The organism is Sulfitobacter aquimarinus (genome assembly GCF_040149565.1).
GTDB lineage: Bacteria > Pseudomonadota > Alphaproteobacteria > Rhodobacterales > Rhodobacteraceae > Sulfitobacter > Sulfitobacter aquimarinus.
In genome coordinates this window covers 170,168-227,838 of sequence record NZ_JBEFLO010000002.1, presented here as the reverse complement: position 1 = coordinate 227,838, position 57,671 = coordinate 170,168, and the positions used below count along the sequence as shown (strand labels likewise).

Annotated in this window: 46 protein-coding genes and 2 tRNA genes (2 of these 48 running past the window's edge); 25 read left to right on the top strand and 23 right to left on the bottom strand. The window is 60.5% G+C overall.

Features of this window, described 5'->3' with window-relative positions:
* The 3 genes from ABMC88_RS05170 to ABMC88_RS05160 all read left to right on the top strand — a co-directional run.
* Positions 1-289 carry the 3' portion of a cupin domain-containing protein gene (locus tag ABMC88_RS05170; protein WP_349575778.1) on the top strand. 23 nt of this gene lie to the left of the window's left edge, so 289 of the gene's 312 nt are visible here — the last part of the coding sequence; its start codon lies off the left edge, out of view; the stop codon is at positions 287-289.
* Between the two features lie 339 nt (positions 290-628).
* Positions 629-1,633: a TAXI family TRAP transporter solute-binding subunit gene (locus tag ABMC88_RS05165; protein ID WP_349575777.1), complete on the top strand. Its 1,005-nt coding sequence runs from the start codon at positions 629-631 to the stop codon at positions 1,631-1,633.
* A 79-nt stretch (positions 1,634-1,712) separates the two neighbouring features.
* Entirely contained in the window at positions 1,713-3,740 is a 2,028-nt protein-coding gene (locus ABMC88_RS05160) for a TRAP transporter permease (RefSeq protein ID WP_349575776.1), read from the top strand.
* A 1,104-nt stretch (positions 3,741-4,844) separates the two neighbouring features.
* Here ABMC88_RS05160 and ABMC88_RS05155 read toward each other — a convergent pair.
* Positions 4,845-6,659: a PAS domain-containing hybrid sensor histidine kinase/response regulator family protein gene (locus ABMC88_RS05155; protein ID WP_349575775.1), complete on the bottom strand. Its 1,815-nt coding sequence runs from the start codon at positions 6,657-6,659 to the stop codon at positions 4,845-4,847.
* A gap of 631 nt (positions 6,660-7,290) precedes the next feature.
* Here ABMC88_RS05155 and ABMC88_RS05150 point away from each other — a divergent pair.
* From ABMC88_RS05150 to ABMC88_RS05120, 7 genes are all read left to right on the top strand, one after another.
* On the top strand, positions 7,291-7,506 hold the full coding sequence (locus tag ABMC88_RS05150) for a Flp family type IVb pilin (RefSeq protein ID WP_349575774.1): 216 nt from the start codon (positions 7,291-7,293) through the stop codon (positions 7,504-7,506).
* Positions 7,507-7,582: 76 nt separating this feature from the next.
* A complete protein-coding gene (locus ABMC88_RS05145; RefSeq protein ID WP_349575773.1) occupies positions 7,583-8,788 on the top strand; it encodes a CpaE/TadZ family protein in 1,206 nt (401 codons plus the stop codon).
* The gene (locus ABMC88_RS05140; protein WP_349575772.1) at positions 8,785-10,404 is read left to right on the top strand and encodes a TadA family conjugal transfer-associated ATPase; all 1,620 of its coding nucleotides are present in this window, start codon (positions 8,785-8,787) and stop codon (positions 10,402-10,404) included. Before ABMC88_RS05145 ends, ABMC88_RS05140 begins: the two co-directional genes overlap by 4 nt.
* A gap of 3 nt (positions 10,405-10,407) precedes the next feature.
* Positions 10,408-11,340 carry a type II secretion system F family protein gene (locus ABMC88_RS05135; RefSeq protein WP_349575771.1) on the top strand — a complete coding sequence of 311 codons (933 nt, stop codon included), beginning with the start codon at positions 10,408-10,410 and terminating at the stop codon, positions 11,338-11,340.
* Complete coding sequence (locus ABMC88_RS05130; protein ID WP_349575770.1) at positions 11,333-12,304, top strand: type II secretion system F family protein; 972 nt, start codon at positions 11,333-11,335, stop codon at positions 12,302-12,304. The genes ABMC88_RS05135 and ABMC88_RS05130 overlap by 8 nt, the downstream gene beginning before the upstream one ends.
* A gap of 4 nt (positions 12,305-12,308) precedes the next feature.
* The gene (locus ABMC88_RS05125) at positions 12,309-12,728 is read left to right on the top strand and encodes a TadE/TadG family type IV pilus assembly protein (protein WP_349575769.1); all 420 of its coding nucleotides are present in this window, start codon (positions 12,309-12,311) and stop codon (positions 12,726-12,728) included.
* Positions 12,715-14,484, top strand: a complete 1,770-nt coding sequence (locus tag ABMC88_RS05120; protein WP_349575768.1) for a pilus assembly protein TadG-related protein — start codon at positions 12,715-12,717, stop codon at positions 14,482-14,484. Before ABMC88_RS05125 ends, ABMC88_RS05120 begins: the two co-directional genes overlap by 14 nt.
* 45 nt (positions 14,485-14,529) lie before the next feature.
* Here the strand turns inward: ABMC88_RS05120 and ABMC88_RS05115 are convergent, their stop codons facing one another.
* The 3 genes from ABMC88_RS05115 to ABMC88_RS05105 all read right to left on the bottom strand — a co-directional run bounded on the left by ABMC88_RS05115 (position 14,530) and on the right by ABMC88_RS05105 (position 19,333).
* Complete coding sequence (locus ABMC88_RS05115; protein ID WP_349575767.1) at positions 14,530-15,084, bottom strand: helix-turn-helix transcriptional regulator; 555 nt, start codon at positions 15,082-15,084, stop codon at positions 14,530-14,532.
* Positions 15,085-15,496: 412 nt separating this feature from the next.
* Positions 15,497-17,731 (bottom strand): selenide, water dikinase SelD, encoded by a 2,235-nt coding sequence (gene selD / locus ABMC88_RS05110; RefSeq protein ID WP_349575766.1) that lies wholly within the window; start codon positions 17,729-17,731, stop codon positions 15,497-15,499.
* A 66-nt stretch (positions 17,732-17,797) separates the two neighbouring features.
* The gene (locus ABMC88_RS05105; protein ID WP_349575765.1) at positions 17,798-19,333 is read right to left on the bottom strand and encodes an AMP-binding protein; all 1,536 of its coding nucleotides are present in this window, start codon (positions 19,331-19,333) and stop codon (positions 17,798-17,800) included.
* A 241-nt stretch (positions 19,334-19,574) separates the two neighbouring features.
* Between ABMC88_RS05105 and selA the strand changes: the two genes are divergently transcribed.
* From selA to ABMC88_RS05080, 5 genes are all read left to right on the top strand, one after another.
* Positions 19,575-20,966: an L-seryl-tRNA(Sec) selenium transferase gene (gene selA / locus ABMC88_RS05100; protein WP_349575764.1), complete on the top strand. Its 1,392-nt coding sequence runs from the start codon at positions 19,575-19,577 to the stop codon at positions 20,964-20,966.
* Positions 20,963-22,864 carry a selenocysteine-specific translation elongation factor gene (gene selB, locus ABMC88_RS05095; RefSeq protein WP_349575763.1) on the top strand — a complete coding sequence of 634 codons (1,902 nt, stop codon included), beginning with the start codon at positions 20,963-20,965 and terminating at the stop codon, positions 22,862-22,864. Before selA ends, selB begins: the two co-directional genes overlap by 4 nt.
* 13 nt (positions 22,865-22,877) lie before the next feature.
* A tRNA-Sec gene (locus tag ABMC88_RS05090) sits at positions 22,878-22,972 on the top strand.
* Between the two features lie 51 nt (positions 22,973-23,023).
* Complete coding sequence (locus tag ABMC88_RS05085; RefSeq protein ID WP_349575762.1) at positions 23,024-24,583, top strand: TlpA family protein disulfide reductase; 1,560 nt, start codon at positions 23,024-23,026, stop codon at positions 24,581-24,583.
* A gap of 24 nt (positions 24,584-24,607) precedes the next feature.
* Positions 24,608-25,129, top strand: a complete 522-nt coding sequence (locus ABMC88_RS05080) for a UGSC family (seleno)protein (RefSeq protein ID WP_349575761.1) — start codon at positions 24,608-24,610, stop codon at positions 25,127-25,129.
* Positions 25,130-25,179: 50 nt separating this feature from the next.
* On the opposite strand, the gene ABMC88_RS05075 is transcribed toward ABMC88_RS05080, so the two are convergent.
* Genes ABMC88_RS05075 through ABMC88_RS05060 form a run of 4 tightly spaced genes read right to left on the bottom strand, consistent with a single transcriptional unit; the run spans position 25,180 to position 29,519 of the window.
* Complete coding sequence (locus ABMC88_RS05075; protein ID WP_349575760.1) at positions 25,180-26,223, bottom strand: amidohydrolase family protein; 1,044 nt, start codon at positions 26,221-26,223, stop codon at positions 25,180-25,182.
* Entirely contained in the window at positions 26,207-27,157 is a 951-nt protein-coding gene (locus ABMC88_RS05070) for a DMT family transporter (RefSeq protein ID WP_349575759.1), read from the bottom strand. The genes ABMC88_RS05075 and ABMC88_RS05070 overlap by 17 nt, the downstream gene beginning before the upstream one ends.
* Positions 27,158-27,176: 19 nt before the next feature.
* Positions 27,177-28,328: an iron-containing alcohol dehydrogenase gene (locus ABMC88_RS05065; RefSeq protein ID WP_349575758.1), complete on the bottom strand. Its 1,152-nt coding sequence runs from the start codon at positions 28,326-28,328 to the stop codon at positions 27,177-27,179.
* 42 nt (positions 28,329-28,370) lie between these two features.
* Entirely contained in the window at positions 28,371-29,519 is a 1,149-nt protein-coding gene (locus tag ABMC88_RS05060) for an NADH:flavin oxidoreductase/NADH oxidase (RefSeq protein WP_349575757.1), read from the bottom strand.
* A 158-nt stretch (positions 29,520-29,677) separates the two neighbouring features.
* Here ABMC88_RS05060 and ABMC88_RS05055 point away from each other — a divergent pair, with 158 nt between their 5' ends.
* Together ABMC88_RS05055 and ABMC88_RS05050 are read left to right on the top strand one after the other, a co-directional pair.
* Entirely contained in the window at positions 29,678-31,246 is a 1,569-nt protein-coding gene (locus ABMC88_RS05055; protein WP_349575756.1) for a class I adenylate-forming enzyme family protein, read from the top strand.
* Positions 31,247-31,257: 11 nt separating this feature from the next.
* Positions 31,258-32,802: an acetolactate synthase large subunit gene (locus ABMC88_RS05050; RefSeq protein WP_439655579.1), complete on the top strand. Its 1,545-nt coding sequence runs from the start codon at positions 31,258-31,260 to the stop codon at positions 32,800-32,802.
* Positions 32,803-32,861: 59 nt separating this feature from the next.
* Here ABMC88_RS05050 and ABMC88_RS05045 read toward each other — a convergent pair whose 3' ends face one another.
* The 8 genes from ABMC88_RS05045 to ABMC88_RS05010 form a co-directional block, all read right to left on the bottom strand.
* Positions 32,862-34,856 carry a TRAP transporter permease gene (locus tag ABMC88_RS05045; protein ID WP_349575754.1) on the bottom strand — a complete coding sequence of 665 codons (1,995 nt, stop codon included), beginning with the start codon at positions 34,854-34,856 and terminating at the stop codon, positions 32,862-32,864.
* 116 nt (positions 34,857-34,972) lie between these two features.
* Positions 34,973-36,133: a TAXI family TRAP transporter solute-binding subunit gene (locus tag ABMC88_RS05040; protein ID WP_349575753.1), complete on the bottom strand. Its 1,161-nt coding sequence runs from the start codon at positions 36,131-36,133 to the stop codon at positions 34,973-34,975.
* Positions 36,134-36,881: 748 nt separating this feature from the next.
* Positions 36,882-36,956, bottom strand: a tRNA-Phe gene (locus tag ABMC88_RS05035).
* Positions 36,957-37,057: 101 nt separating this feature from the next.
* Positions 37,058-37,243: a DNA gyrase inhibitor YacG gene (locus ABMC88_RS05030; protein WP_349575752.1), complete on the bottom strand. Its 186-nt coding sequence runs from the start codon at positions 37,241-37,243 to the stop codon at positions 37,058-37,060.
* Positions 37,240-38,265: a ribonuclease E/G gene (locus ABMC88_RS05025; RefSeq protein WP_349575751.1), complete on the bottom strand. Its 1,026-nt coding sequence runs from the start codon at positions 38,263-38,265 to the stop codon at positions 37,240-37,242. Before ABMC88_RS05025 ends, ABMC88_RS05030 begins: the two co-directional genes overlap by 4 nt.
* Positions 38,262-38,840 (bottom strand): Maf family protein, encoded by a 579-nt coding sequence (locus tag ABMC88_RS05020; RefSeq protein WP_349575750.1) that lies wholly within the window; start codon positions 38,838-38,840, stop codon positions 38,262-38,264. The genes ABMC88_RS05025 and ABMC88_RS05020 overlap by 4 nt, the downstream gene beginning before the upstream one ends.
* A gap of 39 nt (positions 38,841-38,879) precedes the next feature.
* Positions 38,880-39,098: a translation initiation factor IF-1 gene (infA, locus tag ABMC88_RS05015; protein ID WP_005978431.1), complete on the bottom strand. Its 219-nt coding sequence runs from the start codon at positions 39,096-39,098 to the stop codon at positions 38,880-38,882.
* Between the two features lie 66 nt (positions 39,099-39,164).
* Positions 39,165-40,052 (bottom strand): carbon-nitrogen hydrolase family protein, encoded by an 888-nt coding sequence (locus tag ABMC88_RS05010; protein ID WP_349575749.1) that lies wholly within the window; start codon positions 40,050-40,052, stop codon positions 39,165-39,167.
* 144 nt (positions 40,053-40,196) lie between these two features.
* Between ABMC88_RS05010 and ABMC88_RS05005 the strand changes: the two genes are divergently transcribed.
* Positions 40,197-40,892, top strand: a complete 696-nt coding sequence (locus ABMC88_RS05005; protein WP_349575748.1) for an NAD-dependent deacylase — start codon at positions 40,197-40,199, stop codon at positions 40,890-40,892.
* A gap of 58 nt (positions 40,893-40,950) precedes the next feature.
* On the opposite strand, the gene ABMC88_RS05000 is transcribed toward ABMC88_RS05005, so the two are convergent.
* From ABMC88_RS05000 to meaB, 3 genes are all read right to left on the bottom strand, one after another.
* Positions 40,951-41,427 carry a copper chaperone PCu(A)C gene (locus ABMC88_RS05000; protein ID WP_349575747.1) on the bottom strand — a complete coding sequence of 159 codons (477 nt, stop codon included), beginning with the start codon at positions 41,425-41,427 and terminating at the stop codon, positions 40,951-40,953.
* 82 nt (positions 41,428-41,509) lie between these two features.
* Positions 41,510-41,809, bottom strand: a complete 300-nt coding sequence (rpmB, locus tag ABMC88_RS04995; RefSeq protein WP_349575746.1) for a 50S ribosomal protein L28 — start codon at positions 41,807-41,809, stop codon at positions 41,510-41,512.
* A 139-nt stretch (positions 41,810-41,948) separates the two neighbouring features.
* A complete protein-coding gene (gene meaB / locus ABMC88_RS04990) occupies positions 41,949-42,926 on the bottom strand; it encodes a methylmalonyl Co-A mutase-associated GTPase MeaB (protein ID WP_349575745.1) in 978 nt (325 codons plus the stop codon).
* A 93-nt stretch (positions 42,927-43,019) separates the two neighbouring features.
* On the opposite strand from meaB, the gene hrpB reads away from it, so the two are divergent.
* Complete coding sequence (hrpB, locus tag ABMC88_RS04985) at positions 43,020-45,443, top strand: ATP-dependent helicase HrpB (RefSeq protein ID WP_349575744.1); 2,424 nt, start codon at positions 43,020-43,022, stop codon at positions 45,441-45,443.
* 6 nt (positions 45,444-45,449) lie between these two features.
* On the opposite strand, the gene gnd is transcribed toward hrpB, so the two are convergent.
* The 4 genes from gnd to ABMC88_RS04965 form a co-directional block, all read right to left on the bottom strand.
* Positions 45,450-46,877 carry an NADP-dependent phosphogluconate dehydrogenase gene (gnd, locus tag ABMC88_RS04980; RefSeq protein ID WP_349575743.1) on the bottom strand — a complete coding sequence of 476 codons (1,428 nt, stop codon included), beginning with the start codon at positions 46,875-46,877 and terminating at the stop codon, positions 45,450-45,452.
* 67 nt (positions 46,878-46,944) lie between these two features.
* On the bottom strand, positions 46,945-47,949 hold the full coding sequence (locus ABMC88_RS04975; RefSeq protein ID WP_349575742.1) for a 2-dehydropantoate 2-reductase: 1,005 nt from the start codon (positions 47,947-47,949) through the stop codon (positions 46,945-46,947).
* On the bottom strand, positions 47,939-48,844 hold the full coding sequence (gene argF, locus ABMC88_RS04970) for an ornithine carbamoyltransferase (protein ID WP_349575741.1): 906 nt from the start codon (positions 48,842-48,844) through the stop codon (positions 47,939-47,941). The genes ABMC88_RS04975 and argF overlap by 11 nt, the downstream gene beginning before the upstream one ends.
* 76 nt (positions 48,845-48,920) lie before the next feature.
* A complete protein-coding gene (locus ABMC88_RS04965; RefSeq protein WP_349575740.1) occupies positions 48,921-50,096 on the bottom strand; it encodes an aspartate aminotransferase family protein in 1,176 nt (391 codons plus the stop codon).
* A 275-nt stretch (positions 50,097-50,371) separates the two neighbouring features.
* Between ABMC88_RS04965 and ABMC88_RS04960 the strand changes: the two genes are divergently transcribed.
* The 6 genes from ABMC88_RS04960 to ABMC88_RS04935 form a co-directional block, all read left to right on the top strand.
* Positions 50,372-51,262, top strand: coding sequence for a DMT family transporter (locus tag ABMC88_RS04960; RefSeq protein WP_349575739.1), 891 nt, complete (start codon positions 50,372-50,374; stop codon positions 51,260-51,262).
* A 113-nt stretch (positions 51,263-51,375) separates the two neighbouring features.
* On the top strand, positions 51,376-51,966 hold the full coding sequence (locus tag ABMC88_RS04955; RefSeq protein WP_349575738.1) for a GcrA family cell cycle regulator: 591 nt from the start codon (positions 51,376-51,378) through the stop codon (positions 51,964-51,966).
* Between the two features lie 158 nt (positions 51,967-52,124).
* Positions 52,125-53,741 carry a thiamine pyrophosphate-binding protein gene (locus tag ABMC88_RS04950; protein WP_349575737.1) on the top strand — a complete coding sequence of 539 codons (1,617 nt, stop codon included), beginning with the start codon at positions 52,125-52,127 and terminating at the stop codon, positions 53,739-53,741.
* Positions 53,725-54,927 (top strand): CaiB/BaiF CoA transferase family protein, encoded by a 1,203-nt coding sequence (locus tag ABMC88_RS04945; protein ID WP_349575736.1) that lies wholly within the window; start codon positions 53,725-53,727, stop codon positions 54,925-54,927. The genes ABMC88_RS04950 and ABMC88_RS04945 overlap by 17 nt, the downstream gene beginning before the upstream one ends.
* A gap of 218 nt (positions 54,928-55,145) precedes the next feature.
* Positions 55,146-56,498, top strand: a complete 1,353-nt coding sequence (locus ABMC88_RS04940; protein WP_349575735.1) for a tetratricopeptide repeat protein — start codon at positions 55,146-55,148, stop codon at positions 56,496-56,498.
* Between the two features lie 13 nt (positions 56,499-56,511).
* Positions 56,512-57,671 carry the 5' portion of an OpgC family protein gene (locus ABMC88_RS04935; protein WP_349575734.1) on the top strand. Its footprint extends 46 nt past the window's final position, so only the first 1,160 of its 1,206 coding nucleotides appear in the window; its start codon is at positions 56,512-56,514; its stop codon lies beyond the right edge, outside the window.

Sequence of the window (57,671 nt, the reverse complement as noted above, 5' to 3'; positions counted from 1 at the left end):
GACCGCACAAAACGTCACACGGCAGGTGCTGTCCGATCACCCCGACCTGATGGTCGTGGCCTTCCGCTTTGCCGCCGAAGGCGCGATTGGCGCGCTGCACGATCATCCGCATGTGCAATCCACCTACGTAGAAAGCGGCCGCTTTCGCTTTACGCTGGGCGATGTGGAGCAAGAGTTCGGCCCCGGTGACAGCTTTGTCATCCCCTCGGGCCAGACCCACGGCTGTGTCTGCCTTGAGCCGGGGGCGCTGATTGATTGCTTCACCCCGCGGCGCGACGACTTTCTATAGCACCGCGACACGGCGTGACGGCGAGGGCCTGCTTGAAAAAGCGGGTCCTTTTCATCCCGCAGACGCGATGCCGAAAGACAGCCCGCAAGTGTTCAACACCGCCCTCGCCTACTGCGACGGGATGGCGCCGCTCTGGCGTGCAGTTCACAGGCTGCAATCCATGATACGCTGCGGTTTATAAGGGGCTTGTCGGCGACCCGATCCAACGCGCCGCGCCCGATGGCTGCGCAGTTTCCGCCACTGGTATCAGCTCGCACGCGTTCCCATTGGCTGTGATCCCCCTTGTATCTTTACCGCAATCCGCCACACTGCAAGGCCTATGACCTTCAGGAGGATCGCATGATCAATTCACTCAAGACCGCAGCACTTGGTGCGGCGCTGGCGTTTGGCCTTGTCGGAACCGCATCCGCACAAGAGCTGAACTTTTTCACAATCGGCACAGGCGGCACCGCCTATACCTACTATCCTGTGGGTGGTGTGATCGCGAACGCGATTTCCAAACCTCCGGGGTCACGCGAATGTGGCGAAGGCGGGTCTTGCGGCGTTGACGGGCTGATCGCATCTGCCGTGTCTTCACGCGGGTCGGTTGATAACGTCAATGCAATCATCTCGGGGCTGCGCAGCTCTGGCTTTGCGCAATCGGACGTGGCCTATTGGGCCTATACAGGCACCGGCACCATGGAAGGCAGCGAACCTGCCACCGATCTGCGCACCATTGCGGCGCTGTTTGAGGAGCACATCCACCTTGTTGCGCTGAAAGACAGCGGCATCAACTCGGTCGCGGACCTGTCAGGCAAGCGCGTTTCACTGGATGAGCCTGGCTCGGGCACCTATGTCGATGCCAACCTGATTCTTGAGGCGAACGGTCTGTCGGTTGATGACGTGACTGCAGAAGCGCTCAAAGGCGGGGCTGCAGCCGAAGCGTTGCGCAACGGCAAGATCGATGCGTTCTTTGTGGTTGCAGGCTACCCTGCCGGTGCATTGGTTGAACTGGCCTCGGCTGCGGAAATCAAACTGGTCCCGATTACAGGTGCGGGTGCCGATGCGCTGACGGCGAAATACGGCTTCTTTGCTTCGTCGGATATTCCTGCGGGCACATATGAAGGCGTCGACGCGACCACCACCGTTGCTGTGGGCGCGCAGTGGTTCACCTCGGCCAGCCAAGACGAAGAGCTGATCTATAACATCACAAAAGCCCTGTGGAACGACGAGTCCCGCAAGCTGCTGGATGTGGGTCACGCGAAAGGCAAGACGATCACGGCGGAAAGCGCGCTGAATGGCGTAGGTGTGCCGCTGCACGCGGGCGCCGAGCGTTTCTACCGTGAAGCCGGCCTGCTCGACTAAGCCATTTTCACCCCGCAAATTGGCCTCGGGCGCGTTTTGTGCCCGAGGCCTCGTTCTTCTTTGACGACTGGATTTTGCAATGACTAACGACACCACACCAGAACTCACACCCGAGCAATTGGCCGAGATCGAACGCCAGTTCGATCCCGAAACAGCGTTCCGCCCGACGGGCAAGACGATTGGTTTTTTGATTGCTGCGGTGTTGGTTTCGATGTCCGTCTACCACTTTTACGCCTCTGGCTTTGGGCTTGTGCGCGAATTGGTGCATCGCGGCATCCACCTGTCCTTTGTGTTGGGGTTGGTGTTTTTGCTGTTCGGGGTGCGCAAGACAAACACCACATTGCCGCCCAAAGCATGGTACAGATTTGATGGCGTCCCGCTGATCGACATTGTCTTTGCGGCGCTGGCCGTGGGGGCTGCGATGTACCTGCCCCTGCTGCCCGCCGCAGCCCTTGCACAGCGGGTCGGCAACCCCTCGCCCACCGACATCTTTATGGGGTCGGCCCTGTTGCTGCTGACGCTAGAGGCGACGCGGCGGAGCGTCGGGCCGACACTGCCCATTATCGGGCTGATCTTTATCGGGTTTGCCTATTTCGGCCCGTGGATGCCCGGAGCGCTGAAGCACGGGGGTTCGTCGTGGCTGGGCATCATCAACCACCTGTATATGACCAATCAGGGCATCTATGGCATCGCGATTGGCGTGATGGCGCAATACGTCTTTTTGTTCATCCTGTTTGGCGTGCTGGCCACACGGATCGGGCTGGGGCAATTATTCATCGACATGGCCATGGTCATTGCGGGCCGCTATTCGGGCGGGCCTGCCAAAGTCGCCATTTTCTCTAGCGCGTTTATGGGCACGATTTCTGGCTCCTCGATTGCCAATACAGTGACCACGGGGGCGCTGACCATCCCCGCGATGAAGCGCGTGGGCTATCCCGCACATTTCTCCGGCGCGGTGGAGGCGACGGCCTCGACCGGCGGGCAGATCACCCCGCCCATTCTGGGGGCTGCGGCCTTTATCATGGTCGAATACCTTGAAATCCCGCTGCGTGATGTGCTGGCTGCGGCCTTGTTCCCCGCCTTGCTGCATTACTTTGGCATCTTCATCATGGTGCATCTAGAGGCCAAGAAGCTTGGCCTGCGCGGATTGCGCGCCGAAGAACTGCCCAAGATGGGGGTCGTGCTGAAAGACCACTGGCTGAGCCTGATCCCGCTGGTGATCCTTGTTTATCTGATCCTGTCGGGCAAGACGCCGGACTATGCCGCCGTCTATGGTATCATCGCCTGTGTTGTGGTCGGCTTTTTGAACCCGACGCATCGGCTAAGCATCAAGGATCTGTGGGACAGTCTGGCCTCGGGGGCCAAGAACACGTTGGCCGTTGGTGCAGCGGCGGCGACTGTTGGTGTTGTGGTCGGTGTTGTGACCCTCACAGGGGTCGGGTTTCGGTTGGGGTATGTTGTGGTGCAAACCGCGACAGACATCGGTACATTCCTCAGCTCGCTTCCGCTGTTGGGGTATTTTTCGGTGGCGCAATGGGCACTGTTTACCTCGCTTATCCTGATTGCGATCGCATGCATCATCATGGGTGCGGGCATCCCGACAACGGCCACTTACATCATCCTTGTGGCTGTGGCGGCCCCCGCGCTCGCGGTGCTGGAGGTGCAACCGCTCGTGGCGCACTTCTTTGTCTTCTACTACGGCGTGCTGGCCGACATCACACCGCCCGTGGCGCTGGCCGCCTATGCAGCGGCAGGGATCGCGGGATCAAACCCGTTTAAGACAGGCAACACCGCCTTCCGCCTCGGCATTGCCAAAGCGCTGGTGCCTTTTGTCTTTGTCTATTCGCCGGCCTTGCTGCTGGTCGCAGACGGGTTCACATGGTGGCTGTTCACGATCACATTGGCAGGCGCAATGCTGGGCATTGCATCGCTGGGCGTTGCCTTCTCGGGCTACCTGATCGCTCCGCTCAAGACATGGGAGCGGTGGTGGGTCGCGCTCGTCTCGTTCCTGTTTATCGCTCCGGGTCTTCTGACAATGGCCATCGGGCTGGTCCTGATGCTGCCGATCATCGCGTTGCAAATTGGACGGGCGCGGCCAAATGCCTGACAACAAATGAAGGGGCGTGATTAATATGCGGACAAGGGGGCAGCTACTGCTTCCCGTCCGACCTTCTTTAGCAGCACGTTGACCTCAAAGAGCAAGGCACCACCGCACAGCCCTACCCAAGCGGCTAAAGGACAATGGTGTCATCGTGCAAACGGGAACCACGGATGATCTGTTGGTGCGCTTTGGGGGAGCCGAGGTAAGGCGGGGAGGATCTTCGGCAAAAGGTCGACGCAGAGCTTCTTGGCATTTGTGGGATTTCGGGCGACCAATTTGTCCGCGCCTACGTTCTTCACCTTGACGCGATCACCCGCGTCCAGACCCGTGGCCGAAGTTCAATCCTTCGCCCTGTTGGATATGCAAAAGCGTTTGGGGTTCTTCTCACGCGTCATCGCGCCTAACCCCGACGCGTTTTGGGAGCACTGCCGCAGTGTGTTAGAGCATGGCACAGCGCATTTTCACCCCAGTTCAATAGAACCCACTCTAGATACGACAGCGCCGCCACGAACCGCGGCAAGGATCTTGAGCTTACGTCCAACCTGTTTGAGTGGTTCAGATCAATCTGGGCCGCTGGCACACCGCTTGTGGCTTACGGAATGTCCCTATTTCACACGCTGCGGGAAGATATGGCGTGCAGGCCATGCCGATATCGTCAGCCATCCTGCCTATGTCATCGCAGAATAGCCGATCCCCTTTTTCACCCAAAGGCCCGATATTTTACGCGCAGGGCAGGTGATGGTTCGATCGCAAATGCCATTTGGTATTTGCCAACCAAGAACCGCGTGCCGCAGACGCCAGATGCGATCCCACAGATCGCCTATGAAGTGACGATAGACCCTGCGCTGAATGTTCAAGCGAGCATTCTCTTGCTGCCCAGCAAAGACGCCGTTCATGGGTGATCGCAGGCAAGCTGCGGCTTTTCCAAGTCGGGCTTGAGGACAGCAGATACCGCCCTGTCGCACTAAACTGGGCACAGCCCGCACAGGGCTACCTCCGCTCCGCACACCTTCCTGAACGTTTCGTCGAAGAAACTTTCAAGGGGCGCACCCCTCCCTGATACGTACGGGCGCTGATGGAGCGATACATACACCGCATCCATGCCCGGCATTAATCGGCCTTTGAGCGACCGAGCACATCAGCCATCGCGTTTAACAAGTCCTGCCTTGGCACCGGCTTCATCAGCCGTGTATCATGCGGGCGCAAGCCATTGCCACGGGCAGCTGTCTCGGCGGCGCAGCCCGATATGAAGATCATTGGCAAATCCGGACTGATCTGCCTGATCGCCTTGGCCAAATCAGCGCCTTGCAGCTGGCCGGGCATCGCGATGTCAGTGACGAGCGCATCAAAATGCGGCGAGCTGGTGTAAATCTTCAGGGCTTCATCACCATTGTCCGCCGTGGTGACGACATACCCCGCCCCTGCAAGGGTGGCCGAAAGCATGGCGCGCACGGCGTCCTCATCTTCGACCAACAAAACATGAAATCCCTGCTCGGTTGCTTGGGCTGCGCCAGCTTCTGTCTGGTCCGCCTGATCCACCCGATCACAAATGGCGGGGAAATAGAGCTTGAAGGTCGTGCCTTGACCTTGCGCGGTATAAATGTGAATTGTACCGCCGGATTGCTTCACAAAACCTTCGACCATGGGCAAGCCCATGCCAGATCCCTTGCCCACGGGTTTGGTCGTAAAGAAGGGATCAAAAATATGCTGCAAGACATCGGCAGGCACGCCGGTGCCGGTATCACTGATCGCGACCATCACATAGCGGCCCGGTAAAATCTCTGTCCCTCTGGCATCGGCGTAGGCGCTCTCGTTGCGCAGGTTTGCGGTTTTGATCGTCAGCGTCCCGACGCCTTCCATCGCGTCTTTTGCGTTCAACATCAAATTCAGAAGCGTGTTTTCCAACAGCTTGGTATCCAGCCGTGCCCGCCACAGATCCGCCGACAAAGCCAATTCAATATCTACCGTCTCGGGGAGGCCGCTGCGCATCCAGTTTTTGGCGTGCCGCACGACGGTATTGATGTCGGCAACCTCCGGCTCCAACTGTGTTTTTCGCGCAAACGACAGCATACTGCGCGTCAAATCGGCGCCGCGGCGTGTCGCCTCAAGCCCCGCATCAATCATCTGGATATGATCGGGGTTTGTGATTTCTTCGCGCAGCAGTTCAAAGTTCCCCATGACGATTGCCAGAAGGTTGTTGAAATCATGCGCGACACCTCCGGTCAGATTGCCAATTGCTTCTGTTTTCTGAGCTTGGAACAGCTGCATTTGCAGGCTCACACGCTCGGAGACATCGGTGGTAGCGCCCGCAAAGCGGATGACTTCGCCGTCTGAATCCACCTTTGAATGCCCGAAGGCCAAGAACCATTTATACTGCCCCGACTTTGTTCGAAAGCGGTGCTCGCTCAGGAAACCGTTGGACGGGTCTTTGAAATGTGCAGCCAACCTTGCGCGGTAGGGCTCAACATCACTGGGGTGCAAAAGATTCGCCGTTGTGCCTTGCATTTCGGCCGCCAGCTCATCCTTTGAATAGCCAAGGCATTTTGCAAATCCGGGCGACAGATACAGCTGGTCGGTAACAACATCCCAATCCCAGATATGAGAGCGTTCAACAGCAAGCGAAAGCCGCTCTTTATTTGCGATCAATGCGGCGGTTAGCTCTTCTTTTTGCGCCAGCTCGTCCAGCGTGCGCTGGTTTTCCATCCGGATGATGTGATGGGCGGTGCCAATCAGCAATCCAAAGATGACGCCAGCCATTATGGGGACGGGATAATCGAAAAAGGACCGAATAAGCCCGTGCTGCAAAAACACAGCAAATTGTAACGCCAGAACGCCCAGTAGCGCAGAGACGAACAGCTTTTTTACAGGCATAGTTTTGATATCGCGCGCCAAACCTAGCCGTTTAGGGTCGATCTTTCCGTTCATTTTGCAGTCCGGAATTTGGGATGTCGCCATTCTTCTTGGATACAGCCAACATAACAAGCTTTTTATACCGCCACGGGCAGTCGCGTGATGCGCGGCGGGTTGCCCCCACAGATACGAAAGCCACAATAAGCCCGGCGGACAAGTGCCCTCCCCCGCAGACGGCGCACCACGCGACCCCACCACGCCTCGTTACCCGATTTCCGCCAGTGACATCGGCCAGCATGACCGCCCCTTTTTTGGAATTAAATGGTGCAATCACCCACACGGAACCGCGCTTTTTTCACACTACAAATTGCCATTTCTTCGATTCGAATAACCGGACTTTTGATGCTTTTTATGATGATGTTAGCCGTGCCTTCGCGGTCTTCTGTCCTGCGCCGGCATTCAAATATTATCCCTTTCTCGGTCGCGCCACATTTAACGCTGTGCCTTGCCACAATCGCGTTCGGTATCCGTACGACCTTGGTATGATAGTGCTGGCTCCTTAGGTCGTATTGCAGTCGGTGCGACCCATGGCGGATATGAGAAAGTTAATATTTCCATCACCTTAGGTTTCATCACCGGGTCAATACAAACCTGGTTCATAACAGGATCACTTTCGATCCCCCCCCAAACTGAAAGAGACCACGACATGACACTGACACGCACAACTATCAAAGCATTCGCCAAAACATTCTCCAAAGACGAAGACGGCGCGACAGCCATCGAATACGGCCTGTTCGCCGCTCTGGTCGGGGCCGTAATCGTCGGCACCGTTGCAACCTTGGGCGGCCAGACAGATGCAGGTTTCGCAAAGATGAGCGGCGCACTGTCCGATGCAGGTATCGACGCACCAGCGGCTGACTAACCCTCGCTGCAAGAAAACGGTGCGCGTTTATCCTGCGCGCACCGTAAGACCCAAACGACATCCAAAGGTATAAACCATGCCCTTCGACACCTCCAACAGCCCCGCCATTGCGCCCATCGCCGCATATGTCTGCACGAACGAAGGTGCCACGGTCGCGCGCAACGTTCTGGAGAGCAGTGTCGGGCACAGCGATGAATTGCATGGCGGTGGGTTGAGTGGCGCGGCACGCCTGTGCATCAGCGAAACGGCGCCCGACATTATTCTGGCCGAGCTGGGAAATATTTCCGTTTCGATGGCCTGTGAATGTATCACCGAGATTTGCAACAACGGCGCAGATGTTATTGTCATCGGGGATCAAACAGACATCACCACATACCGCGCTTTGATCAAGGCGGGCGCGTTGGAGTTCTTCACCCTCCCCGTCACCGCCGAGGAAATCCTCTCTGTTGAACGCGCAGCACCGAAACAGCAAGAAACACCTGCCCCCCAGTCGCGCAGCACTTCGGTTGCTGTCGTGGGTTGCAGTGGCGGGGTCGGCGCAAGCCTTCTGGCGCAGAACATCGCCTTTCACGCATCTTCCGCAAAGGGGGGGGCCGCTTTGCGCACCGGCCTGATCGACGCCGATCTCGAATTCGGCTCCCAAGCCATAGATATGGACCGCGAAGAGACTGTTGGCCTGTTCGAAGCGCTGATTTCCCCCGACCGCATCGACACGACCTTTATCGCGGCAACGATGGACCACCTGACCGATCACCTCTCGCTTTATTCGCGGCAGGTTCATATGGGTCAGGATGCGACACCTTTGTTTGACGCTCTGCCCCATGTTTATGCGCCGTTGATGGCCGAGTTCGACAGCATCATCACCGATTTGCCGCGCAACCGTCTGGTGCAGAACTTTGAATTGGCCGCCCTGTTCGATGCCGTGATCCTTGTGATCCCGCCCGGGTTTTCCGGTGTGAACGCGGCACGACGTCTGATTGACGGCATTGCGGCCCACGCGCCCGACGTTCGCATTATTCCTGTCCTGTCAGATGTCCGCCCCGACGCACGGCTGTCGCAAAAAGACATTGCCCAGACGATTGGCCACCCCGTCGTCGCCACGCTACCGCGCAGCGACGCGCCTTTGATGCGTGCGCACCGCGCCGCACGCCCCCTAATCGAGATGCAGCCCAAAGGCGCCTATGCCAAAGCAATCCGTGCAGTTTGGGCCACGGCAACGGCTGAGGCGCAAACGTCCGAAAAAGCGCCGCGTCGTTCATTTCTGAAAAGGTTCTTCCGATGACAGCGCATGACCCACAGCTGTCTGTCGCCGATGCCGTGTCCCAAGTGGTGACCATTGCCGAACAAATCAACGCTGACGGGCTGTCGGCGCAAGAACGCGCCAATGTTGCAATCTCATATGTACTGGAAAAGTCCACAGCACAGTGGCCTCTGGCATTCCAGCGCGAGATTTTGGGAAAAGCGGCGGCAGAATTATCGCCGACCCCAACCCAGCCGCCGATGCCCGCACCGGTATCTGCCGCCACCGCGTCGGCGCAGCCAGCAAGAGCGCCCAAACCTGTTGCCCTCAAAACCGTTGCCCCACAACCGCCAGCCATGCCCGAGGCCAGGCAACCAGTCAGCTTTCAAGAGCCCTCGGACGCTCTCATGACGACCTCGAACGAGGTCGTGAAGGCGCTGTCAGAAACACTTGATTTCTCTGCCCTCGTCACCCAGCCCCGTGCCCAGCAAGAGCAGCTGATCCACCAAGCCATTCGCGAAATCTCGGAGGAGCGCAAAATGCGCCTGAACGGGCGCGAAGTCTCCGATCTGGTCACAACCGTTCTGGCCGAAATGCTGGGCCTTGGCCCGCTGGAGGCTCTTTTGGCGGATGAGAGCGTGACCGACATTATGGTGAACGGCCCGCATCAGGTTTATATCGAACGGTCGGGCAAGCTGGTCCTGACCAATATCCGTTTTCGCGACAATGCCCATGTTTTTGCCATCGCCAGCCGTATCGTGGCGGCCGTGGGGCGCCGCATTGACGAAAGCCAACCCATGGTCGATGCCCGCCTGAAGGATGGCAGCCGTGTAAATGTGACAGTACCGCCCTTGGCCATTGACGGGCCAACGATCACCATCCGTAAATTCCCCTCCAAACCCGTACAGCTTGACGCGCTTGTGCGCGGGGGCAGCCTGACGTCGCAAATGGCGGATTTCCTTGCTATCGTCGCGACGCTGCGCCTCAACGTGCTGATTTCGGGCGGTACAGGGTCGGGCAAGACAACGTTGATGAACGCGATGTCGCAATTCATCCCCGAGGGTGAGCGCCTTGTCACCATCGAGGACGCAGCCGAACTGCGGTTCCAGCAGCCCCATGTGGTCCGCTTCGAGACCCGCCCCCCGAACGTGGAGGGCACAGGCGAAGTCACCATGCGCACACTGGTCCGCAATGCGCTGCGGATGCGCCCCGACCGGATCATCATTGGCGAAATTCGTGGTGATGAAGTGCTGGATCTGCTGCAAGCGATGAACACGGGCCACGACGGCTCCATGTCGACGCTGCACGCCAACACCCCGCGTGAGGCGCTGACACGGGTCGAGAGCATGGCGGCCCTTGCGGGATTTGCACCTGGCACCGGGGTTGTGCGCCGCCAATTGGTGGATGCGGTTCACCTGATTGTTCAGGTTTCGCGGATGCGCGACGGCAAGCGCCGCATTACCTCGATATCAGAGATTGCGGGGCTGGCCGGTGATGCGATCACCTTGCAGGAATTGTTTACCTTTGATGCGGACCCTTCCAGCACCCGCACGCATGTCAAAGGCGACTACCGCTATTCCGGCTATCGCCCCAAATTCGCCAAACGCGCAGCAGAATACGGTTTGGGCGATCAACTTGATGCCGTGTTGGGAGGCTGAGCCATGATACTTGGCCTTATGTTTTTCGGAGCAGGTTTGTTGGTCCTTGCGGCATTGCTGTTGTGTTTGATCATCAGCGCAGACCGCCAGCGACGCAGCCACCGCGCACGGTTGGCACGGCTGCGTCCCGATGCCGGGATGGCCAAGACCGCCACGCCGGACAAGAAAAATCGCGAGCGTCACAGCCTGTTCGTGCATATCGAAGCGCAACTGCGCCGCACGAATTTGCGGCTGAGCCTGACCGAGCTTCTGGTGCAACTGTCGTTGGGGATGCTCTTTGTCTATGCCATAAGCGTTTTGGCGTTCGGCCTGCACCCCGTGCTTGCCCTGCCGATTGCCATTGCTACGCCCCTGCTGTTAGCTGCATTTGTGGTGCATATCGCCCAAAACAGTTACCGCGCTGCATTTACAGCCGACCTTCCCGAAGCGCTGGATGTCTTTGCACGGGGGCTACGGGCAGGCCGCCCTGTCTCGGATTCGCTTGGCATTGTGGTGGAAACATCAAAGGGGCCGACCCAGCGCGAATTCAGCCGATGCCATGATGAAATCTGCATGGGAGAAACCCTTGTCACCAGCCTGTCGCGCCTTCAGGCCCGTGTCGGCACACCCGAAGTCAGCTTTTTCTCTGTTGCGACCTCGCTTCAGGCAGAAACCGGCGGCAATATGATCGAGACGATGGAGAACCTTGCGCACCAGCTGCGCGAACGTCGCAAGCTGCGCAAGAAGGCCCATGCCTTGTCCTCCGAAGCCCGCGCAAGTGCCCTGATCCTTGCCTCGCTGCCTTTCGCTGTTGCCCTTGCCATTGCCGTGTTGAATGCAGACTATCTGGCGCCTCTCTATGCCGATCACCGCGGGCGGATCATGGCGGGCGCGGCCATAGGGAGCATTGGTCTGGGTATGTTCATCATGCGCCGGATGGGGAAGCTTGATGTTTGATCTTAGCATGGAAACCGTCTTCTGGCTGGCCCTTGGCGGTCTGCTATTGGCGATGTTCGGCGTGGCTGCACTGCTTCAGTCCGAGCGCGAGCGGATGCGTCTTGGCAAACGTTTGATGCGCGCAACGGGCAGGCAAACATCTGTCTCGGGCATGTCTTTGGGCACGCAGGACGGAAGCCTCAAATACAATGTCGGCAAGCTTCGCAGCGTTGTGGCGCAAATAGGGGAACGGTTCTCGGTTATATTGGGCGGTGAAGCCCAGAAAACCACGGCAGATTTGTCTTCAGCCGGGTTTCGGGGGCGCGACGCCGTTCTGATCTATGCCTTTCTCAAGACGGTTGTGCCCGCTGTTGCGCTGCTTGCGGGTCTGGTTTGGGTGTTCATGACAACCCCCGTTGGCGTCCAGATGATAAAACCCGCAGGGATGGTGATCGCCGTTGCGCTTCTTCTCTCGAAAGCTGTCGATTTCTTTGTGGATCAGCGCCGCAAAGAGCGGCTGGCCCTGATCCGTCGCGGCTTTCCCGATCTGCTGGAGCTGCTGGTCATCTCGTCCGAGGCCGGTCTGGGCCCGCAACCTGCCCTGCACCGTGTCGCAGCCGAGCTGCGCGGCACAAGCCCGCAGTTGTCACAGGAGATCCTGCAAATGGTGTCCGAGATGCAGATGACCAACGACCGCCGCGGCGCATATGAAAAGCTGGGGCAGCGCGTGCCCCTGCCCGAGATCGGCGTTTTCACCCAAACGCTGGACCAGTCCGACACCTATGGCACCCCGTTTTCCCGCGCCATGCGCACCTTGATCGAGGAACAACGCTCGAACCGCCTTGTCGCGGTTGAGGAAAAGGCCGCCCGCCTGCCCGTGCTGATGACCCTGCCGCTGATCTTTTGCATTATGCCTGCTGTTTTTGTGGTGCTGGTCGGCCCTGCCGCGCTGAGCGTCATCGACAACATTCTGGCCGGAGGGTAACGCCATGAGAAACACGATCTCTCGGTTCAGAAATGACCAGTCCGGCGCAGTCGCGGTCGAATTTGTCTTGATCGCGCCCATCTTGCTGACGCTTCTTTTCGGCATCATCACGGTCGGGTATTTTATGGGGGTCAGCCATTCAGTGAGCCAGCTGGCAGCAGGTGCTGCACGGTCTAGCGTCGCGGGCCTTGATACGATCGAGCGCGAAGCGCTGGCAACGGCCTATCTGGACCAAGCAAGCGTGCGCTATCCGCTGCTGATACAGGACGCGGTGACGCATAGTGTGTCGTTTGATGACGAAACCACTGCGGGCATATTCGTCGATGTGACTTACGGTGTGGAGGGCTCCCTGTTGGAGATTGCCAACAGCTTCCTTGGCTTTGGCATTACAACAATCGACGGGAGTGCGTATGTTGCGTATTAACCCCAAGCCCGATTTCCAGCGTGATGAAGACGGGGCGGTGGCAGTCATTGTCGCTCTGTTACTGGTGGTTTTGCTTGGATTTACGGCACTGGGCGTTGATGTGGCATCGCTTTACCGCGCGCGCGCGCAGCTCCAATCGCTGAGCGACCTTTCCGCGATGAGTGCTGTGGCCCACATCGATGAGGCAACCAGCCACGCGCAGCTGGCCATGACCCGTAACAGCGCTGATTCAGACGCGCTCGAGAGCCTAGAATTTGGCCGGTATTTGCGCAATCCGGCGCTGCCCGCACAGGACAGGTTTCAAGTGCTTGCAGAAGGCAGTGCGGGCATCAACGCCGTGCGCCTTGTCGCCCAACAAGATGCGCCGCTCCACTTTGCGCGGATATTCACGGACCAATCCAGCGTGAACCTGAACCGTACGTCAACTGCCTCCCGCACGGGTTTGGCGCGATTTTCTCTCGACAGTCACTTGGTCAACATCGGCTCCGGTGCCCTGAACGACATTATCACGCAGGAATTTGGCGTGAATGCCGCGATCACTGCGGGTGACATGCAGCTTCTCTCTGCCACGAGCATAAGCGCGGGCGCATTGCTGGAGGCGCTTAACCTTGATGTTGGCCGCAATCCGGCGGAAATCCTCAATGCGGAAACCTCGGGCGGCGCGTTCATCCAAGCACTGCAATCGCTCTTGCCGCCCGCGTTGGCACCCGCGGTTGCGGGCTTGCGCACTGCGGCGGCGGGCACCAGCTTTGACGTGTCTTCGCTGATCAGCGGCATTGATACCGAACTTGGGCTCACCGCCACGCAAGCCTTGCTGGCGACACAGATCACCGCCCTTGATGCGGTCAACGCGCTGGTCGCGGCGCAGACCGTTGGGGATACATCAGACATCGACCTGAACCTGAGTGTTGCAGGCATTCTGTCCACGCAGACTGCAATCACAGCAGGTGAGCCCGCCGCAGAATCGGGCTGGATCGCGATGGGCGAAGAAGGGGCTCAGCTTCACCGTGCCGCGATGAGAGTCGAGACCCGAACCCAAATCGCGCCAAGCCTTCTGGGCGGGTTTGTAGCAGGGATCGAGATCGCCTCGGTTGATTTGCCCATCTATGCAGAACTGGCGGGGGCGACCGCATCGCTGGAAACGCTTGCGTGCAAAGGCGCCCGTGCGGATGATCTTGCGGCACGGTTTCTGACCGCGCCGACACCCTTGCACCCGCAAAACGGCACGGCGGTCGCAGCACTCTACCTCGGCCATCTGCCGGACACAGGCGGACCGATTGATCCTGCGGAAGTAGAGTTCGCGGACCTGTTGGACGTCAATTTGACGATCCCTTCTTTGCTGCCTCTTGTGCCCGATATCACGCTCAGCGGCATCACGATCCAGGCCCGTTCGCATGTGGCAGTCGGCACGTCCGAAACCGAAAGCATCACCTTTACACACGCGGATATCGCACAAGGTCGAACCGTAAAAACCTTTGGCTCTGTCGAGATGTTGTCTTCGGCGACGGCCAGCCTGCTGTCTCCGCAATCGACCGAGCTGCGGGTAAAGCCCGGTCAGACCGGACTCATTACCGGCCTCGCGGCGCCTTTGGTCGACGTGCTTCTTGCTACCCTCCCCGACAGATTACTGGCAACGCTGAGCGCACCAGTTGATAGCGTGCTGGATGCAACGCTGGCAGGGATAGGGGTAAAGCTTGGCGAGGGGGAGCTGGAGCTAAAGGACCACCACTGCGAAACCATCCGACTGGTTCAGTAAGCACGTGGACCGCACCATAAATATCCAACCGCAACGAGCGGAGAATCAGACTCTGGCTGCTTTCAACGGCCCACCTTCGGGCGCGCGTTTCTGTCGCCCGACCAAAGGCAACACGTCCCGTGTCATCACCTGAGGCGTGTCCTCTTCGGCTTCGAAAGCCATAGAGCAAACTTCGTCTGTGACAAAAGCAATAAGCTGATACCGCGACGCCAAGCCTGTTTTGTGATAGATGCGACCCAATTGGGATTTCACAGTTGCGATGGCACATCCGCGCATCTCGGCGATTTCGGCGTTGGAAAAACCTTTGACCACAAAAATTGCAACATCCGCTTCAGCTTGGGACAGTCCCCAACCCTGCGCGTTTCGCAAAATGACCGTCTCTTTTGCAACGGGCTCGCCCGCTCCCGGTACCAGTTTTTCTTTCCGCTGCCGCTCCAGAAGCGCTCTTACTTGCGTAAAGCTCAGATAGGCTACTGCCGCTGTCAGTGCGAAGAACAATGCAAAAAGGCCCGAGATCAGTTCGAGATTGCCATGCGCCCCCGGCAGGAGGAGAGAAACAACCAAAAAGGTCTTGAGGCCTGCAATCGCCGCGACAACCAAAATTCCTGTTACCCAGATGCGAGACATTTAACGAACCTTATGCTGTGTTAATCGGCAGGTTTATAATTGAGGATAAATGTGGCCAAAATTTGTCGCTATATAGAAACTAGAGAACAAAGCCGTCGATTAGCCGATATTGTCCCAACCCGCCCCCTCTTTTGCAACTTCAAGGCGCAAAAAGGCAGTGACCGATCGCCTGCCGGACCTGCGTCGCCGCCTGCGGCGGGTGGGTAACGCATCTGGCCGCAATCCCTTGCGCCGTCTTGCAACCGCAAAGCGATTCGAAAACCACCCTAGCGCTCAAGGTCTCCGAACATGCCTGTTTGGCCATTCCTGTATTTTGCCTTCAAGATCGGACACATTACAGCACGCTGCGCAGTTTCACAGGACCACATCAGCGCGCCGTAAGTTCTTAGCAGCACACGGTAATCAAACATTCATCCGCGTGTTCAATGGCCGTTGGATCCGTCCGTTTCCGTTTCATATCTTTTGCATGACGGGTATCAACGACATGTCCGATAATGGCTGCATCGTGGCCCGCTTTGCGAAGATCGTGGACCACCTTCGGTGCCTGTGATGGGTCGATCGACGCAAGCAGCCCGCCTGCCGTTTGAGGATCGTGCAATAGCGCTTTGCGTGGGCCATCGCCCCCTTGCACAGGTGCCGCGCGCCTGTTTTCTTCCCAGATCGTTGACCGAATACCTGCTTCTGCCAACCGCCTGGCGTTAGCATGCAGGGGAAGGGCACCGAGGTCCAAAACCGCGCCAACCTTCGACGCTTTGCAGATCGCGGACAGGTGGCCTGCAAGGCCAAACCCTGTCACGTCTGTCATCGCGTTTGCCTGCCTTAAAATCCTTGCTGCGCTGTCTTGTGGTTGGGCAAGTAGCGTCAAGAGCGCATGCATATCGCTACCGCTTACCAATCCCTTCATGTCGGCGGCAAAAATCGTACCAGTGCCGATCGCACGGGTCAGGACCAAGGCATCGCCCACCCGCGCCCCTGCGGTTGAAATCGGCGCACCGTCCAGCACCCCTGTGAGAGAAAAGCCGACCGACATCTCAAGTCCCAAGGACGAGTGCCCGCCGACAATCGCGGCACCCGCAGCGGTGAACACATCCTCCGCCGCCTTCATTATTTCAGCCATCGTGCGCTGTTGCAGAGGGACGGACATGCGCGGCAACGTGAGATTGACCAGAACCGACTGCGGCTGCGCTCCCATTGCCCAAATATCCCCAAGCGCATGAAGGGCTGCGATCCGCGTAAACGTTGCTGGGTCTTCGGTGAAGGCGCGCAGGTGATCCGAGGTCAGGACCAAATTCGCGCCGCCGTTGGCGATTATCGCGGCGTCGTCGCCCGGTCCCAAGACAACATCAGTGCGGCTTACCGGCTCCAGCTGGCTCAACGCGCCGTTCAACGCGGTTGGTGCAATTTTTCCGCCGCATCCGCTGCACAAAGGCTGGCGCAGGGCGCCATCATCCAACGCCATGACACGCGGCGGTTTTGGCAATGGCATGTCGGGAAGGTCCGACAACTGCGCAATAAACTTGCGATCAATACGGTCCTTTAACCTCCACAAAAGCGGGGAAGCGAAGGCTATCCCCCATTTTTCGGCCAACGCCGCTTTGCCCCCCAGAGAGACCAGCTTGAGATAGCTTTTCTGCGGTTGGAATTTCCGCATAGGCCGACCGGACAATGCGGCCCGCAGGTTTCGATAGAGAACAGGCGCGGCGCGTACTGAAAAGACCCCTGCCTTGGCACGTGGCGCATGGGTAAGATGCGCGCAATCGCCGACGGCAAAGATGTCATTGTGCTCTGTGATCCGCAGTTCGGGCCCCACGCGAATGAACCCGTCGTCCGTCAGGGGCAGGTCCGCGCCTTGCAGCCAGCGATGGGCATGGGCACCCGCCGCACCGACGGTAAAGGTACTAGGGATGCGGCGCCCATCGTTCAACTCGATCGTGTCGCGGTTAATTCGGGTTGCTGTCGTTCCGGTGATCACCTGCACGCCGCTGCCCTCCAAGACCTCTCCGAGGCCACGTCGTGACGCAGGCGCATGGGCTGCGATCTGGCTGCTCGCCTCGATCAGTGTCACCTTGGGGTGCGGTGTTCTGGCGCGCAGCGCATGGGTCATGGCAAGCGCCAGCTCGATCCCTGCGATGCCGCCTCCTATGACTGTCGCCTGAGGTTGCGATACACCTGCCTCCACCTGATCCAGATACGTCTGCCAGGCAGAAGCAAACGCCCCCAAAGGTTTGGCCGGCACTGCAAATTCAGAGAACCCCGGAAGGTCGGGCATTGCCGAATGAATGCCGACATTGACCGACATCACATCATAGTCCAGCACACGCCCCCCGTTGAGGGCGACGCGCCGCGCGTTTGGATCAATCGAGGTGACAGAGCCGACAATCAACCGAGCGCCGGCAAACCTGCACAGACGGTGCAGATCGATCTCGATCTCATCCCGCGTGTAATGCCCTGCAATAAAACCCGGCAACATGCCAGTGTAGGGAGTGGTCGGCCCGCGATCGACCACCGTCACCCGCGCACCCGCAAGCCCGCGCATACCCCACATTTTGAGGACCAGCGCATGGGCGTGTCCCCCTCCGACAAGAAGAAGATCCCGCGTAAGCGGCTCGGTATATTGCATTTACTGGAACATCTCTTTCAGGATCATAGAGCAAAGCGTAGCCCCATCCGGTAGCATAGCCAACATCTAGATGTTGCGACCCGCAGCCTCCCAATAGGGCTTTCGCAATCGAGGCTTGAAAATCTTCCCGCTGTCTTCACGCGGCAGGGCATCGTGGAAGTCGATGATGCGGGGGTGTTTGAAACCTGCCAGCTTGCCCTCCAGAAATGCCGCCACCTGCGTGGCATCGGGCACCCAGTCGGCCGAGGGTTCAATCGCTGCGACGACTTGCTCACCGAATTCGGGGTCAGGCGCACCAAATACGGCAACGTCGCGAATGAAAGGCGCACGCATCAGAACCGCCTCGATTTCGGCTGGAAAGATGTTGGCACCCCCCGAAATAATCATGTCTTTCTTGCGGTCGGTGATGAACAAAAAGCCGTCCTCATCCAGCCACCCCAGATCCCCGACCGAGAAGTGACCGTGCTTTTCCGCCGCCTGCCTGCTTTCGGGATCGTTCGAGTAGTCAAACCCGCCAAAGGCATCCATGCGTGCATAGATTTCGCCAACCTCGCCTGCGGGCAACTCCACGCCGTCATCATCAAGGATCAGGATTGAGCAGCCCAATTGCGTCCGTCCTGCGGTGCCCGGCTTGGCCAACGCGTCATGGGAGGACGCCATGGTCATAAACCCGATCTCGGTCGCGCCGTAACTTTCCCAAAAGACAGGCCCCCACCATTCAATCATCGCCTCTTTAAGGTCATGCGGCCACGGCGACCCCGTCGAGACACAGAATTCAACCGAGGAGAGATCATATCGGTCCTTAACCGCCTGCGGCAGCTTCAACATCCGGCTCATCATCGTGGGAACAAGGTAGATGTGGGTGATCCGCTGCGCCTCTATGGCTGCGAGAAACGCCTCCGGCTCGAATTTTGGCGCGATCAGGATGGAAACGCCTTCGCTCACGAGTGCTGCACTGGTGAGCGTGGAGGGCGCGGAGTGGTAGATTGGAGCGGCTGTGAAAAACCGCGATCCCGGCTTCAGGCGCATCATTTCGGAGCCTACACGGCGCAAGATTTCCTCAAAATCCTTGCGTGGCCCGCCGCCCAATCGCTTGACGCCTTTGGGCGCGCCCGTCGAGCCTGATGTGTAGCGCCGCAACGGGCGCATCATCTCACGGTGTTCGATTGGCGCTTGCGCATCGACGAGGGTGGACCACTCGTCGCCGTCACTGTCTGTTGCAGCCGCAGCCGACGTGATCGCGTAGGCGGCACAGAGCGCTGGCGCAGGTGTCACGCCGATCACGCGCCGCCCGTCAAGCGCGGGGCGCAAGGCGTCGATCAGATCGCGGTGGATGATTACAATTTGCGCACCACTGTCATCACAGATTGCGGCAACTTCCTCGGCGGCGGCATGCCAGTTCAGCGCAACGATAACGCATCCCGCCTGCGCGGCGGCGCGCATAATCTCAAGCTGGGTCAAATCATTGCGCATGATGACGGCTACGGGCACATCCGCGCCTGCGCCAATCGACTGCAATGCGCGTGCCCCCTGTGCCGCGCGATGCTCAAGATCTTTGCCAGAGACCTCAGTGTCGAAATCTGCGATACTTACGTCTGTCATGGGGCTGGCTCCGCTTCACGGTAGTGTGGGTAAGGCTTTCCATGATACTGCGATGAAGAGCCTCCCTTTTGCAAGAATTCTGGCCCCTTAGGGGTGGACCCGCAGCTGTCGGCCCTGCAAAGTTGACACGCAACAAACTGGGAATTCTATGTGCAGGATGGTGAAATCTTTTCGAAACGCTGCTGTATGCTCTGGCCCTTTGGGCCGCGCAAACCCTCGCCCTGCGTAAAGCGGTGCAAATATGAATAACCCTCTGAGAAGCCTTCCACAAATTCAAACCCTGCTGGACAAGCCCGCAATCGCAAAGCTGCCTGCGCAGTACAGCCGCCCCGAAACAGTCGATGCCTTGCGCAAAGTGTTGGCCAACCTGCGCCGTGATCTGTTGGAGGGTGCAACAACTTCGCTGCCCGACTTTGATGCGCCAGAGTTTTCAGCACATATCGGCGCCCAAATAGAAGCAGCCCGTGCGCCGTCTCTGCGCCGCGTGATCAACGCGACAGGCATTATCATCCACACCAATCTGGGCCGCGCCCGCATGGCCCCCGAAGCGATTGCAGCCATGCAGATCGCAGGTAGCGCGCCCACCAACCTCGAGCTCGCTTTGGACACCGGCAAACGCGGATCACGCCATGATCACGTCGAGGCGTTGATTTGCGAATTGACAGGTGCCGAAGCCGCCGTCGTCGTCAACAATTGTGCCGCCGCAGTTCTGCTGAGCCTGATGGCGACCGCAACGGGCCGCAGCGTTGTCGCCTCGCGCGGCGAATTGATCGAGATCGGCGGATCGTTTCGCCTGCCCGATGTGATCGCCCAAAGCGGCGCAACCCTGAGCGAAGTGGGTGCTACGAATAAAACAAGACTTAGCGACTATGAGAACGCGATTGATGCGGATACCGCCGTCCTGTTGAAAAGCCACACCAGCAACTTCAAAATCGTCGGATTCACCGCTTCCCCTGATCGCCGCGACCTTGCCCGTCTTGCCCGACAAAAAGAGGTCATATTGATGGAAGACCTCGGCAGTGGCGTGCTGATTGATCTGGCCCCTTACGGGCTTGAGGATGAGCCTGTCGTCTCTGATATCGTGAAGTCGGGCGTCGATCTGGTGATGTTTTCAGGTGATAAACTGCTTGGCGGCCCGCAGGCTGGGATTATTGCAGGACGGCGCGACATCATCGCAAGCCTCAAATCGCACCCGCTGATGCGTGCGGTCAGGATCGACAAACTGTCGCTTGCAGCACTTGAAGCCACCTTGCGGCTTTACCGTGCGCCCTATGACCCTACGGTGCGGATACCTGTGCTGCGCATGTTGTCGGACTCTGTGGAAACCGTGCGGAACCGCGCGGATCGGTTGGCGCAGACGCTGGTAACTGTCGGCATCAAAGATACAGCTGTTGTTGCAAGCGGCGCACAGGTCGGCGGGGGTGCGTTACCCGAACAGGATTTAGAAAGCTTCGCCGTCTCTGTGACCCTCGCGGGCATGTCGCCCGATGCGTTGACCGCCGCGTTGCGCCGCGCCGAAACACCCGTGATGGGCCGGATCGAACGGGGCAAAGTCGTCTTCGATCTGCGCACGGTCAGCGACGATGAAGTGCCTCTCATCGCCCGCGCAGTGGCGCAGATAGCTGCGCCATGAAAACCTGCTGCGTTGTTGTGATCGGGCATGTGGACCACGGCAAAACCGCTTTGGTGCATGCGTTGACAGGGCATCACACCGACCGCCTGCCCGAAGAAAAGGCGCGCGGATTGTCCATCACGCCAGGTTATGCGCATCGCAGCTATCCCGCTGGGATTGTTGATTTTGTAGACGCCCCCGGTCACGCGGATTTTGTATCTGCCATGGTCAGCGGGGCCACTGGCGCGCAAGCGGCGCTGATTGTTATTTCGATCATGGAAGGCATCTGCGCGCAAACGTTAGAGCATCTGCGCATCGCCGAATTGCTCGGGATCAAGCAGGCCGTTATCGCGGTGACAAAGGCAGACGTGCTGCCCGCCGCCGACCATGCGGAGCATTTGCCGGCCATTCAAGAAACCCTGTCACAGACGGCCTTTGCAGGCGCCCCTTTGGTGGTTTGTTCGGCCAGGTCAGGTAGCGGAATCGACGCTCTGAATGCTGCCCTCGAAGACCTGATAGAGGGCGCAGCCCCACCCGCACCTGTGCTTCAAAGTTTTCTGCCCGTTGACCGAGTGTTCTCTATGCCCGGCCGCGGGACGATTGTAACGGGCACTTTGCTTGGGTCGGCGTTGAGCGTTGATGACACTGTGACGCTCATGCCGTTGGAGCGCGTCGTCACGCTGCGCGCCCTGCAAAGTCGCGGCAATGACCGTGACCGGATTTATCCGAATGAGCGTATGGCAGCCAATCTGCGCGGGATCACGCAAGCCGACATTCCGCGCGGCGCGGTGCTGTGTGCGGCGGGGGCGGCCTCGCCTACCACTTGTCTTGATGTGAAGCTGAATATGTTGGGCGCACCGTCCAAAAACCTCAAACACATGCAAGAGATCCGCGTCCTTTTCGGGACCGGCAGCGAAGTCGCACAAGTTCGACTGTTCAGGAGTGAAAACCCAAAAGACCGTTTTGCGCAACTACGGTTCAGAAAACCTGTCGTGTGCTTTGCAGGCCAAAGAGTAATTCTGCGGTCTTTGTCGCCAGCCAAGACAATTGGCGGTGCGGTTGTGATCGATCCACTAGCCGAGCCTGCACGACCGAATGATCGGGGCCGCATGCAGGTTCTGACAGCCGCTGATGCAGGTGACATGAACCCTCTTGCAGACGCGCTCATCCAGAGCGGCGGGGGTGTAACAGATGTGTCCACGATTGCCCGCTTGCGGCGTTTGCCTGCCACTGAGACGCGCCAGCATTTAGCAAGTGATTTTGTTACGCTGCAAGGCGATCTGATTACGTCACCTAAAGGTCTCGCTACTGCGGAAGCGGCCATCTTGGACCTGCTGTCCGAATACCACCTCAAACATCCGCTGCGCACCGCGGCTCCGCGGACCTTGATCCAAATACCCTCTCTTGCACCTGCGCTGTTACAACATACCGAAGACGGCCTTGTGGCGAACAGTCAGATCCGCAGGCATGATACGATGCTGGCGCTTTATGACCACGACCCCATAGCCCTGTTGAACACCGCACAACGCAAAACCCTCACCCAAATCGAAGATCAGTATCATCAAGCGGGCCTCGCACCGCCAGCGCCGGCCTCCTTCTCTTCCACAGACGATGCCGCTGAGCTGCTACAGCTTTTGATCGACAGGGAGACCTTGATTGCCATGCGCAATGTGGCACTCAAACAGACATTGGTTTTTCACAAAGACACGGTGGCACGCGCCGTGCAAACCATTGCCAGCGGCTTTCCACCGCCCCTGCCCTTCACGACGTCTCAGGCGCGCAGCACGTTGGGCACCAGCCGCAGGGTCGTGGTGCCGTTGTTGGAATATTTCGATAGCATCGGCGTGACGCTACGTAAGGATGAAACACGCCACCTGGTTGCAGCGAATCCAGTTCCCCATACCCATTCACCTAGCTAAGCTGGCACCACTTGGAGGTGACTGGAGTCTGGTGGCTTCCCTGGTCTTCAAAACCACGGACGCGTCTATGCGGCGTGTGGTGGGTTCGATTCCCATCCACCTCCGCCAAGGGTTGAAGCAGGCCAAAAGCCCTTTAAGGCCTCATTCGGGAGAACAGATATGAGCGGCACACCACAGGCATTTTCGTTAAACGATCTGGCGGGGACCGCCCATGTCTATCCAAAAGACAGTGCCAGTCTGGTCTGTTTTATCAAAGAGGATTGCGACACTTGCAACACCGCAGGCCCCGTTCTGGAGGCGCTGCACCGCGCGCATGGCGACAAGGTGAGCGTCCAGTTGGTTGGGCAGTCTGGCGACGATAATGCAGCCTTTGCAGCGCGCCATGATCTGACGATCCCCCTGCTTGATGACCGCTTTTGCAAAACGGCATTTGCGTGGGATATCGAAAGCGTCCCATCGGTTTTTTGGATAGATAAAAACGGCGAAGTGCTGTCGCATTTTGAGGGGTTCGTGCGTGCCGACTGGGAAGCGCTTGCCGCTGATATGAGCACCCGTACGGCCCAGCCCGTTGCCCAAGTGGATTGGGCCAGTTTGCCTGCGTGGCGCCCCGGTTGCGGCTCCAAACATCTGGACCCGTCCGTCTATGACAAGCTGCGCGCCGAAGCGGACGACAGCCCGATCCGTGCCCGCAAGATTGATGTCGCAGCCGATGACGACGTTGCAGAATTCATGTTCGATCAGGGTTTCTCGGACGGGCTGCCACTGGTGCCCCCCACACCCGAGCGGGTGATGCGGATGTTGGCGGGCACGCACCGCGACCCACAAGAGGTCATCACGACCGTGCCCCCGAATATGGGCGAAGCGACGATTGAAAAAATCGCGATCAACGCGGTGATGGCAGGGTGCAAGCCCGAATATCTGCCCGTTGTAATCACCGCTGTTGAGGCGATTTGCACCGATGAGTTCAACATCCACGGCGTCACCTCCACAACCATGGGTGCCTCGCCTGTTGTGGTGGTCAACGGCCCCATTCGCGAAAAGATCGGCATGAACATGGCGCTTGGCGCGCTGGGTGCCGGCAACCGCGCCAATGCCACCATCGGGCGGGCGGTGCAGTTGGTTGTGCGGAATATCGGCGGGGCGTCGACTGGCGGTGTTGAACGCTCCACCCTTGGCAGCCCGATGAAATTCACAATGTGCTTTGCCGAGTTCGAAGAACGCACCCCTTGGCCCGCCCTGCATGTCGAGCGCGGATTTCAGCCCGAGGATTCCGTCGTCACCGTGTTCGCGATGACCAGTGGGCCGGTGCAGATTGTGGATCAGACCTCGCGCAATGCGGCGGACCTTGGACGCTCGCTTGGGCTGGGGCTGGAAGGGGCGTTTTCGCCCGACATGCGGCATCTGCCCGTCGATGTGCTGCTGGTCGTCACGCCCGAACATATCGATACGTTGATGAAGGAAGGCCCGTTCTCCAAAGAGCAATTGCGCGCCCGTATGCAAGAAGCAACAGCGCGGCCCGATGCGCCTGACCGCATCGATGGCGCGCTGAAGGCCGACAAGCCGAACGCCGCCCCACAAGGCGCAAAATTCGCCAGCACCGACTATATCCACATCGTTGTAGCAGGATCAGAAGCGGGCAAATGGTCCGCCGCCTTCCACGGCTGGGTGACGGGATCGACCGGTTCGATGTCTGTTTCAAAGAAGATCGACTTGGGCTAGGCTCACCCACAGAGGAGGAACTCTATGACAACAATTCTTGATCCAACGGACGAACGCGTCCCCGTCTCACGGCAGGTCACCAAGCGGACTGGCAGCCTGACAGGCGTGATCGGCCTGTTGGACATCGCAAAACCACGCGGCAATATCATGCTGGACGAGCTGGAAAAGCTGTTGGCCGCGTATGCGCCTGACGTGAGCATCCAGCGCTATAGAAAGCCGACCTTCACCAAACCCTGCCCCGATGCATTGCGCCATCAAATCCGCGATGAATGCAATTATCTGGTCGAGGCATTGGCCGACTGAGGATCTTGTACGACGTGCAGTATGCACGACAACGTCTGGTTTGAAATCCAGGGGATCCCCGCAGTCGCCATCGCCTCGAGCGAGTTTGACCAAGCCGCACAAACGCAACGTGCCGCGCTTGGGATGGACGGCGCGCGCTATGTCTTGGTGCAGCATCCGATACAGGATGCCACCGATGACGAGATGCGCGTGAAAGCGGCGCAGGTCTTTGACAAAATCGTGGCCGCGCTGACAGAGAACTGAAAGCCAAAGGCGCAGCGGTGACAGCTGCGCCTTTTTAGATATGGGAATGCTCAGAGCGCGTAGACCCGCTGGGCTGTTCCGGAAAATAGTGCTGTCTTTTCCGCAGCGCTGTACCGGGCCGCGATCCGTTTGAATGCGTTCCACAGCACCGGATAACTACAGCTGACCTGATCCACGGGAAAGTTGCTCTCGAACATGCAGCGGTTAGGGCCGAAGGCCTCGATACAGGTTTCGATATAAGGTGCCCACGCGGCTGCCAGTTCCTTGGACGTGGGCGGCGTGTCTTTTGCGTCAAAGCCAAAGCCGAACATCTTCATGCCCAAACCGCCCAGCTTACAGCTTACGTTTGGCGTCGCGGCGATGGCCTCGATACCCTTTTTCCAGACTTGGAAAACCTCGTCCCGCTTACCGCTATAGGCGCCCGAACCCATTGGCCCGCCGACATGATCCAGAATGATATTCGCGTCCGGAAAGCTGCGGGCCAAATCAGCGACCTCATTCAGTTGGGTGTGATAGAGCCAGCAATCAAACGACATGCCAAGGCCCACCAGCTTTTCAAACCCTTGCCGGAATGTAGCATCCATCAAGACACCCGCAGGGGGCGTGCGCGCCGTTGTTCGCACGGTGCCTGTGGCGTCATAAACGGTCGAGTTGCGGATACCGCGCCACAGGCCCTGGCCCAATTCGCGGTGCATGAGCAGCACATCCTCGACGCTGGCACCCTCCATCAGGTCCGCTCGTCCGACAATGCCTTTGCACACGCCGTGCGTGCCCGCGGGACCGTTGGCGGCCTCGGCGGTGAAATTTGCGACAAACTCTGTCTCACCCAATGGCTTCTCGCGCTCGGGCCCGCTCTCGCGGTAGGCCTCGGTACACTCCATGAAAACCGTCCCGATTACGTTGTGCCCGCTCGTCAAATCGGCAGCCAGTTCTTCGTGCAGATAGCGCGGCACGCGGGGCAGCTCCCACAGGTGGTGGTGGGCATCAATGATTGGCAGGTCAGGCTCGACGATCTCCTCTTGGTGCAGGGCCAGCCATTCGGGACTGGCCGCCGGCAGGATGGAGGCGAACACCTTTTTATGTGCGTTTGTCATAGAATTGTCCTTTCAAGCTGTGCGTGAGTGCTAAAGCGGTGGCGTGCCTTGCCTGACGCTCGCGGTAGGCGATGAACAGGCCCGATGCAAAGATGACCGCGCCACCGATCCACGTAAAGGCATCAGGTATCTCGGCAAAGAACCAGGCACCGAGGATGGCAGTCCAGATCAGTTTGAGGAAATCAAACGGCATCAAGGCGGTCGGATCGGTTTCCTTCAATGCCTGGCTCAGGGTCATCTGTGCGATTGTGCCGAACAACCCGATCAGCGCCATCCAACCCAAAGTTTGCAGGGTAAACGGCTGCCAGCCCCAGATCGCAGGAAAGACCGAAAATATGCCAAGGAAGATGCCCATGTAGGCCACTGTTGTCACGCTCTGCTCGGTCCGCGACAGTATCTTGATGATGAGCATCGCCACTGCCCAAAGCAGCGCCGAGCCCAGCACCAGTATCGCGCCTGTATCAATAGCCACAACGCCAGGCCTGAGGATAATCAACATACCGGCAAAGCCCAGCAGGATCGCCAGCCAGCGGTATATCCGAAACCGCTCTCCCAGAAACAGCACGGCCAGAACTGCCATGAAGATCGGGGCGGTAAAACTCAGGGCTGTGACCTTTGCCAAGGGCGACATCGACAGCGCGGTAAAGAACATGAGCATTGCGCCGATGTTGATAACGCCGCGCAGCGCGTGCAGGCCGATCCGCTGGGTGCGCAAAACCTTGAACCGTGACCGCATCAGCAGGGGCAGCAAAAACATCAAACCAAAGATATTGCGGAAAAAGGCGATCTGGAAAGGCGGCAACACCTCCGAGACGAAGCGCACCAAGGCGTGCATTCCAGCAAACGCCACCGTTGAGCAGCACATTAGCAAGATGCCGCGCAGCACAGGCGTTTGACGTTCCCATACTGCGGCGAGAGAGGCGAGTGCCCTCAAACCTTGCGCCTCGGGAGGATCATAGCGCTGCGCCGTAAATGGCGAGCGCGTCCGCCTCCGTCACCTCACGCGGGTTATTCACCAAAAGCCGCGACTGGTTCATCGCATCTCGGGCCAACAGCGGCAGGTCACTTTCGGAAATGCCAACACCTGACAAACCTGACGGCAACCCGCACCGTAGCGATAGCGCGGCGAGTTCGTCGGCAAAGGCTAATGCAGCCTGTGGCACCTCCAGCCCCGCCAACGCGGGAAAGGCGATCGGGGCAAGGGCAGCGTAAGGTTCCGGCGCAGTCTCGGCATTGAACCGCATTACATGCGGTAAAACCAACGCATTGGACAGCCCGTGCGGCACTTTGAAATGCCCGCCCACGGGATAGGCCAGCGCATGCACAGCCGCGACCGGCGAATTGGCAAAAGCCTGCCCCGCCAACAATGACCCCAACAGCATGTCCGCCCGCGCGTCCATATCGTGTGGCTGATGCACCGCCCGCTCCAATGCGGGGCCCATCAGGCGCAATGCTTCGCAGGCCAGCGCACGGCTGATGGCGTTATTGTTGGGGCTGGCCGAGGCAAAAGCCTCAATCGCGTGGACCATCGCGTCCACCCCCGTGGCCGCCGTCACATGCGGGGGCAGATCGCGGGTGAGGTCGGGATCAAGAAGAGCAAGATCAGGGATAATCACAGGGCTGACCACGCCCATCTTCTCACTGGCACCTGTGGTAACGATAGAGATCGGGGTGACTTCACTGCCCGTCCCTGCGGTGGTGGGCACCGCGATCAACGGCAGACGCGGCCCTTTGGCCATGCCGACACCGTAAACGTCTGCCAAAGCCTGCCCGCCCTTCGCCAGCAGCGCTACAAGTTTGGCGACATCGATGGAGGAGCCGCCGCCGATGCCAATCACACCCCCCGTCCCTGCCGCGGCTTGTGTGGCGGCGTGGATCACGGCCTCTGGCGGGTCGGCCTGAACGTCCGAGAAGACAGTGACCGACACGCCCGCCTTGCGCAAACAATCCAGCGCACGGTCCACGATACCCGTGGTCATCATGCCGGGATCCGTCACCAAAAGCACACGGTCGCCACACAGTGTTTTGGCGATCCCGCCCAATTCATCCAAAAGCCCTGCCCCCATGCGGATGCTTGGCGTTGTGTTGAAAGTGAAGGGTCTCATTGTGCTGCCTTTCTGTTTGGTTCGGCCTTTGTCACCATCGTCTCACGCATCGGGCGTGTAGAAATCCGAAGTCTTTGCCCGTGAGGCCAGCCACCAGCCTGATTGTTCGGGCCACATGCCAAACTGCGGGTCGACCCCCAGCGCTTGCGCCGCATGCAATCCCCACATCGGATTGACCAGCGCCTCACGGCCGATTGCGATCAGGTCGGCGCGCCCCTGCGCCAGTATCTCCTCGGCCTGTTGTGGATGGGTGATCAGCCCCACGGCCATCGTCTGCATCTGGGCGTCCTTGCGCACCCGCTCGGCATAGCCGACCTGAAACCCCGGCTGCCGCTTTTTGGGCACGCTGGCTGTGGCCGATCCCGCGATCCCGCTGGAGGAGCAATCCATGACATCGACACCGATGCGCTTAAGCTCGGTCGCGAGGGTGACGGTATCCTCAAGGCTCCACCCCTCGGGCGTGCCATCCACCGCAGAGGTGCGGAAGAACAGCGGTAGATCATCGGGCCAAACCTCGCGCACGGCTGTCGTCACCTCCAGCGCCAGCCGCATCCGCCCCGCAAGATCGCCGCCGTATTTATCCGTCCGCTTGTTCGAAAGGGGCGACAGGAAGCTGTGCAACAAATAGCCATGCGCCCCGTGTACTTCGGCAATCAGATACCCCGCGGCGAGCGCGCGCTTTGCCGCCGATACGAAATCCGCAATCAGCTGTTCGATGTCGCTTTGCGTTAACGCATGTGGCATGGGCCACCCGTCAGCCACAGGCAGCGCGGTGGGGCCAACTGGCGTCCACGGCATATCACCGCGCATGAGGTCTGCATCATTCAGGGGCCCGTTCCCGAACCACGGGCGCTGCATACCGCTTTTGCGGCCCGCATGGGCCAGCTGGATCGCGGGGATCGCACCGTTGCGTTTGGAAAACTCTGTGATGCGGGCATGAACAGGGATCTGGCTATCGGCCCATAGCCCCGGGCAGCCGTGCGTGATGCGCCCCCCTTTTTGCACTGCGGTCGCTTCGGTGAATACAATACCCGCACCCCCCGTGGCGAACCGCCCCAGATGCACAACGTGCCAGTCATCCATGTGACCTTCATGCGCGGAATATTGACACATGGGCGAGATTACGATGCGGTTACGGGCCTCAACGCCGCGTAGTTTTATTGGGCGAAACAAATGGGGGATGGTGGTCATAGCGGCTCCTGCGTAGCATTGACCCAACGCTAACTTGACCTTCGGGAAGTCACAACAAGCGACGTGCATCTTACTTCACTTGCGGTGCTGGCCCTTTGCGAAGGAGGTCAATACCATTCCAATCCGGCTGTCTTCAGCCCCAAAACGAGAGTGCCCAGATGACCCCGATCAATCCGCCAATCTCTGACACCCCCCCGACCGAGACTGTCGTCGCACGCATTCGCGATAACATCGCGGCACACCCCGAACATCTGGCGCTGGTCTGTGAGGGCACGCAGATGACATGGGGCGCGATGGGGGAGCGGATCAACCGTATCTCAAACCTGTTGCTCGCCACTGGTCTGCAAAAGGGCGACAACATCGCGATCATCTCGCCCAACTCGATCCCCTATGCCACGCTGTTTCTGGGCATCGTGCAAGCGGGCGGCTGTGTCACGCCGCTATCGTCGATGGCCGCGCCCGAGGCACTGCAAAAGATGCTGGCAGACTGCGGCGCAAAGGCGATTTTCGTGGCCAAGCAGTATTTGGATCTGGTCAGCGGTTTCATCGCCGATATGCCGCTCAACCGCTTTGCGATTGATTTTGCACATCCCGATTTCGAGGATCTCGAAGGCGCGCTCGCCACCGCAGACACCACCGACCCCATGATCCCGATTGATATGTCGGACGCCTTCAACCTGATCTATTCCTCCGGCACCACCGGCACGCCGAAGGGTATCTTGCACAATCACTGGATGCGCGCCGCGCAGATGGAGCGTGTCTCTCCCAACGGCTATGACGACGATGCCCGCACGCTGATCTCGACCCCGCTGTATTCCAACACCACCATCGTGTCGTTTATCCCCACGCTTTTTGGCGGATCGACCGTGTATCTGATGCCCAAATTCGATGCACGCGGCTATTTGCAGATCGTCGAGTCTGCCCGCATCACCCACACCATGCTGGTGCCTGTTCAATATAAACGCATCATGGATGTCCCCGATTTCGACAGCTTTGACCTGACCTCCATGCGGGTCAAATTCTCGACCTCTGCGCCGCTGCGGGCGGATGTGAAGGCCGATGTGCTGGCACGGTTTCCCGGCAAACTGTTGGAGTATTACGGCCTGACCGAAGGCGGCGGCGTAACCGTTCTGGCAGCGGACGAGCATCCGACCAAGCTGCATACCGTCGGCAAACTCGCCCCCGGCAATGATATTCGGCTGATCGACACGGACGGTGTTGAAGTGCCGCAAGGTGCCGTGGGCGAGATTTGTGGCCGCGGCCCTACGATGATGGCAGGCTATTACGGTCGCGATGATCTGACCGCCGACTATATCTGGCGCAACGCCGAAGGGGACGTTTATTTCCGCTCTGGCGATATGGGGTCCTTTGACGAAGACGGATTTTTGGTGCTGTCGGACCGCAAGAAAGACATGATCATCTCGGGCGGGCTGAACATCTATGCGAACGATCTGGAGCTGGTCCTGCTGGCCGATCCGGATGTGGTAGATGCGGCCGTGATCGGCGTGCCCTCGGCCGATTGGGGGGAGACTCCGCTGGGCCTTGTGGTGCGGCGTGCAGGCGCCACACGGACAGGCTCCGACATCATGGCAGACGCCAACGCAACCCTGGGCAAAAGCCAGCGTCTGTCAGCCGTTGAAATACGCGACACCCTGCCCCGCAGCACCATCGGGAAGATCCTGAAAAAAGACCTGCGCGCACCCTATTGGAAAGAGGAAACATCGTGAAAGACAGCAAAATGAACGGTGCAGAAAGCCTTGTGCGCTCCCTGATCGGCAGCGGCGTCGAGGTTTGTTTCACCAACCCCGGCACCTCCGAGATGCACTTTGTCGCGGCCCTAGATCACATCGCGGGCATGCGTTCGGTTCTGGCGCTGCAAGAGGGCGTGGCGACGGGGGCTGCCGATGGCTACTACCGCATGGCAGGCAAGCCTGCGTCGACATTGCTGCACCTTGGCCCCGGCCTCGCCAACGGGCTGTCGAACCTGCACAACGCCAAAAAGGCGGGCTCGGGCGTGGTGAATATTGTGGGCGAACATGCCGCGAGCCACATCGAACTTGATGCGCCGCTGACCTCTGACATCGAGGGGATCGCAAGGCCCGTCTCGCATTGGGTGCGCAGCTCAACCTCGGCTGCGGATGTAGGCATAGACGCCGTCGAAGCGGTTCAGGCCGCGATGGTCGCCCCTGGCCAGATCGCAACATTGATCCTCCCCAGCGATACAGCATGGAATGAAGGCGGCGAAGTACACGGCGCACGCGTCCCCCCTGCGCCTGCCCCCTGTGAGGCGGCGACCCTGGACCAAGCGGCGCTAGCGCTGGACGGGCCAGAGACCTTGCTGTTGTTGGGCGGGACCGCGCTGACCGAAAGCAATCTGGAAATGGCAGGCCGTATCGCGGCCAAGACGGGCTGCAAGCTGTTGTCGGAATGGGCAAACGCACGGGTCGAGCGCGGCGCGGGCCGCGTGGTGATCAACCGCGTGCCCTACCCGATCGACATCGCGCTCAAAGTGCTGGAGCCCTACAAACGCATTGTCCTGCTGGGGGCACGTGCGCCCATCGGGTTCTTTGCCTATCCGGGCAAGCCCGCGATCCTGACCCGTGAGGGCGCGGACATCATCCCCCTTGCAGGTGCGGGCGCGGACCTGACAGGCGCGCTTACCGCTCTTACGGACGCTGTTGACGCCACAGATACACCGCCCGCCCATATTGCCGAGGCGGACTTGCCTGAGCGCCCGAAAGGTCCGCTTGACCTTGATAAACTCGCCCAAGTCATTGCCCGCAACATCCCCGAGGACGGTATCATTGTCGATGAATCCGTCACCACGGGCCGCGCGTTCTTTCCCGCGACCAAGGGCGCGGCTGCGCACACTTGGCTGAACAACTGCGGCGGCTCCATCGGGTACAGCATTCCCGCCGCAATCGGTTGTGCAATCGCCTGCCCTGATCGCAAAGTGTTGGCCCTGACGGGCGACGGATCGGCGATGTATACCGTGCAGGGCCTGTGGACCATGGCGCGTGAGGCGCTGGATGTAACGATCCTGATTTTTGCCAACCGCAGCTACCAGATCCTGCGCGGCGAGTTGACCAATGTGGGCGTCGGCAACCCCGGCCCCCGTGCCATCGACATGCTGTCACTGGACCGCCCCGCGCTTGACTGGGTGCAAATGGCGCGGTCGATGGGGGTCGACGCGTGCCGCGTAGACGATTGCGAGGCACTGGATGCGGCGATGCAAGAAGGGCTGGACACACCCGGGCCTTACCTCATTCAGGTCGATCTTTGACCCCAGTACAGGCGCAAGACTGAGGGCTGCGTCTGTACCGGGATCACGCCAGAAATGGCTCAGGTGGTGTTGACGGCATCTGACAGCCCTGCCCGCCACGCTGTGGCGAAGGGAATAATGGCGAGTGCGAAGCCTGACAGGGTCAGCGCCGCGTGGTTCATCCCCGCCACGCCGCCCACAGGGGCCGCAACGAACAGACCTGCAAAGAACAGAACAAAGCGCATGATCAGGCTCAGCCCGCTTGAATGTAGTGGACCTATAAAGCTGACATAGCCCTGCAAAGCGGATGCGATAAACCACACGCCAACCAGCGCACAGGCCAGCACGACGGCCACTTCCGTCGGCGGACCCTGTCCAATCAGCGCGGGGTTGAGCACAAAGAAAAACGGCACCACATAGATCACACCGCCAAGACGCATCGCCTCGAATCCGGTCTTGAACGCGTTGGCACCCGCCATCGACGCGGCCGCAAAAGCGCCCAACGCGACGGGCGGCGTAATAAAGCTGACCATGCCCCAATAAAGAATAAACAAATGAACGGCGAGCTCGTTCAGGCCAGCCTGCACCAAAGCAGGTGCCAGTACCACGGCAAGGAAGATGTAGCAGGCCGTCACCGTCATCCCCATGCCAAAAATAAACGATGTCACAGCCCCCATGATCAGCAGCATCGGCATGGAATTACCCGCGATATACACCAGCTCATTCGCGAGCGGACCTGTCAGACCGGTCGCCTGAAACGCGCCGACGATCATCCCGATGCCCAGCAGCACGGCGACCAGCTCGGACAGGGTGCGCCCGACAGAGACGATGATGTTGAGAAATCCATCCCACGTCACGCGGTCCGCCGCGCGGAACTGGTTCACGATCAGCAGCAGCGCCACTGCATAGAAAGGGGCCGTCGTCTCCCACCGAAATGCGACCATCAGATAGATGAGCAGCGCAAAAACACTGACATAAAGCCAGCCCTCCTTGAGCGTGGTCCACACGCGCGGGCGATCTGCACGCGGCAACCCTTTCAGACCACGGCGCGCGGAGTAGGCATCGATCTGCACAAACAATCCGAAGAAATACAGGATCGACGGGATCGTCGCGGCCAGCATAATCTCGACGTAGGGGCGGCTAAGCCATGACGCGATCACAAAGGCTGTGGCCCCCATGATGGGCGGCATCAATACGCCGCCGGTCGAGGCGCACGCCTCGGTCGCGGCGGCATAGCGGGCTGAAAATCCAGTCTTTTTCATCGCAGGGATCGAGACCGCACCAGTGGTCAATACGTTCGAGATCACAGAGCCCGACATGGACCCCATAAAACCGGATGCAAAGATAGACACTTTGGCAGCACCGCCACGGTATCCGCCGACCAGCGCCATGGCGAGGTTGTTGAAGAACTTGCCCCCGCCGGTGAATTGCAAGACGGCCCCGAACAGGATGAAGCCGATCACAAGATTGCCAAAGGCGCGCATGGGGATGCCGAAAGACGCCTCTGACGAGATCATGAAATAGGGGATCACATCCGTAAAGGGCTGGGTAAATCCATTGAGTGGATCGGGGACATGTTCGGCGAATGTCGGGTAAAGCGAGAAGACAAGAACGATGCCAAACAGCACAAGCCCCCCTGCCCGACGCGTGCCCTCCAATATCAAAAGATACAGCGCAATCGACGCCCAAACCGCATTTTGCGGGGCCGCATATTCCCATCCGCTATCAAGACTTTGACCTGCCGTTGCCACAAAAAACCCCGTGACGCCGACTGTTGCGGCTGCAAGCACCCAATCGTACCACGGCACCTGCGGCGATGGGGGCCCCCACGCGCGAAAGGTGATGAACGTGAGGCTCAGGAAAAATCCCGCGAGGACGTAAAGATACATCCCCTCCAGCAGAGAATAACCGCCAATGCGCAGATTAAAGAGCTGGTTGATCGCCATTCCGATAGCACCCAGCGTGAACAGGATAATCACCCACCTGGCCGCGCCTGAATAGGTCAGCTTTGCGACCTCAAGCTCGGCATCAAGGGCTGCACGCCCGCGATCAATTTGCGTGGTTTGGTCTGTCATGGCGCACCCGTTTGGCTGGCAATGCCCACGTGATGTGAGCAAGCGGTTTTCAGGCAAAAAGTGAGAGTTGGCAGGCCAGTTGGTCCGCCAACTCGGGTCAGCTTGTGCACACAGACCTAGAAGACGACGGCAAATCCGCCCGCTTCAAGCACTGCACGACGCTTTGCATCCCACGCCTCTTCCCAATTGTCGGGGCCTTCGGCTTTCAGCTCTTCCCAGCCCTTCATCAGGGCCGCCTGACGTGCAATCAGGTTGTCGTTATGCGCTTGTGCCTCATCGCTCCAGACGCCGGCTTCCTTGTAGTATTTGATCGCACCGTCATGATAGGGCGCTACCCACTGAAAGTTCTGTTTGTCCATTGCCCAGCCGCCGATGCCCGGTGCATTGCCGTTGAACGCGTCGTAAAAGACATCCATCGCCTTCGTCATATTGTAGGTCAGATCAGTGTCCTGCGCGGCATAGGTCATCAGAACCGGATAGGCATAGCCCGCCGTTTGCACGCCGCCTGTGCCATCAATATTCGCCCCGACCGTTGCAGTCATTGGCGCAAAGAACGGTGCAACGGCCTGCATCCGCGCAAGCCCCTCGGCATTGCCCGCGTCAATCGGTGGCCAATACACACCGCGCGGACCCGACGCCGCTTCATAAGCGCGACCGGAGTTTGTGGAGGCAAACGCCGCATCCACACTGCCGTCGATCATGCCCGCCCAACTGTCGCCAAAACCGCCGAACTCAACACGTTCCACATCATCCCACGTGAGGCCACCATACGCCAGATAGGCCTCATTGTTGACGTTAAGCGCAGGCGCCCCTTTCACATAGGCCACACGCATCCCTTTGAGGTCAGAGTATTCAAAGCCTTCACACTTGGGCTTGCCCGCCGCTTCGCACGCTTCCGCAGCAACGGCCAACGTCAGGCCAACTGCCCCGCCGTTGTTGGCGGCCAAAATCCGCACCGGCTGGGGGCCCCAGTTTTCGGCGCCGAACTGGAACACGGCCTCCTGGGCCATAAACGATCCGCCAACACCATTTGCCGAGAATTGCACCTTGCCTTGGCGCAGCGGCTCTGTGCGGGCGATATCGTTCTTGCCGGGCAAGACCCGCAGGTTTACGCCGTTGGCCTCTTGCAGGGCTGCACCAATCGCAACGGACTGATTGTATCCGGCTGAGCCCGTGCCATAGGCGGTCCAAGTCACCTGACTTGGCAGATCGACCTCTTGTGCTGCAAGCGGTGCCGCCGCCAGAACCAGTACAGTCGCCAAAGAAACATAACGCATTCAAATTCCTCCCAGGTTGAATGTCGGAGCGTAATAATCTTCGCCCCTGGTTATGCGCGGCATGGCTGCCTGTGTTCTCTTGCAATTAGTTTTGTATTTCAGACCTTGCTGCGCAGAAATCGGTACAGGCAAGACTAACCAAGTCCGTTAACGAAACAAGCCTCCAAATAATAAAACGAAAATCCGTTCCGCAGAGCAAAACAAACAGCGGATTGTATCTGCTCCTGCAGGAGGCCGTTCGCATGCAATCCCATCGTGCCTGATGTCAAACCTGCGTTACACGCATTCCAGCAGGGAATGACGGTTGACTTGCGCCCCAAGTCTCCTTCAGCTGTGCACGGAGCCCTGCCCCTGATGCGGCGACGATCCTTGCAAACTCTAACGGCAAACCTTGGACATACACCCGATTCTCTACCGTTTGGCATCGCTTCAACAAGGTATGGCAAAGGACGGGCTTAATGAGGCAGGTCTGACGCCCAAAGGAGTGCGCCACACGGTAGCAACTACGTTGCGTGAGGTTGGACTTGAGGAACGCCAGATTGCTGATTTGCCGGGGCGAAAGCCTTGCTATGGCCCGTCACTATTCACGGTCGGCAAACCTTGCTGATCGGACCCGTGAGACGATCAACACACTCGAAAACGGGAACGATCGCGGAGCAAAAGTTGTCAAGCCATTGCCAAAAGCGTCAAGCCTAAGAAAGGCATCCAGATTAAAGTGGGAAACATCGAGAATTAACAAGACGGTAAATGGTGCCCAGGGGCGGAATCGAACCACCGACACGAGGATTTTCAATCCACTGCTCTACCCCTGAGCTACCCGGGCACCGGGACCAGTAAACTGGTCGGGTGAGCGCGTTCTAGGGGCTCTGGTCGCGGGTGTCCAGCGGATTTTTGCACCCGAAGGCCACAACTTGCATCAAAGTGCTAATGCGGTTTCTGCGCCGCGGGGTTTTCCAGCGCGTCGATGGCTTTTTCTATGTCTTCGGGGTCTTGTGACGGGGTCGCGTAGCTACCTGAAAACCACTTGGCCAGGTCGATGTCCGCACAGCGGCGCGAACAAAAGGGGCGGTACTTTTGCGAGGTTTCGCCCTCGCAGATCGGGCAGCTCATGCCATGATGTCTGCAAGCGGCGCACGGGCGCGTTTGCGTTGCAGCTCATAATGGCCCAGCGGGGTCCACCCGACCAATGTCGTCTCTACATCATCGGCGCGAAAGGCGGCGCGCAGGGCTGTCTCGAACGGGCGGCGGTCTTTTTTCGGCATGGGGGCAAGGTCCAGCACGATCTGGCCACCAAGGCCGCGCAGGCGCAGCGCACGGGGCAAGGCCCGCGAACAGGCCATGTTGGCCTTGATACCCGCCGCCAGTGACACATCAGCGCCTGTGTTCACATCAACAGCGATCAAAGCGCGGGTCGGCTCGACATACATGGACGCCCCGCCCGACAGGGGGATGCGATCCTCGAACAGCGCGTCGATCGCGTCAAGCACGGCGTGCTCTTCAAAGCCGCCTGCATCGGTGACCACCTCGGCGGGCTCGACCCAGTCGCGCCATGCCAACACGTGGGGGCCGTCGCCTTCGGTCAACGCCTCCATCTCGGTGCTGTCGTCGTCCAGCACGGTTTGCGCAAGGCCCAGCATCGCCTCGATATCATCGGCGATCTCGTCGCCCTCCACACCCACACAGCACGACCGCAGGATCAGACCATGCGCCGCCCCGTCCATCGCCTCATGGGCGATTTCCAGCAGGCGGTCACGCTCTTCCTCATCACGGATCGAGCGGGAGATGTTTAGCCCCGGCGCATCGGGCGTGATGATCGCATAGCGACTTTTGAACAGCAGCTTGGAGGTGACGGGAATCGCCTTGCCGTCTTCGGCAAAGCCGCTGACCTGCACCAATATCGGCTGACCGGGGGCGAGGCCCTTGATCTGGCGTAGAAATGCGCTGCCGTCAGGAGTTTTCAGGAACATCCCCCCCTGCCCTTTGACAGGACGGTCCGCGATGGCGCGGTAGATGGTGCCGACACGCGGCGCGTCGGGGGTGTCGACCAGCAGATCGTCCAGCTTCCCGTCGATCATGAGGGCGGCAGCTTCGGTATCGCCAAGGTGGTCCAGAATGATCGTGCGGCCCTTCATGAGCGTTCTCCATATAGGGGGTAGCCGCTTGCGCGCAGCAGGTTTGCGGTCTCGGACAGGGGCAAGCCGACGATGCCGGTGAACGAGCCTGAAATCCACGGGATCAGAACCCCTGCGGGCCCTTGAATGCCATAGCCGCCTGCCTTGCCATCCCAATCGCCCGTGGCGAGATAGGCGTGCAACTCATCCTCGGCGAGGGACTTCATGCGCACAGTGCTGACCACGTCACGTTCCCACAGCTTGTCACCGCGTTTGACGGCAACGGCGGTGATTACTTTGTGGCGGCGGCCCGACATGGCACGCAGGAAACGCTCGGCCTCGGCCACGTCTTCGGGCTTGCCCAGAATGCGTCGGCCAAGGGCCACGGTGGTATCGGCACATAACACGATGTCATCGGCATCCGCCGGGACAGCCGCGACTTTCTCACGGGCCATGCGGGCGCAATAGGGGCGCGGCAATTCGGCCTTGTGAGGGGATTCGTCGATGTCGGGCGCACGGATATCATCGGCAACAACGCCGATTTGCGCCAGCAATTCACGGCGGCGCGGGGATCCTGATCCGAGGATAAATTTCATAAAGCAACTCCTCGCCCAACGCGGCGGGCGGGGACGTGTTTATTTGAAACGATAGTTGATCCGGCCTTTGGTCAGGTCATACGGGGTCATTTCGACCTGTACTTTGTCGCCTGCCAGAACGCGAATGCGGTTCTTGCGCATTTTGCCTGCCGTATGTGCGATGATCTCATGGCCGTTTTCAAGCTCGACCCGGAATGTCGCATTCGGCAGGAGTTCCTTTACGACACCGGGGAATTCGAGCGTATCTTCCTTGGCCATGGTCTCTCCTGTAAATACGTCTCCTATGTGGAGACAGCGCTTAAATGAGCGTATTTGATGCGGTTTTCAAGTGCTGATGCGCCCTAAAGCAACATTTATAGCGGGGTGATCGCGGCCTGACTGCTCATCCCAGTGGGTGCGGTTCAGCACAACACCGTCTGCGCGGACTTGGGCGATGGCGCGCAGGTCGACATCTGCATAGGTCCAGCCAGGCACGCCGATCTCGCCTGCGGCCAGAATACCAGTAGGCGGAAAGCCCGTGTCGGGCGGGCAAAAGACGCCGCCTGCGCCCACGCAAGATCCCAGTGCAGTTGACCAATCCGCCTGCCCCACCACCGAAGACATGACCGTGACGCATTGCTGTTCCAGCGCGCGGGCCATTGATCCTGTGCGCACGCGCCAATAGCCCGCAAGCGCCTCGGTCACGCTGGGCACGACGATGATGTCACAGCTTTGCAAGGCGCGGCCCAGAAGGGGAAATTCGCTGTCATAACAGATGAGTATGCCGATACGGCCCAGTTCAGTATCAAAGACCTGCAACGGCCCGCCGCCAACAACATCCCAGATGTCCCGCTCGAACCGCGTCATAATCTGTTTGTCCTGCACGCCGATTTGCCCGCCGGGCGTGATCAGCCGCGCACGGTTCACCGTACCCTTGTCGGTGATTGCAGGGGCCGAGGCCGCGACGATGTGCACGCCATATTCTGCCGCCAGCCGCTGATGCAGTGCGTCTGCCGCGCCTATCTTATCGCTCACCGATTGCGTGGACCGCGCCAGATCGCCCGCGATCTCTAGCCCGTCCAGCGTTGCCAACTCCATCGCGCCGTATTCGGGAAACACCAGCAGCTCGGCACCATTTTGCGCCGCCCCAGCCACCCAAGCAGTAATCTTGGCCTCATACGCGGCCCAAGTGTCCAGCATGTCCAACGGATAGGCGGCGGTTGCGATTTTCATGTCTGAAAGGTCCAGTTCTGGTGCGGGGATGGCATTAGATTGCCCTGCTTTGCGCCACGCCACAAGGGCGCAAAATGCTCGACCCTGCTGCGCAACTTGAGTACTTTGTGCACGCACACCACCTCAGGAAACCGGAGCCAGCCCATGCGCAACATCGTTATCCTCACAGGGGCCGGCATCTCTGCCGAAAGCGGGATCGAGACATTCCGCGCCGACACGGGCCTGTGGGCGCAACACAAGGTCGAGGATGTCGCAACACCCGAAGGATTCGCCCGCGATCCGGCCCGCGTGATGGCCTTTTACAACAACCGCCGCGCCAATGCCGCTGCCGCCCGACCCAACGCCGCGCATCAGGCGCTTGGCCGGTTGGACGCGGCAGAGGATGTGAACCTGCTGCTGGTGACGCAAAACATCGATGACCTGCACGAGCGCGGCGGATCGGCCCATGTGCTGCACATGCACGGCGCGGTGAATTCGGCGCTGTGTGCCGCGTGCGACCACCGCTGGCCTGCCCCGAGCGAAATGCACGCGGGCGACAGCTGCCCCGCCTGTGACGCAGCGACCGCGCGGCCCGACATCGTCTGGTTCGGCGAAATGCCTTACCAGATGGACCGCATCTTTGCCGCTCTTTCACAGGCCGATATTTTTGTGGCGATCGGGACGTCGGGCAACGTCTATCCTGCGGCGGGGTTTGTCGCCGAAGCCGCCCGCGCAGGGGCGCATACGATCGAGATAAATCTGGAACCGTCCGCCGTGGGGTCGCAGTTTGACGAGGCGATCATGGGCCCTGCAACGCAAACAGTGCCCGCATGGGTAAATAGTGTGTTGTCCAAAGCGTAACGCGCCGCGGAATTTTCAAAAATTCCGGCCGATTTTTTCGAAAAAATCGCGCCTGCCGCTAGCGGGTCAAATCCACAGGTACGGTGATCACCACATCGCCAGCCGTCTCGAACTCCAGCGTTACGGCGACACGCTGCCCTTGTTCCAGCGGCGCTTGTAGGCCCATGAACATCAGGTGATCCCCACCGCGCACAAAGGCATGCGTGGCGCCATCGGCCAATGGCACGCCGCCTGCAATCTCGCCCATGCGCATCACACCGTCTGCATCCTGCGTGTGGCTGTGCAACTCAACCCGTTCTGCCAGATCGGACCGCACCCCGATCAACCGGTCATCACGGCCTGTCTGGTTGCGCAGCACCAGAAATGCCGCCGCCGAAGTCGAGGTGGGCAGGCTGGCCCGCAAAAACGGCTCTTCCACGACAAACGCCGCGTTGCTTTGATCCAGCGGAGACACCTTGACCGTGACAACAGCCATCACCACCGCCAACAATGCAATCAGCACCACCAGACCCACAGCCAGTTTTGGTTGCTTCATCTGCGTCTCTCCTGCCTAAAACGAAAATGACCCCGCCCTGCGGTCAGGTCGGGGTCATTCAATTTTTCAAAATCCGTCAGGTTCAGGACAGCGCGTTCGCTTCCGAGCCTGCTTTTGCGATGGCTTTTTTGATCTTCAGCGCGTTGTCGGACAGCTCTGTGTCTTTCGCTTTCGCCAGAAACTTGTCCAGACCGCCGCGGTGATCCACGCTGCGCAGAGCAGCAGCAGAGATGCGCAGTTTGAAACCACGGCCCAGCGATTCGGACTGGAGTGTGGTGTCATTGAGGTTTGGCAGGAACCGACGACGTGTGCGGTTCTTGGCGTGGGATACGTTGTTGCCCGACATCGGGCCTTTTCCGGTCAATTCGCAACGGCGCGACATGGGTTCATCCTTTTGGTTCGACGCGGCACCCGCACATGGGGCACCACAGCTGATCAGGCCGCACCAATGGCGGTCCGTAAATTGGTTTGCAGGCTTTAGGAGGAATCGCCACGCGGGTCAACCCGACTTGGCCGCTTTCCTACGTCTCACGCTGCAATTGGCGCATAAATTCCGCCGCTGCTGCCGCAGGCTCCTGCCCGCCCGCCGCAACTGCATCCCCCAAAGCCGCCAAAGCCGTGCGTGCCGCTTGCGTATCAAGCTGCGCCAGCAGCGCCGTTTTCACCGCGTCTTCAAACCAATAGCGCGCCTGCTGGCTGCGGGTTGCATCCCAAAACCCCGCCTCGCGGCGCCAATCGGACAGGGCGGTCAACCGCTCCCACACCTCGGGCAGGCCGCGGTCTTCCAATGCAGAAACCGTCATCGCGCAAGGGAAGCCGTCAGGATCCTGCGGCCGCTTGCGCATCAGCCGCAGCGCACCGGCATAATCCGCCTGCGTGCGGGTTGCGGTGGCCTTCAGATCACCGTCCGCTTTGTTGATCACAATCAGATCGGCCATTTCCATGATGCCGCGCTTGACGCCCTGCAACTCGTCCCCGCCCGCAGGAGCCAGCAGCAACAAGAACAAATCAGACATCTGCGCCACCACGGTCTCGGACTGGCCCACGCCCACCGTCTCGATCAAAACCACATCGTATCCTGCGGCCTCACACAGGGCGACGGCCTCACGGGTGCGGCGCGCCACACCGCCCAGATGCGTCTGGCTGGGGGAGGGGCGGATAAAGGCGTTTGGATCACGGCTCAGCAAATCCATGCGCGTCTTGTCCCCAAGGATCGACCCGCCAGAACGCGACGAGCTGGGATCAACCGCAAGCACGGCCACGCGCAAGCCCTGTTTGGTCAGCATCAGACCAAAGCTTTCGATAAAGGTCGATTTCCCCACCCCGGGCGTACCAGACAAGCCAATGCGCAGCGCCTGCTTTGCCACGCCCAGCTCGGCCAACAGGGCCGTCGCTTGCGCACGGTGGTCGTCACGGCCGCTCTCGACCAAGGTGATCGCACGCGCCAGCGCACGGCGCTCCCCTGCGGCGATCCGCTGTGCCATATCGGTGATGTCCATCGGCGCTCTCCGTGCTTGTTGCCGCGTTTTTCACGCCCTCGGCCGCGAATGTCCAGCCTTGCCTCCATGCGCGTGGCCTCCGATAAAGGCGCCATGAACAACCAACTGCCCATCGACGCGGTCATGCCGCAAATTCTGGACGCTTTGCGCGACCACGGGCGGCTGGTGCTGCAAGCCCCGCCCGGAGCGGGTAAAACCACCCGTGTGCCCCTTGCCATGCTGGAGGCCGGCCTGACCAAAGGCCGCATCCTGATGCTTGAGCCGCGCCGCCTTGCTGCACGCGCCAGTGCAGAGCGGATGGCCCAAACCTTGGGCGAAAAAGCAGGCCAGACTGTTGGCTACCGCGTGCGCGGGGCCTCTGTTGTCTCGGACCAGACGCGAATCGAAGTGGTGACCGAAGGCATCCTGACCCGCATGATACAGGATAACGCCGAACTGCCGGGCATCGGCGCGGTGATCTTTGATGAATTCCACGAACGCTCGCTCAACGCGGATCTGGGGCTGGCCCTGTGTCTGGAGATCGCGGGCGCGCTGCGCGATGACCTGCTGTTGGTGGTGATGTCCGCCACGCTGGACGCGGCCCCAGTGGGCGCGTTGATGGAGGCGCCTGTCGTCACCTCGGAGGGCCGCAGCTTTCCCGTGACGCCGCAGTGGCTCGACAAACCGCTGCCCAAAACCACGCGGTTCGAACAGGCTGTCGCCGATCTGGTGCTGCATGCGATGCACACATCCGAGGGCTCTGCCCTCGTGTTTCTGCCCGGCGAAGGCGAAATCAGGCGCGTCGAAAGCATCCTGTCGCGGCAGCTGCCCAAGGATTGCACCGTGGCCCCCCTGTTCGGGGCAATGGATTTCAAAGCGCAACGCGCCGCGATCAACCCTGCACCGTCAGGCCGCAAGATCGTGCTGGCCACCGCCATCGCGGAAACCTCGCTGACCATCGAAGGCATTCGCATCGTAGTCGACGGTGGCCGTGCGCGGCGGGCCGAGTTCAACCCCTCGTCCGGCATGTCACGCCTTGTCACCACCCGCGTGACCCAAGCCGAAGCAACCCAACGCGCAGGCCGCGCAGGCCGCATCAGCGAGGGCGTCGCCTACAAACTTTGGACAAAGGGCGAGGACGGCGCATTGGCCGCCTTCCCCCCTGCCGAGATCGAGAGCGGGGACCTGAGCGCCTTTGCGCTGGAGCTGGCCCTGTGGGGGGCGCAGGCGGAGGATCTGGCCTTTGTCACGCCACCCCATGCGGGGCGTCTGGCAGAGGCGCGTGGTCTGTTGCAGATGCTGGGCGCACTGGACACACGCGGGCAGATCACCGCCCATGGCCGCCGCTTGGCCCGCCTGCCCCTGCACCCGCGCCTGGCCCATATGGTTGCGCTGGGAGGGCCGCCTGCCGCCACGCTTGCCGCCATACTCGCCGAACGCGACCCCATTCGCGGTGCGCCGCTGGACCTGATCCACCGCATGCGGGCTGTGGCGGGTGACAAAACCGCGGGAGAGGTCCATCACGCCACGCTGGCCCGCATCCGCCAAGAGGCAAAGCGGCTTGGTCGCTCTACCGCCAAAGGAGGGCCAACCGATCTGGGCACGCTCGCCGCGCTCGCCTATCCCGACCGCATCGGGCTGCGCCGCAAGGGTGAGGCGGCACGCTTTGTGCTGGCGGGTGGCAAAGGGGCAATCGCGCCCGATGGCGACCCGCTGGCCAGTGCCCGCTTGATCGTGGCCACCGATCTGGACGGCGACCCGCGTGAGGCCCGCATCCGCCAAGGCACCCCCCTGCAAGAAAGCGCGCTGCGCGACACCTTCGCCGACCAGATCGCATGGCACGACCATTGCGCATGGTCACGCCGCGAAGGACGGGTCGAGACACGCCGTCAGGAACGAATGGGCGCGCTGGTGCTGGACGACCGCACATGGAGCGACGCGCCCAGTGATGCCGTGGCCGTGGCGATGCTGGACGGGGTGGCCCAATTGGGCCTGCTCCCTGACAAAGCGGCGGCGCGGTTTTTGCGGCGGGCGGCATTGATGCAAGACACCGATGGCTTCCCCGACTTTAGTGAACCTCATCTGCTGGCCACGTTGCACGACTGGCTGCTGCCGCATATCAGCGGCGTGCGCAGCACAGCAGATTGGAAACGGTTCGATCTGCTGCCTGCCCTGCGGGCGCGGCTGGATTGGGACCAGCAACAGGCGATGGAGCGCACCGCCCCTGCGCATTTCGAGACGCCTCTGGGTCGCCGCATCGCGATTGACTACGATGGCGACACCCCCCAGATCGAGGTCCGCCTGCAAGAAATGTTCGGCACAACACGCCACCCGACTGTTGCGGGCCAACCGCTACAGGTCACACTTTTGTCGCCCGCCCAGCGCCCTGTGCAGGTCACAATGGATGTACCGGGGTTCTGGGACGGCTCTTATGCGGATGTGCGCAAGGACATGCGGGCGAAATACCCGCGCCACCCGTGGCCTGATGATCCGCGCAGCGCGGACCCCACGCTGCGGGCAAAGCCACGCGGCACCTGAGCCGCGCTAGGACGTTTGCGAAACCAGATCGGGCCAGACGGCGTTAAACTTGCCCTCGCGGTCCAGCCGCGCAAACCCGTGTGCGCCAAAGAAATCGCGCTGTGCCTGCACAAGGTTCGTGCTGCCCCGCGCACGGCGCATACTGTCGTACCACGCAAGCGCACCCGAAAGTGACGGCAACGCCACGCCCAACGATACACCCGCCGCAACAGTGCGGCGCAGCGCGGGAATTGTGTCCTCCAGCTTTGCCACCATCGCGGGCGCAAGGATCAGGTGGCCGTGTGGCAATTCGGCGCGGAAGGCGGTTGCGAAATCATCCAGCAAGGCCGAGCGGATGATGCACCCCGCCCGCCATATCTCGGAGATTTGCGCCATGTCGAGGGACCAGTCGAACGCCTCTGACGCGGCGTGCAGAACGCGAAAGCCCTGCGCATGACCAAGGATGCGCCCCGCAACCAGCGCCTTTTCCAGATCATCCTGTGCGGGCACCTCCGCCGGCAGGGTTCCCGCGCCCAGAACGCTTTCGGCGGCTTGGCGGACACTGCGTTCCGACGACCAACCCCGCGCGCCTACCGCGCCCTCAATGGCGCTGGCCGATTGCCCCATCTTCAGCGCCTCGATCACGGTCCAGCGGCCCGTGCCTTTCTGGCCCGCCTGATCGACAATCACATCGACCATCGGCCTACCCGTGTCCGGGTCAGTGGTTTGCAAAGCCGCCGCGCTGACCTCCAGCAAATACGAGCTGAGCGGACCATCCTGCCACGTCTTCAGCAACGCGCCAATGCGCGGCGCGTCCCACCCTGCCCCATCGCGCAAGATGCCGTAGACCTCGGCGATCATCTGCATGTCGGCGTATTCAATGCCGTTATGCACGGTCTTCACAAAATGCCCCGCGCCGTCCGGTCCCAGATGCGCCACACAGGGCGTGCCCTCGAATTTCGCGGCGATCGCCTCGGCCATGGGTTTGAGCTGTTGCCAGCTATGATCGGTGCCGCCGACCATCATGGAGGGCCCGTGCCGTGCGCCCTTCTCTCCGCCTGACACACCCATGCCGACAAAATGCGCGCCCGTGTCCTTGAGCCGCTTGAAACGGCGGCGGGTCGCGTTGAAATCGGCATTGCCGCCGTCAATGATGGTGTCACCCTTGTCCAGCAAAGGCAGCACGGTTTCGATCATCGCATCCATCGGTGCGCCCGACGGGATCATGAACAAGATCGTGCGCGGCGGCTTGAGCGCCTCGACGAACGCTTCCAGCGTGTGATGCGGCCTCAGCGCGCCTGCAAGCGTGTCTGCCTCGACCACAAAATCGTCGATCCACTCTGTCTCGCGGTTGGTGACGGCGACGGTGAAACCCTTTTCCGCAAGGTTGAGGGCCAGTGCGCTGCCCATCGTGCCCAATCCGTAAACACCGATGTCGGCTTTTGCATCTGTCATGGGGGTATCCTTCGGGCTTGGGGTTCGCTGTGTGCAGGGTGGCGGATGCGGGGTGCGCGTGCAAGCCTTAGCCGCGCAGCTCTTGGGGGGTGTGCGGACGGGCGCCTGTCTGTTCGGCCTGTTTGACCGCAGCAAGCAAGGCGGTGCTGAGCGGTGTGGGGATGGATTTCTGCGCCCCCATTTCAATGACCCGCCCTTGCAGCGCGTCGATTTCCGTCGGCCTGCCGGCGATCAGATCATAGGCCATCGAGGTCCGCGCCTGCGGATCAATGGTCAGCATTTTTGCCGCCACACGGCGGAAGACAGGTGTTGGCAACCGCAAGATATGCGGCAGCAGCCAAACGGGAACAGGTGTGGTCGGGCGCATGGCCTGACCGTGGGCCCGCAGCACCTGCAACGCCTCGACCATTTGGTCGGCCATTACACGTCGCCAGTCACGGTCCAGCAATTGCGCCTGCAATCGCATCCCCGACAGCGCGTTCGCGGCGTTGTTGAGGTTGAGCAGGAATTTGCCCCATTGCACCGCCTCGATCTCATCGCTCTGGGTGACGTGAAGGCCCTCAACGCTAATCGTTGTGGCAACATCGTGCGGGCCAGCGCCTATGACAATATCGCCGCTTGTGGCACGGTGGAAATGGCCACCGCCCATGGGCACAACGTTGAACGGCACCATCGCGGCGCGGATGTCATGTGCGGGCAAGGCTATGCGCAAAGTGTCCGCATGGCCCATACCGTTTTGCAGGCTGACGAGGATGGCATCCGGTTTGGCGTGCTGCGCGATTTGCTCGGCGATCTGTGCGGTGGCCGAGGATTTCACACAGACAAGGATCAGATCAGCGTGGCGCAGAATTTCTGCGTCTTCTGAAAGGGACAGCTGCTCCGCAGGTAAGCGCACATCAAGCCCTGCATAGTCGGTGAGATGCAAACCGCTTCGGCGCACCTCGTCCAATATGCGCGGACGGCCCAGAAAACTGACCGAATGGCCGGCCTGTGCCAGCAGGCCACCGACATAACAGCCGATGGCCCCCGCCCCCGCAATTGCGATGCGGGAGGTGTCGGGGTTACGTGCCAAGGCACCACTGCATGATAGCTTTTTGCGCGTGCAGGCGGTTCTCGGCCTCGTCAAAAATGACCGAGTTGGGGCCGTCCATCACAGCGCTTGTTGCCTCATCGTCGCGGTGCGCGGGCAGGCAGTGCATGAACAGCGCGTCCGGCTTGGCCTTGCTCATCAGCGCATCGTTCACCTGGTAGCCGCGCAGCTGGTTGTGGCGACGTTCGCGGGCGGATTGCGGATCGTGCATGGAGACCCAAGTGTCGGTGACGACCAGATCGGCGCCCTGCACGGCCTCATCAGGGTCGCGGATGGTGGTGTACAGCCCGTCGAGCGCACGCTCGGGGTCCAGCGGCTCGGGGCCGGTGAAGACCAGATCAAAGTCGAATTGCTTGGCCGCATGGGCGAAGCTGGCGAAGACGTTGTTGCCGTCGCCCGACCAGACGACGCGCTTGCCTTTGATGGGACCGTTGTGTTCCTCGAAGGTCATGATGTCGGCCATGATCTGGCACGGATGCGTGCGGTTGGTGAGGCCGTTGATCACCGGCACCGTGGCGTGTTGGGCCATCTCGTGCAGGGTTGCCTCCTCAAATGTGCGGATCATGATGAGGTCCACATACCGCGACAGCACGCGAGCCGTATCGGCGATCGTCTCGCCGTGGCCCAGCTGCATGTCCGCGCCCGACAATACCATCGTCTGGCCGCCCATCTGCCGCACGCCCACATCGAAAGAGACGCGGGTGCGGGTGGAGGGTTTCTCGAATATGAGCGCGACCATATGGTCTTTGAGCGGTAGGGCATCGTCGAGCGCACCGCGGGGGCGGCCTGCGCGGGCACTTTTGATGCTGATGGCGTTGTCGATGATACCGCGCAATTGCGCGGGGTCTGTTTGGTGGATGTCTAGGAAATGGTTCATGGGTTCGGTCTTTGCTGGATCGGTCGGCGATCGGGGGGCACGCCCCCCGATGTTGAGTTTAAGGGCAAAATGAAGATCAGGTCGCGCTGAGCGCGGAGGCGGCGCGGTCCAAACGTGTGACGGCTTGGGCGATTTCATCGTCTGTGATGGTAAGCGGAGGGAGAAGGCGCACGACGTTGTCGGCGGCGGGGACGGTGATGACTTCCTCGGCGTAGCCTGCGTTGACCACCTCAATGGGGGCGATTTTGCATTTGAGGCCAAGCATGAGGCCCGCGCCGCGCACGCTTTCGAACACATCCGGGTGGGACGCAACAAGACCTTCGAGTTTTTGGCGCAGCAGGCCCGCTTTGCGGTTCACCTCGGCCAGGAAGTCGGGGTCTGCGACGATGTCCATGACTGCGCAGCCCACAGCACAGCCCAGCGGGTTGCCGCCATAGGTGGAGCCGTGGGTGCCTGCGGTCATGCCGCTGGCCGCGTCCTCGGTTGCGAGGACTGCACCCAAGGGGAAGCCGCCGCCTATGCCTTTGGCGACCATCATGATGTCGGGCGTGACACCGGACCATTCATGGGCAAAGAGCTTGCCCGTGCGGCCAACGCCGCATTGGACCTCGTCGAGGATCATCAGGATGCCGTGTTCGTCGCACAGATCACGCAGGCCTTTGAGGCAGGCATCCGGCAGCGGGCGGATGCCGCCTTCGCCCTGCACCGGCTCGACCAAAATGGCGCAGGTTTTGTCGCTGATGGCCGCGTTCAGCGCGTCGTGGTCGCCGAAGGGGAGGTGGATGAACCCGCCCAGAAGGGGGCCAAAGCCTTTTGTCATCTTCTCGGACCCTGCGGCGGCAATGCCTGCGGAGGAGCGGCCATGGAAAGAGCCGTCGAAGGTGATGATCTCGACCCGCTCGGGCTGGTCTTTGTCGTAGAAATACTTGCGGGCCATCTTGACCGCCAGTTCGCAGCTTTCTGTGCCCGAGTTGGTGAAGAAGACGGTATCGGCGAAAGTATGTTCGACCAGACGGTCGGCAAGGGCCGTTTGCTGCGGGATGTTATAAAGGTTGGAGGTGTGCCAGAGCGCGCCTGCTTGTTCGGTCAGCGCCTCGGTCAGCGCGGGATGGGCGTGGCCCAGCGCGTTCACCGCAATGCCCGCGCCGAGGTCCAGAAAACGTCGGCCATCTGCCTCGGTCAACCAGGAACCGCTGCCTTTTACAAAGCTGAGCGGGGCACGGGCGTAGGTTGGCAGAACAGAAGCGATCATCTGGATCATCCTTTCAAGGGATAGTGGAGCGCGCCGCAGCCGCAAAAAGCCAAAAGGCCACGGGCAGCGGTGCGGGTCAAGGGGGGTTGGGGTTGGGGAAACACTTGGGGGTGGCGCCGATAGGTCCCTATCGGCAGCGCGGACGCGGTTTAGCTACGGCGTCGTCGGAGTGTGGTATGCGTTTCCATGCCTGTTGTTTACGTGTTGGTGCGGGTTTTGCAAGCACCATGTGTGCGGTCCTTGCACCTGTACGGCATCCACGCCATAGCGGGGGCATGTATATCCCCAAACCTCAAAGCAACGCGGCGGCGGCGGCGCTGATCATTCTGGCGGCCGCGTTTATTGCGGCGACCACGTTGATGGCCAAGGCGCTGGGAACTGACACGTACGGCGTGCCTTTGCATGCGTTGCAGATCAGCCATGGGCGGTTTTTGTTCGCTTTTGCGGCGCTTTGGCTGGCCGCCGGGGTCCTGCGGCCCCAGGTGACGGCCCCGCATTGGAGGCTCCATCTGGCGCGGACCAGCTTTGGCTGGGCGGGCGTGACGTTGATGTTTGCCTCTGTTGCGTTCATCCCGCTGGCGGATGCGACTGCGATCTCGTTTCTGAACCCTGTGTTTGCGATGATGCTTGCGATCCCTTTGTTGGGGGAACGTGTCGGCCGCGTGCGCTGGTCAGCGGCGGTGCTGGCACTGATCGGCGCCTTGGTCCTGCTGCGCCCTACGCAAGAAAGCTTTCAACCCGCCGCGTTGCTCGCGCTTGGGGCCGCGGTGATCATGGGGATGGAGTTGATTTTCATCAAAAAGCTGGCGGGGCGGGAGAATCCGTTCCAGATTTTGCTTGTGAACAATACCATCGGATTAGGGATTGCCAGTTGCGCGGTGGTTGCAGTTTGGCAGATGCCGAGCCTTGCGCAGTGGGGGCTTTTGGCGGGGATCGGCGTGTGCATGGCTGTGGCGCAGACCTGTTTTGTAAATGCAATGGCGCGGGCAGACGCAAGTTTTGTCGCCCCCTTCAGTTACGCCACGCTGGTATTCGCCGCCCTTTATGACGCTGTGTTTTACAACGCCCTGCCCGATTTGGTCACATATATTGGCGCGGCAATCATTCTGGCGGGTGCATTATGGCTGGCCCTGCGCGAGGCGCGGCTGAAAAACTCGGGCGTCTAAAGCGCCTATCACCGCCGTGGTCCCTTGCGCCTGCCGCCACAGACAGTAGTATAGGCACCTAATTTGCCAGAAGCGGTCCGTTCAGGGCCGCTTTTTACACGAGGGAAGCTTCCATGTCCTGGACCGATGACCGCGTCGAGATTCTGAAGAAAATGTGGGGCGAAGGCCAATCCGCAAGCCAGATCGCAAAAGAGCTGGGCGGCGTGACACGCAACGCTGTTATCGGCAAGGTGCACCGCTTGGGTCTGTCCAACCGCACCACCGCAGGGGCCGCCGCAAAGGCAGAGCCAAAGGCCAAGGCCGCGCCCAAAGCAGCGCCCAAGCCCAAGGCACCGCCCGCCGAGCCCGCGGTAAAGCCCGCGTCGGAAAAGCCCGACCTCAAGACAGAACCCGCGATTGCACCGCAGACAAACCTGCCCGCTCGCAAGCAGATCATTCCCGCAGGCCAGCCCCTGCCGCCACAACCCTCGGCAAACGAGATCAGCCCAGAGGCGCTGGCCAAGGTCAACGAGATCGAGAAGAAGGCCAAAAAGCTCAGCCTGATGGAGCTGACCGAGCGGACCTGCAAATGGCCCGTGGGCGACCCGGCCACTGAAGACTTCTGGTTTTGCGGCCTGCCCGTGAAACAGGGCAAGCCCTATTGCGAAGCGCACGTGGGCGTCGCCTTCCAACCCATGAGCGCACGGCGCGACCGCCGCCGCTAAGCGGCAGCAAAGTCTGTCGCCAGACTTTGGCCCAGAATTTCTGTGAAATTCTGGCGTGGCGTTTGCAGCAGCGGCTTGAAACATTTGCCACGCAGACTTGAGTTGCAGGTCAGCGCATCGCGTGGTCTGTGCTTGTTCCATCATTCAAGGAGCCCGCCATGACCGCCACCTGCCGCGCCGCAGACGCCATTGCCCGCCGACTATATGCTGCGGGGTGCCGTCATGCATTCGGCATGCCGGGGGGCGAAGTCCTCACGCTCGTTGACGCGCTGGAGGCAGCGGGCATTACCTTTGTGTTGTGCAAACACGAAAACGCCGCGGGCTTCATGGCAGAAGCCGCGTGGCACCAGACGGGGGCGCCCGGCATCATGGTCGCCACCATCGGGCCCGGCATCCTCAATGGCGTGAACTCTATCGCGAACGCGTTGCAAGACCGCGTGCCGCTGATCGTGCTGTCGGGGTGTGTCGATGCGGACGAGGCACAGACCTATACGCATCAGGTGCTCGACCACAGTGCTGCCTTGCAAGAGATCACCAAAGCCACCTTCCGCCTCAGCGCTGGCGCGGCTCATGTCATCGCTGACAAGGCCGTCACCATCGCCACCGAAGGCCGCCCTGGCCCCGTGCATATCGACGTGCCGATCTCGGTCGCGGATGCGCCCGTTGCGGCCACGCCCAGCGCCCCGCGTGCGGCCGCCGCTGCAACCGCCCCTGCGGGTGCGGCGCTTGATACGGCCCGCGACTGGCTGGCCACCGCCCAGCGGCCTGTGATGATCGTCGGCGTGGACGCAATGAACGAAAACGCAAGTGCTGTGATCACAGCCTTTGCCACGCGCCACAACATCCCTGTTGTCACCACCTACAAAGCCAAAGGCATGTTCCCCGAAGACGCCCCCCTGGCCATCGGTGGGGCGGGTCTGTCGCCTAAAGCCGATGCGCTGATCGTCCCGTTTGTGCAGCAGGCCGACCTGATCATCTGCGCAGGCTACGACCCGATCGAGATGCGCCCCGGCTGGCGTGACATCTGGGACCCGCGCCAAACCCGCGTGATCGACATCACCGCAGAGCCGAACCACCACTACATGCACCAAGCCACGCTCAACATCATCGCAAATTGCGCCGCCAGCCTTGCCACCATCAGCGAGGGCGCGCCCCCGCGCGAGACATGGACCGCAGGCGAGGTCGCTACACTCAAATCCGCATTGGCCGATGCCTTCCCCACCGATGCCGAATGGGGCCCCGCCGCCATCATAGACACCTGCGCACAAACCCTGCCCCGCGATACGATCGCGTCCGTCGACAGTGGTGCGCACCGCATTTTGCTCAGCCAGATGTGGCCCTGCACCCAACCCCGCGTCCTGATCCAGTCGACCGCCCTGTGCACGATGGGCTGCGCGCTGCCTCTGGCGATGGGAACGAAGCTGTGCGCGCCAGACCGCACCGTGGTTTCCTTTTCGGGCGACGCGGGCTTTTTGATGATCGCGGGCGAGCTTTCAACCGCGGCCGAGCTTGGCCTGAAGCCGATCTTTGTTGTCTTTGTCGACGCCTCGCTGGCCTTGATCGAGCTGAAGCAGCGCCAGCGCCAGATGCGCAACGCCGCTGTGGACTTTGGCAAACACGATTTTGCCGCGATAGGCCGTGCGTTCGGCGGCGCGGGCCTTGAGGTCCACAACCGCGCCGATTTGCAAGCCGCCCTGACAGAGGCCATAACCGCAGACACCTTCACCGTGATTGCCTGCGTCATTGAGAGAGGAGCCTATGATGGCCTCATCTGAGACACCGGGCGCATTGGACGGGCTGTTCGTCCTTGACCTGTCGCGCATTCTTGCAGGTCCCACCGCCACCCAAATGCTGGGGGATATGGGGGCCACGGTGATCAAGATCGAAAACCCCAAAACGGGCGGCGACGACACGCGCGGCTGGGGGCCGAATTACGCCCGCAACGAAGATGGCAGCACCTCGGACCTGTCGGCGTACTTCATGTCCTCGAACCGCAACAAACGGTCCGTCGCGGTGGATATCGCCACCCCCGACGGTCAGGACATCATCCGCCGCCTTGCTGCCCGCGCCGATGTGGTGGTCGAGAACTTCAAACCCGACGGGCTGGTCAAATACGGGCTGGATGCAAAAACGCTGTGTGCTGCACATCCTGAATTGGTCTATTGCTCGATCTCGGGATACGGGCAGACGGGGCCGAACCGCGACAAGCCGGGGTACGACCTGATGGCCCAAGGCTTTGGCGGCATCATGTCGATCACAGGCGATCCCGAGGGCGTGCCGACCAAAGTGGGCGTCGGCATCGCGGATGTGATGTGCGGGATGTATGCCACCATCGGCATCCTCACCGCGCTGCGCCACCGTGACAAAACAGGCGAAGGCCAGCACGTCGAGCTGGCGTTGATCGACACGCAAATGGCGTGGCTGATCAACGAGGGGCTGAACTTTCTCACCTCTGGCGAGCCACCAGTGCGGCGCGGCAATGCGCATCCCAACATCGTGCCTTATGACGCGTTCGAGGTCTCGGACGGGCATTTCCTGCTGGCCGTCGGCAATGACGCGCAATTTGCACGCTTCTGCGATGTGCTGGGCCTGCCCGATCTGGCCGCCAACCCCGACTATACCACCAATCTGGCGCGGATCGCGAACCGCGACGCGTTGATGACGCATCTGCGCCCTGCCCTGCGCACATGGACCAAAGCCGATATTCTGGACGCCCTGCGCGCCGTCAAAGTTCCCGCAGGCCCGATCAACACGATCCAGGAGGCGCTTACGTCAGAGCAAGCCGCCGCACGCGGCGCGGTGCAGCAGATCGCTGTCGAGGGGATCGCGGGCGGGCATGTCTCGCTTTTGGGGAACCCGCTGAAATTCTCGGCCACGCCGGTGAAATACAGCCGCCCTCCGCCACGTTTCGGTCAGGACACGGACGAGGTTCTTGACACATGGCTGGGCGGAAAGCCGTAACAGTCGCCGCTGTCACGCAGCTATTTCTGGCGCAAACCCATGCCAAAGCGGCAAAGGCCCGGCCGTTTTGAAACGCCCTTCACGAAAAACCATGACACCTTCACGTTGCCGTGTGGGAGCGCACCGAACCCTCACGCGGTTGCGGCCAATGCGGTATTACTGTCTGCAATGATGCGCCCCTCGGGGACCGCATTGACCTAACCCCGAAGGTGCCGACGATGACCCAAGACGACATTTGCGCATGCCCCGTAACCCTGACCTCGGCCACCGCCGTCACCGCATGGAACGGCGTTGTTCTGGGGCTTTTGTCACACGGGCGCGAGACGCCCGTTCATTTGGGCCGCCTGATGGAGGAAGCCCCCGAATTTGCCATGGGCCACGCCGCACGCGGGTTGTTTTGCCTGATGACGGGCCGCGCCGAAGTCTTGCCCAGCGCCCACGAGGCGCTTGCCGCAGCCAGAGCCAGCACAGCGCACACCCCCGTCACCTTGCGCGAATCCGCATGGATCACAGCGCTGGATCTGTGGCTGTCGGGCAAGCCCACAGCCGCCATCGCCGCAATCGAGACCAGCCTGCGCGCCCTGCCCCATGACACTGTCTCGGCCAAATTGAGCCATGGCATCCGCTTCATTCTGGGCGACGCCACAGGTATGCGCGCCTCGGTCGAGCGTATCTTGTCTGCCCATGCGCCAGATCATCCGTGCATGGGGTATCTGCTGGGCTGTCACGCCTTTGCGTTGGAAGAAACGGGCGATTACGCATTGGCCGAGCGCACGGGGCGACGCGGTCTGGATTATGCCAAAAACGATGCGTGGGGTCTGCATGCGGTGGCCCATGTGTATGACATGACCGCACGCACCGACGACGGGATTGCCCTGATCAACGGCAATAGTGCGGCGTGGGAAGGGTCCAACAACTTTCGCTATCATGTCTGGTGGCACAAGGCCCTACTGCATATCGAACGGGCGGAATTTGACGTCGCACTTGGCCTGTATGACGCGCAAATCCGTGCGGACAAGACCGACGACTACCGCGACATCTCGAACGCCACATCGCTGTTGATGCGGTTGGAACTGGAGGGCATGGACGTGGGCCCGCGCTGGGAAGAGCTGGCCGATTTTTCGGAAAATCGGGTCGAGGACGGTTGTCTGGTCTTTGCCGATTTGCATTATTTACTGGCCCTGACCGGGGCCAACCGTGGGGCGGCCCGCGATGCGATGACCGCCCGCTTTGCCCGCGACGCGGCCAGAAAGGGCGAGATGTTCACCCGTGTCGAGGCCCCCGGCATGGCCGCGCTGAGCGGGCTCAACGCGTTTGCCGAAGGGCGCTATGACGCGGCATTTGCCGACTTGGCGGCTGCCCGCTCATTGATGCAGACAATCGGTGGCTCTCACGCGCAGCGTGATGTATTCGAGCGGATGACAATCGACGCGGGGCTACGGGCGGGGCGCTATGATGCCACGGCCGCAATTCTGCGCGATCGGCTCGGACGACGCGGCGGGCACCACGACAGGTTCTCGGCCACGCGATTCGAGCGTTTGAACACCGCCCGCGGCATCGCGGCCCAATAACCGGACGACCCTAATGACGCCCTATCCTACGCCCTCTGCCCCGCGCCTGCGCGACCTGCGGCTGGATTTTTTCCGTGGCATTGCGATGTTTATCATCCTGATCGCCCATACTCCCGGCAATTTCCTAAGCTCGTGGATCCCTGCGCGCTGGGGCTTTTCAGATGCGACAGAGATGTTTGTCTTCTGCTCGGGAATGGCGTCGGCCATTGCATTTGGCGGCTCATTCCAGCGTGCGGGCTGGGTGCTGGGCACGGCCCGCGTAGGGTTTCGCGTGTGGCAGGTTTACTGGGCGCATATCGGGCTGTTCATCGCCGTGGCCGCGCTGATGGCGGGGTTCGACTATTACGGTGAGACGGACAAGCAATACATCGGCTCGCTCAATCTGTGGAAGTTCTTTGCCGATCCTGCGGTGCCGTTGCTGGGGCTGGTCACGCTGAGCTATGTGCCGAATTATTTCGACATTCTGCCGATGTATATGGTGGTACTGGCGATGATGCCTATTGTCATGGCGTTGCAACGCATCCACACTGGATTTGTCTTTGCCTTCATGGCCGCCGTCTGGCTGGGCGCGCAGACGTGGCTGCTGGCAGACTGGCATCTGGCCTTTCCGGCCGAACCGTGGTCAGAGCGCAAGTGGTTCTTCAACCCCTTCGCCTGGCAGCTTCTTTTCTTTACCGGCTTTGCCTTTATGCGCGGCTGGATCCCGAAACCGCCTGTGAGTGCGCTGCTGATCACCCTCGCTGGGGTGATCGTGGTCGCCAACATCCCGCTCAGCAATATCGGCGTGCGGGCTGTCGCGCGCGATTGGTTCTTTGTGACCGAGGTTGGCAATCCGGTCATTGATGCGCGTCTTGCCCTGCAACCGATGATCGACAAAAGCGACTTTGGCCTGTTCCGCTTTGTGCAGTTTCTGGCGCTTGCCTATCTGGCGTGGGTGCTGGCGGGCGACAAAGGTGACAACCTGCTGGCGCGGGGGACGGGCATGGTTGCGCGGGTCTGGAGCAGCATACTGGCGATCATTCTGAAGGTCGGGCAACAGTCGCTGGCAGTGTTTGTCGTGTCGATGTTTACCGCCCGTCTGATGGGTTTCGTGATGGACCACACGGGCCGCGAGACGGGCATGACCCTGCTGGTAAATCTGGGCGGTGCCTGCGTGCTGGTCGCCACAGCCTA

What these genes read in the sequence shown, in the direction of transcription:
- ABMC88_RS05165 (WP_349575777.1), top strand. Translation starts at nt 629, where the DNA reads ATGATCAATTCACTCAAGACCGCAGCACTTGGTGCGGCGCTGGCGTTT.
- ABMC88_RS05160 (WP_349575776.1), top strand. Translation starts at nt 1,713, where the DNA reads ATGACTAACGACACCACACCAGAACTCACACCCGAGCAATTGGCCGAG.
- ABMC88_RS05155 (WP_349575775.1), bottom strand. Translation starts at nt 6,659, where the DNA reads ATGAACGGAAAGATCGACCCTAAACGGCTAGGTTTGGCGCGCGATATC.
- ABMC88_RS05150 (WP_349575774.1), top strand. Translation starts at nt 7,291, where the DNA reads ATGACACTGACACGCACAACTATCAAAGCATTCGCCAAAACATTCTCC.
- ABMC88_RS05145 (WP_349575773.1), top strand. Translation starts at nt 7,583, where the DNA reads ATGCCCTTCGACACCTCCAACAGCCCCGCCATTGCGCCCATCGCCGCA.
- ABMC88_RS05140 (WP_349575772.1), top strand. Translation starts at nt 8,785, where the DNA reads ATGACAGCGCATGACCCACAGCTGTCTGTCGCCGATGCCGTGTCCCAA.
- ABMC88_RS05135 (WP_349575771.1), top strand. Translation starts at nt 10,408, where the DNA reads ATGATACTTGGCCTTATGTTTTTCGGAGCAGGTTTGTTGGTCCTTGCG.
- ABMC88_RS05130 (WP_349575770.1), top strand. Translation starts at nt 11,333, where the DNA reads ATGTTTGATCTTAGCATGGAAACCGTCTTCTGGCTGGCCCTTGGCGGT.
- ABMC88_RS05125 (WP_349575769.1), top strand. Translation starts at nt 12,309, where the DNA reads ATGAGAAACACGATCTCTCGGTTCAGAAATGACCAGTCCGGCGCAGTC.
- ABMC88_RS05120 (WP_349575768.1), top strand. Translation starts at nt 12,715, where the DNA reads ATGTTGCGTATTAACCCCAAGCCCGATTTCCAGCGTGATGAAGACGGG.
- selD (WP_349575766.1), bottom strand. Translation starts at nt 17,731, where the DNA reads ATGCAATATACCGAGCCGCTTACGCGGGATCTTCTTCTTGTCGGAGGG.
- ABMC88_RS05105 (WP_349575765.1), bottom strand. Translation starts at nt 19,333, where the DNA reads ATGACAGACGTAAGTATCGCAGATTTCGACACTGAGGTCTCTGGCAAA.
- selA (WP_349575764.1), top strand. Translation starts at nt 19,575, where the DNA reads ATGAATAACCCTCTGAGAAGCCTTCCACAAATTCAAACCCTGCTGGAC.
- selB (WP_349575763.1), top strand. Translation starts at nt 20,963, where the DNA reads ATGAAAACCTGCTGCGTTGTTGTGATCGGGCATGTGGACCACGGCAAA.
- ABMC88_RS05085 (WP_349575762.1), top strand. Translation starts at nt 23,024, where the DNA reads ATGAGCGGCACACCACAGGCATTTTCGTTAAACGATCTGGCGGGGACC.
- ABMC88_RS05075 (WP_349575760.1), bottom strand. Translation starts at nt 26,223, where the DNA reads ATGACAAACGCACATAAAAAGGTGTTCGCCTCCATCCTGCCGGCGGCC.
- ABMC88_RS05065 (WP_349575758.1), bottom strand. Translation starts at nt 28,328, where the DNA reads ATGAGACCCTTCACTTTCAACACAACGCCAAGCATCCGCATGGGGGCA.
- ABMC88_RS05060 (WP_349575757.1), bottom strand. Translation starts at nt 29,519, where the DNA reads ATGACCACCATCCCCCATTTGTTTCGCCCAATAAAACTACGCGGCGTT.
- ABMC88_RS05055 (WP_349575756.1), top strand. Translation starts at nt 29,678, where the DNA reads ATGACCCCGATCAATCCGCCAATCTCTGACACCCCCCCGACCGAGACT.
- ABMC88_RS05050 (WP_439655579.1), top strand. Translation starts at nt 31,258, where the DNA reads ATGAACGGTGCAGAAAGCCTTGTGCGCTCCCTGATCGGCAGCGGCGTC.
- ABMC88_RS05045 (WP_349575754.1), bottom strand. Translation starts at nt 34,856, where the DNA reads ATGACAGACCAAACCACGCAAATTGATCGCGGGCGTGCAGCCCTTGAT.
- ABMC88_RS05040 (WP_349575753.1), bottom strand. Translation starts at nt 36,133, where the DNA reads ATGCGTTATGTTTCTTTGGCGACTGTACTGGTTCTGGCGGCGGCACCG.
- ABMC88_RS05030 (WP_349575752.1), bottom strand. Translation starts at nt 37,243, where the DNA reads ATGAGCTGCCCGATCTGCGAGGGCGAAACCTCGCAAAAGTACCGCCCC.
- ABMC88_RS05025 (WP_349575751.1), bottom strand. Translation starts at nt 38,265, where the DNA reads ATGAAGGGCCGCACGATCATTCTGGACCACCTTGGCGATACCGAAGCT.
- ABMC88_RS05020 (WP_349575750.1), bottom strand. Translation starts at nt 38,840, where the DNA reads ATGAAATTTATCCTCGGATCAGGATCCCCGCGCCGCCGTGAATTGCTG.
- infA (WP_005978431.1), bottom strand. Translation starts at nt 39,098, where the DNA reads ATGGCCAAGGAAGATACGCTCGAATTCCCCGGTGTCGTAAAGGAACTC.
- ABMC88_RS05010 (WP_349575749.1), bottom strand. Translation starts at nt 40,052, where the DNA reads ATGAAAATCGCAACCGCCGCCTATCCGTTGGACATGCTGGACACTTGG.
- ABMC88_RS05005 (WP_349575748.1), top strand. Translation starts at nt 40,197, where the DNA reads ATGCGCAACATCGTTATCCTCACAGGGGCCGGCATCTCTGCCGAAAGC.
- ABMC88_RS05000 (WP_349575747.1), bottom strand. Translation starts at nt 41,427, where the DNA reads ATGAAGCAACCAAAACTGGCTGTGGGTCTGGTGGTGCTGATTGCATTG.
- rpmB (WP_349575746.1), bottom strand. Translation starts at nt 41,809, where the DNA reads ATGTCGCGCCGTTGCGAATTGACCGGAAAAGGCCCGATGTCGGGCAAC.
- meaB (WP_349575745.1), bottom strand. Translation starts at nt 42,926, where the DNA reads ATGGACATCACCGATATGGCACAGCGGATCGCCGCAGGGGAGCGCCGT.
- hrpB (WP_349575744.1), top strand. Translation starts at nt 43,020, where the DNA reads ATGAACAACCAACTGCCCATCGACGCGGTCATGCCGCAAATTCTGGAC.
- gnd (WP_349575743.1), bottom strand. Translation starts at nt 46,877, where the DNA reads ATGACAGATGCAAAAGCCGACATCGGTGTTTACGGATTGGGCACGATG.
- argF (WP_349575741.1), bottom strand. Translation starts at nt 48,844, where the DNA reads ATGAACCATTTCCTAGACATCCACCAAACAGACCCCGCGCAATTGCGC.
- ABMC88_RS04965 (WP_349575740.1), bottom strand. Translation starts at nt 50,096, where the DNA reads ATGATCGCTTCTGTTCTGCCAACCTACGCCCGTGCCCCGCTCAGCTTT.
- ABMC88_RS04960 (WP_349575739.1), top strand. Translation starts at nt 50,372, where the DNA reads ATGTATATCCCCAAACCTCAAAGCAACGCGGCGGCGGCGGCGCTGATC.
- ABMC88_RS04955 (WP_349575738.1), top strand. Translation starts at nt 51,376, where the DNA reads ATGTCCTGGACCGATGACCGCGTCGAGATTCTGAAGAAAATGTGGGGC.
- ABMC88_RS04950 (WP_349575737.1), top strand. Translation starts at nt 52,125, where the DNA reads ATGACCGCCACCTGCCGCGCCGCAGACGCCATTGCCCGCCGACTATAT.
- ABMC88_RS04945 (WP_349575736.1), top strand. Translation starts at nt 53,725, where the DNA reads ATGATGGCCTCATCTGAGACACCGGGCGCATTGGACGGGCTGTTCGTC.
- ABMC88_RS04940 (WP_349575735.1), top strand. Translation starts at nt 55,146, where the DNA reads ATGACCCAAGACGACATTTGCGCATGCCCCGTAACCCTGACCTCGGCC.